Genomic DNA, 57,671 nt, shown 5'->3' on the forward strand with positions numbered 1-57,671 from the left:
AACCATCTGTAGGATCGTTCAACTGATCAGGAAAATGCTTAAATGATCAGTGTTAACATTTAAGTGGCTTTTCTACTTAAGGCAGCTTTCTATTACAAGACGCCTTTCTCATTCAAGAACTAAGAATTATAGGTCTTTAATGTTCTCAGCTTCTAACTCAGAGAAGTACTTAACTGTTTTCACTTTAAGTTCTTGAGTTGCCGGCTCGTCACAAACAATCACTGATTTAGGGTGAAGTTGCAGAGCTGATACCGTCCATAGGTGGTTAACAGAACCTTCAACCGCTGCTTCTAGAGCAAGCGCTTTGTTGTGGCCTGTTACTAGGACCATGATTTCTTCAGAATCAAGTAGAGTACCAACACCGATTGTTAGTGCGTACTTAGGAACTTGGTTGATGTCGCCATCGAAGAAACGAGAGTTCGCGATACGAGTGTCTTCAGTCAACGTTTTGATACGAGTTCGTGAAGATAGAGAAGAAGCTGGCTCATTGAAAGCGATGTGACCGTCGTTGCCTACGCCACCCATGAATAGGTTGATTTTGCCGTAAGACTTGATTTTGTCTTCGTAACGTTTGCACTCAACTTCGTTGTTTTCCGCGTTGCCATCTAGAAGGTTAATGTTCTCTTCTTGAATGTCGATGTGGTTGAAGAAGTTAGTGTACATGAATGTACGGTATGATTCTGGGTGATCAGCAGGGATGCCAATGTACTCATCCATGTTAAATGTAACTACGTTTTTGAAGCTAACTTCACCAGCTTTATGTAGCTCGATAAGTGCTTTGTAAGTAGCTAGTGGCGTACCACCAGTTGGTAGACCAAGTACAAAAGGACGCTCTGCAGTTGGTTTAAAATCGTTAATGCGTTTAACGATGTGTGCTGCTGCCCATTTACCTACTTGTGCTGCTTGATTTAACGGGATAAGTCTCATTAATTTGCCCCTAGATATTAGAATTTATAGTGTTCTTAAACATTAATTCGCATTATAAAATAAGTTATCAACTTGCGCTATTGTTTTAGGTCAAGTTTTTGCTTTTTCGTCATATCTGTGATTATAACACTCAAAATTGCACAATTATTGTATGGATATTTGGTGAAGTTAAACAAGATTAATACGTTTGTCACATACAGAGATATTGATTTTATGCAGAGCCAAGTGTCAAAAGAAAAAGGTAGGCTGAGGAGTGATGAATTCAATTGGGATTAAGATCCATAGAACGGATTGAAATTGTGTGGCTATCACGCTATCGATATGAATTTTATATAAATATTGGTGTTTTTGTGTAGGTTGGCTACACTTGATTATTACGAAGAAGATGCGAGTTTATTTTAAGTTCCCGCTAATCCGAGATGAACCCAAAAAAAGCTCAAAGTGATGAGGTATCACTTTGAGCTGTTTTACTAATCTTCTAACACTAACTCTCTTTCGTATTCTTCCCGAGAAACTTCGCTGCGTTTGCAGCCGTTTAGGGTATGAAAGCGACGGCGTCCACGAGCCAGTTGAATGTACTTTAACCAAACACGCTCTAACTTGGACTTCGCCTTATGAGGGTGAGACAACACTTTGATGAAGTGTTTTTCTTCTGAGTTGCTTGGCGAAAGTTCGCCAGTCTCAAGTGCAAGCATAGTGTCACCAAACAAGGTTAGGATTTCCTCTTCTGAAAGAGTAAAATCACCCGACTTAGCAAACCCTCGTGGGAATTTAATGGTGTCATAAAAACGTTTTTTTCCGTGTCGGAATTCGGTCTCAGACATATCAGCCTCAGTAATGTGGTTAGATAGAAATTAGTGTTTATTGCTCACGCGAAAATATTGTTAAAAGGCTAAAATAGGAAACAAAACGTTTTTGCCTTTACGATAAACAATCCTAGATCGGCTAGTTAGCAGATTTATTACAGAGATGTATTTTTGATGGATGTGAAAGTATTTAGAACCTTTCTTGAGGTTGCAAGGGTGCGCCACTTTGGGCGTGCAGCTGAAAACTTGTATTTAACACAAGCAGCGGTGAGTGCGCGGATCAAACAGCTTGAAGGCTACTTTGATACTCAGCTCTTCATTCGTGATCGCAATAACATCAAGCTGACCTCTTCTGGTGAGCGTTTGATTGGTTATGCTGAAGTGATGGTGTCCACCTTACAACAAGCCAAATTTGAGCTGTCGTTAGAAAGTGGAAAAGCGTTGCAGTTAACACTGGGTGGCACACCGAATATCTGGGATGCGTATCTACAAAACTGCTTAAGTGTGGTGACCGACTCTTTCGGTGGCTACGGCTTTATGGCCGAGGTGATGGGTCGCGAACAACTGAACCGCAATTTGCTAGAGCGAACGCTAGATATGGCTTTCGCTTTTGATCAGATCAAAGCGGAAGAGCTGAACTGTAAAAAAGTCGCTGATTTGGTTTTGGTGTTGGTATCAACGCAGCAAGATGACCTGGAATCTGTATTCCAACATAAATACGTTTATGTCGATTGGGGAACACGCTTCGGTTCTGAACACGCCGAGCGTCACCCTAAAGTTCCAGCACCGTATCTACGTACCTCTACAGCACGTATTGCGCTCGATTTTATTTTAGAGAAAGGTGGCAGTGCGTATTTACCTGTTTCTATGGTTGAACCTTTTATCGAGTCGGGTCAATTGCACAAGGTCAAAGGGGTTGAAGACTGGTATCGCCCAATTTACCTGAGCTACCGTAAAAGCAGTACTTCGGTTGATGCTATTATTCAGGTTGAGAAGTTGGTTAATGAAATTGACCCTTCGACTGCCTACACGTTGCAACAAGCCGCTGAACAAACACCAGAGTAACAGCTGTTTCTGTAACCAATATGCTTTGTTGATTAAATAAAAATGGCTCCTAACTAGTTATATAGTTGGGAGCCATTTTTGTTTTTAAACCAGAGATGATTTTCTTTTCCAAATCAGAGATAACCCTAACTCGGATAAAACCGTTTAAGCCTGGTATGCGTAACCTTTTTTAAAAGCCCTATCACTTCAAAGCACTATTCTTCGAAAATTCTAGAGATTCATTAGATTCTCGATAGACTCTTCAAGAGAGTGTGACATGTAAGAATGGATTTGATTGCCATCCGTTGCGTCAATTTCAATCTTAGAAATCCCCTTATCCGCTTCGTCTTCAAGAAAGCTGAGAGACTGCTCGACTGATTGACTGGTGAGAACCTGTTGGTTTGATAAAACAATACGACACGTGTGAAGAACCATAGCCTTTTCCTTTTTATATTCGACAGGTCTCTGCATCTTAGTGTGCTAAGTACCTATCGTTGACGTTGTGAGAAGAGTTTCTTCTCAAGGTTAAATTTAGTCGAATTGCGTAAAAAGAAAACCCTTTTTTGTGATTTATCTAACCTTCAGTTCCGAAAGTGGCTAGCGACAATGACAGTTCACGGTAAACTTTTAGGTATCGGAGTAAAAATTATGGCAAATGGGAAGAGCACAGCATGTCGAGAAATATTCATCACAACAGTACGTTAACGAGTGAGCAGTGTCATTTGGCTCGATACGCGCGAGATGCTCGCTTTGATGGGATGTTTTTTACGGCGGTAAAAACAACCGGAATTTTTTGTCGTCCGATTTGCCCAGCAAGCCCGCCCAAAGAAGAAAATGTCGAGTATTTTTCTCATCAAGCTCAGGCTTTGAAAGCGGGTTATCGCCCTTGTTTACGTTGTCGTCCAGACAGCGCGCCTTTTTCTCCTGCGTGGAAAGGGGTTGAAACCACTTTCTTACGTGCGATGCAGTTGATTGATAATGGTGCGCTGAACTCAGGGTCAATCGTCGACCTTGCCACTCGATTAGGTATTTCAGACCGATATTTACGAACCTTATTCGATAATTACATCGGCGTGTCACCAAAGCAATATAGCCTTTATAGCCAATTGATGTTTGCCAAGCAGTTGCTGCACACCAGTAGCATGAGCATTACCGATGTTGGCTTTGCGAGTGGTTTTAATAGCACGCGTCGTTTCAATGATGCTTTTCTAAAGGAGCTGCAGCTCTCGCCAAGCCAAATTCGGCGAACAAAGCTCAGTGATAATCTGCGCAATCATATTCAGCTAGGCTTTCACGGACCATTGGACTGGAAGCATTTGCTGGATTTCTATCGACGAAGAATGATTGAAGGCGTAGAGGACGTTGGCGAAGATTATTATAAGCGCACGGTAAATGTGAACGGCTCAAAGGGTTGGTTCAAGGCGACTTTAGCCAAAGAAAACCGCTTGGATATTGAATTTGAGTTGGACGATATAAGTCAATTAAGAAGCTTGATTGCTAACATTCGACGCATATTCGACCTTGATGTCGATATTGCCCAGGTCGAGGCATTTTTTACAACCATTGACCCTAACTTGGTGGCTAAGAGTGGCATCCGCATACCTGGTGTGTGGAGCGCTTGGGAAGCTGGGGTAAGAGCGATTCTCGGGCAGCAAGTCTCGGTAACAGCGGCCATTGGTCAGCTTAACTTGTTGGTGCGAGAGCTCTCTGGTTCATATCAGGTTTCTGATTTACAAGAGCAGGCTAATTCACAAGAGTGCTCTGACTTACAACAAATAGCTGATGCATCAGAGAAAGCGTATTTCCCTACACCTAAACAAATAGCTGATGCTGATGTGAGCTTTCTAAGGATGCCGGGAAGTCGTAAGGAAACCTTAAAGCGTTTTTCCCAATACATGGTCGACAACGAATCCGAGCATCCTTCTAAGTGGATTGACCTCAAAGGTATTGGGCCTTGGACGATCCAATATGCGCTGCTGCGCGGGCTCAGTGAACCTAACCATTTGCTAGTAGGCGATTTGGTGGTGAAGAAGTTCATTGAGCATCGCCCTGCTATTAATGCAGAGAGCGTTTCACCTTGGGGAAGCTACGCCACATTCCATTGTTGGAATAAATCTTAATCGGAATACCAAGCTAGGAGATATCATGGCTAACCGTTTTACTTACTACGAGAGCCCTCTGGGCACCGTGACGTTACAGGCGAACGATGAAGGGCTACTCGGCCTTTGGTTTGAAACTCACACCACCAAGCCTGAACAGTTAGGTGTTCAAGATGATAGCTTTCCGATCTTCGCGTTGGCTATCAAACAGCTCAATCGTTATTTTGCTGGAGAAGCTATCCAGTTTTCTGTGCCGATCGCAGCCAAGGGCACTCCGTTTCAGCAGTCGGTTTGGCAGGCTCTTACTGCCATTCCTTATGGAGAAACATGGAGCTATGCACAATTGGCCGATGCAATTGGTAACCCAAAAGCGGTGCGTGCAGTGGGTTTGGCGAATGGCAAAAATCCGGTGTCTGTGATTGTGCCGTGTCATCGTGTGATAGGTAAAAATGGAAAGCTGACGGGTTATGCGGGTGGCGTAGAACGTAAACAACGCTTGTTAGTGATTGAGGGAAGAAAACTTAGAAAGCTACTTAGCTAGCGACTTGAAACTCTGTTCTGTCGGTTAAGGTTGAAGGTTTGTACGACTGAGGAGGAATATTAAGAGGCCTCAAGCGTGATTCTGCAATAAAAACGTGACTTTGCAATAAATTCGCTACTTTCTGGAAAATAATGATTTGGTTGCATACTATTTAGCCATGTTTTTTAGGCAAGGATGCCCAAATGAATAACCATCATTTTCTGATAATAGCTTTCACTAGTGTGTTATTGCTGACCGGTTGTTTAACTGATACTAGTCGCCCCTTTGAAGTACCGCAGCTTGTTTTGTTCAAAGGGATGTATGAGAACGCGGACGATAACAGCTATCTACTTTTTGAGTCAGGACAAATGACCTATCAAACAATCGGTAACACGGTCACTAGAACTTATCGTATTGAAAATGATTTGATTAACATCGAGTTGAATTCAGGAAATAGCCGAGTGGATTCTGGGTTGATGATGCGAATTCAACAAGAAGGAGCGGTGTTAACTTGTAACCAGTGTCCAGCTGTGCAGTTAAGCAACGTCTGGACACGCGTTGATACGCCTTTAGTTGATATGCCTTAGACTAGAACATATCACCGTTCAGCCATAGGTGAGCGGCGATACTGACCCCATAACCAATCATGATTACTGGCATCCATTTCAAATGGCCAAAGAAGGTGTACTTACCATGTGCTGCCCCCATTAATGCCACACCAGCGGCACTACCAATAGACAATAAGCTGCCGCCAACGCCTGCGGTTAGGGTGATCAGTAGCCAGTTGCCCATCGACATTTGTGGCTCCATGGATAACACCGCAAACATGACCGGAATGTTATCGACAATAGCCGATAAGATCCCCACCATGACGTTGGCCCAAATTGGATCCCACTGGCTATACATCACGCCCGAAGCTAATTCCAAGTAACCAAGTAGACTCAAGCCACCGACACACATTACCACGCCGTAGAAGAACAAAAGCGTGTCCCATTCGGCATGAGACACTCTTCGAAATACATCGAACGGCACAACAGAACCGAGTCGCTTCAGGGCGCCTTCATCGTTATTGGCGATCGCTACCGCTTTTTTCTTCGCGAGTGAGTTGGGTAAAGTCTTACGTAAGTAATAACCAAAGAACTGCAGATAGGCGAGTCCCATCATCATCCCCATCACCGGAGGGAAGTGGAGTACGGCATGGAAAGCAACAGCGGTCGCGATTGTCATAATAAACAAGAATACGATGCGTCTCGCACCACGTTTTAATTCAACGTGTTGATGGACTGTGTCGGGCTGAGTGGTAGGTACAAAGTAAGACATGATCAACGCAGGGACGAGGTAATTCATCACCGAAGGAATAAACAAAGGAATGAACTCACTAAAACTCACATAACCAGCCTGCCACACCATGAGCGTTGTGATGTCTCCGAATGGACTGAATGCACCGCCAGCATTGGCGGCTATCACGATATTCACGCAGGCTAGGTTGACGAATTTAGGGTTAGAACCTGCCACTTTAAGAACCACAGCGCACATCAATAGAGCTGTCGTGAGGTTGTCTGCGATAGGTGAGATAAAGAAGGCCAGAATACCGGTTATCCAGAACAAAGAGCGAAAGTTAAAGCCTTTGCCTACCATCCACGCTTGCAGCGCATCAAACAGTCTCCTCTCTTCCATGGCGCTAATGTATGTCATGGCGACGAGTAGAAAGAGTAATAGCTCGGCATATTCCAGCAGGTTGTGTTCGAGCGCTTGTTTGGCGACTTCAACAAGGTTGTGTTCTTGGTAGGTAAAACCAATGATTATCCAGATCAGGCCCGCTGCAAGTAGAACTGGCTTGGATTTTCGGAGTTTTAGGTATTCTTCCATCATCACCACGATGTAGGCGACAACGAAAATGGTCAGCGATAGGTAGCCAGCAAATGAACTGGTTAGTTTGAGCGGCTCTCCCAACTGAGAAGTGGCAGCGCCTGCTACCGTAGAAAAAAATAATAAAGAGAGAACAGCAGAAAGCTGGATACCTAACATGGATTACGCTCCGAAGTTAATAAGTTATTAACACGGGTAAAAGCGTAGACCTAAATAACCCTGTTCAGTGTGATAGATATCTTAATAATTCAATAGATTATATAGAAAACAGTAGATTGGGTGAAAACGTGAGATCACGATGAAAGATTTTTTTGAACTTTCTATTCGAAGCCTGATTATTGTGGCGATTATGTGCGTTTTTGGTTGCGGTGTTGAAGCTAGGTTTGTTTAGTTTTGTATGAGAAATATTCTAATTTTTTTAGCGTATACCTCTACTTTAAAATTTGAATCGCAGTTTTATATGTTGCTTTGGTTCTTTTATTTAAACCGATGCACTATTTGATTTTGGTCATTAACCTTTTGCTCATTAGTTTGCACTATCTATACGTGTTCTGTTCCACATAAACGAGATGTATAGAGGTCCTTATGACTAATCCAACCAAAACCGATCGTAAAGTCACGATCGGCAGCTATATCGCACTCGCGTTCGCGATTGTGTTCTTTTCAGGCTTAATGCAGTCCAATGAATGGTATGGAGTGCTCGATTTTACGACGCTCAACGGTTCATTTGGTAAGGTCGCTTACGATGTGAGTGAGTCGGCTGATGGTATCCAAGCGGCAACGACGTCACTGCGTGGTAAAGGCGGTAGTGGTGCGCGCGACGGTTTCATTTTTGCATTGACACTTATTCCGACCGTGATGTTTGCATTGGGCATGATTAACGTACTTGAGCACTACGGTGCACTGGACGCGGCTCGTAAACTACTAACTCCACTACTTCGTCCTTTAATGGGTATTCCGGGCAACTCAGGCTTGGCACTGATTGCTTCTCTGCAAAGTACCGATGCGGGTGCTGCGATGACACGTCAGCTCAAAGATGAAGGGCATTTGACTAAGCGTGAAACCGATGTGTTCACCATGTTCCAGTTTACTGCGGGTGCGGCGATCGTTAACTTTTTCTCTTCAGGTGCGGTGTTGTTCACTCTAACGGCGATGGATGGTTCTTTGGCAGTGACATCGTCAATTGGTCTTGCTGTTGCGGTGATGTTTATCTTCAAGTTTGTTGGTGCGAACTTATTCCGCCTTTACCTCAATATTACTGAAGGTAAAGAAGACAAAACAAAATCAGACAAAGAACAAAAACTGGAAGAGGAAGTAGCATAATGAGCGAAGTTAAAGCAAAGAAACCAATGGTTACTGATATTTTCGTTGAAGGTGCTAAGAAAGGCTGGGTTATTGCGACAACCTCTACAGTACCTAATGTTCTGATGGCGTTTGTGATTATTAAGGCGTTGCAGATTACTGGTGCACTGGATCTGATGGGTAGTGTGTTTGCACCTATCATGGCGGTATTTGGTTTACCGGGCGAAGCGGCAGCAGTATTGATTGGCGCGTGGATGTCGATGGGTGGTGCAGTCGGTGTGGTTATCACGCTATTTGACCAAGGCATTCTGAACGGCAACCATATTGCTATCTTGGCGCCAGCTATCTACTTGATGGGTTCTCAGGTGCAATATATGGGACGCATCATGGGACCAATTGGTACTGAAGGTCGTTATATCCCTGTGATGATCGCGATTTCAGTATTGAATGCGTTTGGTGCTATGTTTTTGATGAACATTATTTTGTAACGTGGCTTTGAACGATTAGCTACTATTTGAACGATCAGTTACTAATAGCTTTTCGATGTTGAAAAAAGAAACCCCGTTTGGCTTTCACCAAACGGGGTTTATTCTTTTTCGTAGCCATCCTGCTACTGACGTTGTTACTTATTTTTTAATAAGGTCACGTATGCTCCTTGCATCGTTCCTTGATTTGGCTAAATCCTTTAACCTATCCAATCCATCGCCTTCCTAGCGGTGTCCATGCTAACTCATCATCCTGACAAGTGACTCTATCCTAGAGTAAAACTTCCTTGCTGATCACTCATCCTAAGCCATCAAATCTTCATCCTGAAGATACCTAATCCGTTAGGCTTTTTCCTGTTCCTGCCAACTCCCTGTCGACATGAGTATTAAACACTTTGGAGGCTTTATTCGCAATTAGCCTTAGGAAATAAATATCCTCACTAACTAAAATAAATATGCGTGGATTCATATAAAACAAGGGGTTGGGTTTGTAATTTTTCTTTTTTCTGCGAAGCTTGACTGTGATCTCTTACGTTCGGTGTGAGAGATCTCTTACAAATGTTCGGGCGCGAATATCATTCGTTGTCGAACTCATCCGTCGATAGGTGAGCGAAATACGCTCAACAAACTCAAAGTAATAGGAAAATATAATGGTTACAGCACTTTACGCAGCCTTGCTGACGGTCGTAATGATTTGGTTGGCGATAGAAGTCATTAAGCAAAGACGAATCAATCTGGTTGCTCATGCAGATGGCGGTGTTGAGTCGCTACAGATAGCACGCTCCGCACAAAGTAATGCAATGGATTACATCCCAATTACGGTTATTTTGATGGGCTTTTTGGAGATGAATGGTGCCAGTGTGTGGCTTATTCATGCCATTGGTGTTGCATTTATTCTGGGGCGTGTGATTCATGCAAAAGGTATTCTGGCAAAAAACTTAAAGGGTAGAAAAGTGGGCATGGTGTTAACGCTTATCTGCATGATCTCTTTGATTGTCCTAAACTTAGCTTACCTACCTTTTGATAAAATGTTCTAGGGAGTATTATGGCATTGCGCCTTCCCCCTGCTTGGGCGATTGTCCTTGCAGGTCTCATACTGAACGTCATGGCTATTGTCATGTCGAGCTTGGTGCTCGACAAAATTGAAGCGGAAAAATCGGAATACAACGATCGTAAATACGGTAATGTGTACTCAATACAACTGGCCTGGAATACGATCGAAACCTTAGAGCGCAAGCGTGAAGCCATTCTGATCCACCTAGATAAACCCTCAACAGAAACCGCTCAACCTGCCACCATCCTCGATGAAGCGCTGCGCGGCCAACTCCGGAGTTGGGTGAGTGAGGAGGTGCCAGCCATCTCGTTGGCTAATTTACCCAAGCTTATGATGCTGATAAACAGTGCTCAAGAAGCCCAACGAGCACGAATTGATGACTACTATTTGGATAATCTGACCTTGGTTGAATTAATCCAAAGGCTCGATGAAAAAATGGCTTTCTACAAGAATATTGCCCTGTTTCTTCAGGTGTTTGGTTTAGCACTTATCTTAGCTCGCGACCTCGCTAGAAGGCCTTAGTATCTATTTATCTACCACTTACTTAGCTACCTAGTTATCTACCCATCGACTGGTATCGCTAGCGAGACTCACTTGGCAGGTTAGGGTGCTGCTGGCCTTGGTACTTCTGTAATTGTTCTTTTAGCCCTTTAAACGTGCTCAGTGCACTATCAATCGATAATTTGTTCATTAACCAATTTGGCAGGATGCCACCTGCGTTCGCGTAAGCGGTATAGGTGATATAGGTATTACCATTGGTGAGCGGTTGCAGAGTCCATAAGGCATCTACATCATAAATTCGAATGTACCCCGACTCTTTCGCCAAATAATCAGACGCATCCTTGATCGACAAGACAAACTGCCCATCCTCGATGCTGTATTTTGAGTAGGTCACCATATCGCGATCTCTGGCAGGCCAAGGCGCTTTGAACTGGGTATAGACGATATTTTCATCCTCAGATATCTGCATCAAAACACGACTTTCCGATACGTTATCTATCCAGTTTGGCACGTTCGCGCTGTCTTCCAATAACAGCAAAAAACCAGAATAAGTGGTGGGCGTTTGCATTTGTGCTCGTATTTCTACCAAGCCTTCAGTGTGAGGTCTCTTATCAATGATGATGCCATCTTCACTTTTTACGAACTGCCATGGAGCAGCGTAAGTCAGTGTTGATAAAGCATAGAGTCCGATTGCTAAAATCCTAGGTAATATCATTATTCTTCCATGAAAAGAAAAGCTTATCTTTAGGAGTATAGAATAAAAATGGTTTTGATTCGTGCTGAAATCGCACTGATTTCTCTCTGGTTTGAGCGTTACATCGCTGTTATCTTGGTGTTATCAATAATTGGCTGCTGAAAATAAAAACGGAAGCGTTCGGTCGCTTCCGTTTTGTTAGTTGGCAATGGATAAACGTTGAAGGCTAGAACCTAGAACTTAAAGCTTGTAGGCTTCCACGGTTTTTATAGTGGTCCAATTGCTGTTGGCGTTTTGGATGAATTCTTGCGTATTCTCCAGCCAACGCTTTTGAACTGACTTATCTAAGTTTAAGTACAGCTTCCCACCTTCTACTTTCCAAGCTAGGGGGTCCGTTTCAAATTTCTTACCCATTGCCACACCAAAGGCACAATAGCCACCATATTGAGGTGCATAAGCCGATGGGTTAGATCGGAATTCATCTCGGTTTTCACTGCTCACAAAGTTATAAATCGCATTCTTATAAGTCGCTGTGAATTCAGATGTGCCTTTAACTGGCCCCTCATTGGCAAAGTAAGCGACAGGGTCATAACCTTTAATGGCGAGATCATTGTTGTCGACACTCATATCAAGGTCTGCTGCCATTAACGAAAAGCTGGTTCCTAGTAACGCGGCCAATAGAGTGATTTTTTGACTGGTCGATTTCATGTGTGACATATCAAGTTCCTTGTCAGTGTTGGTTATTTTGTTTGAAGTAATTTAGCCCACTTGTCCGGTCTATAAAGGGACAAAAGAACTAAAAACTAAGCGAATCGTTCGGAGGGTGCATGGATCTGCTGTCACAATTAATGGAACACTTCTCGATACGCACTGGCGTTTTCTATTCTGGAAACCTGTGTGGGGTGTCGTCATTTAACGCGCAACAAGGCAAAGAAGGGCACCTTCATGTATTAAGCTCGGGGGAGTTGACCTTGTCTGGTGCTCATACGGAATGCCGGCAGCTTTCTCAGCCCTGTATTATTTACCTGCCGAATAGCACACCACATGCAATTGAAGGTGTGGGAGAGGGTGCAGAGCTTGTGTGTGTGAACGTGGAGTATCGTTCAGGGCAGATGAATCCTTTATTATCGGCTCTGCCCGACATGATAGTGATTCCGTTTGAAGATGCACCGAACTTAATGCCTGTGATTGAGGTGCTGTTTCGAGAGTCGGGGCAAGCATCTTCAGGACAACAATCGTCAGGGCAGCAATACCTAATGGACAAGTTGAGTGATGCGTTGATGGCGTTGATTTTTCGTCATCTCATTGAACAACAAAAAATCGATAGCGGCGTTTTCTCTGCTCTTGCACACCCAAGGCTTGCTGCTGTGGTGACGGCTATTCACCGGTTGCCTGCTCGTCACTTTTCGGTTGCAGAAATGGCGTCATTGTCTGCGATGTCTCGTACTCAGTTTATTGAGGCGTTCAAGCGTGAGGTGGGTGAAACACCGGGAGATTACGTGCAAAAGTGGCGCGTTTCCGTTGCTCAATCTCTGCTACTGCAAAATAAGCCCATCAACTGGATTGCCGATGAAGTCGGTTACAGCAGTTATTCAGGTTTCTCACGCGCATTTCAGCATGTATCGGGTGTGTCACCACGTCAGTGGTTAAAAGAGAGTAACGCATAAGAGGGAAAGGGATCTTGAAGTTTAAAGTTGCCAGTGAAAGCGAGTTAGTGCTTTCACTGGCAAGGCGAACCTCATTGCAGAAAAGAATGTTACATCGGGGCAAACTACAGACTGAGGGGGGTCACTAGGCCTGTAATACGTCGTTGGCTAGATGAGCACTAACGAAGTAACCAGTGGCGCAGTGGCGTTTTTTCTATACCAGCGATCAATATAAAGCTCAGGGTAAAGGTGCCGAAGAACACGGTAATGTCTTTAGCGAGTTCAGTGATGCCCAATACTCCGCAGACATTGAACAGCAAAATAATGATCAACAGATGGCAAACGTAGATACCTAGCATACGATTCGAGATAGCGCGAAGCCATGCGTAATCGCCGATGTTTGGATTAGCTAAAAGCCACATGAACACACCAATCCCCCACAAAGCTGTACCAAACAAGAAATCGTGAATATTAAAGGCGATATCAAATTGGGTTAGCCATGCCGCTTCGGCAAAGTGGATGACCATGCCTAACGCCAATAACCCTAATGCTTTGGCTGAGGACACTTTCCATTGATGCTGACGAATGAGGAAACCTAAGGTCACCATTAACGTGCTGAAGAACGGACCGTTACGTGTGAAGAAAGGGGCACTAAGGTCGGTTAAGCTTGTGTAGCTACCCGCCAATACACCATAGACGTAAAGCAGAATGGCCACCGGTAGTAGAAGCTTATCGAGTTTCATCTCTACCATTAAGGCGATGATCAAAACCGCGCACACAAGGGCGGGAATGAACCATAAATGCACCAACCCACCCTCTAAGAAAGAGTTGAGTGGGGTATTCATTAAGAAACCCCAATAGCCTTCACGTTCACCTAGATAGCCAAATTCTTCTACTTTCGCGAGATTGAATGGCATCACTAAGCAAATGATGCTCCATGCCAACCAAACTTTGAGTAGTGGTTTGGAGTAGTTGATAAAGGCTGTCCAAGGTGATGCTGTGAGCTTAGGTTGGATCAGATAGCCTGAAATAAGGAAGAACAGAGGCACGGCAAAACGAGCGGTTTGGTTGAGCACATAACCGATCCAAGGCACTTCATCTATTTGCCAATAAGTGAGTGCCATTTGGCCGTGCAAACCAATGATCGCCAAGATAGCAATCACTCTGCCTAACTCGATACTGGCGATGTGTTGTGAAGGCGTATGTTGAACGGAAGACATATCAGATCTCTCAGTAAAATTTTTACGAAATCTAGCAGCCTTTATGGCCAACCAGTTAGTCCTAAATCAAGGCTTATGACCTTTGTTTCAAGGCTTGTGTCGGTTTTTTGAAGCTTGTCGCAGCTATATTAAATCCATTGCAGTGAGTGCAAATATACCTAGTGTACAAGTGATAAGAGAAACAACAGTAGTAAGAGCGATGATGTTAGCCGCGAGTGTTGAGTTTCCTCCCATCGCACGAGCCATAACATAGCTTGCCGCTGCCGTTGGTGCTGCGCTCATCAAGAAGATAAGTCCGAGATCGAGCCCTTCAAACCCTAAGTACCAACCAGCCAGTGTAGTCAGTAAAGGTGAGGCGATTAACTTGTAACTAGAGGCGAACCACGTAGACAACTTTTCTTGTTTAAGCGAACTAATATCTAGAGAACCACCAGTACAAAGTAGAGCCAAAGGCAAAGTCATGTTGGCAAAGTATTGCCCAGCATCAGTCACCATTTTTGGAATGGGAATTGAAAGTGCATAGAAGACGACTGCTAAGAAAATAGCGATGATTAACGGGTTTTTGGTGATGGACTTGGCGATCACTTTAATGGCTTTAGCGCCGGTGTCTTTGCCTTTGGGTGTCAGTGCTATCACTGCTTGAATGTTATACAACACGGTCAGAGATGCGACATAGATAGCAGCCAATGCCACGCCTTGGTTGCCATAAATATTAGCCACGTAGGCGAGGCCGATGATCGCGGTATTAGCGCGGAATCCCCCTTGGATGATCACACCTTGATCTTTAGAGCTTTTGAATACCAACTTGGTTGAGAAAATCGTGAACAAGAAAAAGACAAAGTTAGCGATGACGCCAAAAGCAACTAACGCGCTACTGGCTGAAAAATTGTGATTTGATTGAACAATACTAAGAAATAGCATCGCGGGTAGGGTGACTTGAAATACCACCTTGGACGCGACATCAATGAAATTATCATTGATCAAGCCAATTCGCTTGAGCATCACACCAAGAAACAGCATTAAACAGATAGGGCCTGTTACCGACGCCGAAAACGCAAACTGTTCCCAAAGTGTGTTCATTGTTTTTCCTTTAGTTAGTCGATTTCAATTTCCCTTGAATACTGTCGCATTTTTCCACAGTTTCTGACATCAGAGAAAACAAAATAAGTGTTTTGCAAATAAAAATTGCAAAAAAGAACGAACGTGCTAAAAATAAAGCATGAGATTTATTATTGGTGAATAATGAGCAAGGGAAAGATAACCAAAGAGTATATTTTGAGCCATGCATTTGCACTTGCGAGTGAGAATGGGCTTGAGAGTTTGACGATTGGCGAGTTAGCCAAGCAGTGTGGCATGTCTAAGAGTGGCTTGTTTGCACACTTCAACTCTAAAGAGAACCTGCAACTCTCTGTACTCGAGTACTCTAACGCCATATTCACTGAAAGAGTCATTATTCCCGCAAGAGAGCTGGGGGATGGTGATATCGAAGCGAAATTGAAACAGTTGCTCGACAATTGGTTGGGTTGGAATCATTCATTCCAAGGCAGCTGTATGTTTATTGATGCTTGGAAAGATGCAGGCAGCGAAACGTCTGTGATTCAGAAGGCACTGCAGAAAACCATTTCAGTGTGGATTGATTACTTGACGATTCAGGTAGCAAAAGCGGTTGAGAGCAAACAGTTCAGGGCCGATTTAGATCCAAAACAGGCAACCTTTGAGTTATATGGCCTTTATTTGAGTGCGAACTTGTTCTACTCGTTAAGAGGCCAACAAGCGAGCCACACCCACTTTTGGAGTGGTGTACAGCGCTTAATCGCTAGCTGGAAAGTGGTTTAACTCTTAAGCCACTTAGCTCGCAAATCATGAAGTTCGAAAATCATGGAATTCGCAAAGCATGTGACCTTGCTTAATTAAGGTTTGCAAAAGATTTTAAGAGAAGTGGCGGCAAGCAGCCATAAACAGCGCTTTCGCCATTTTTTATACTAACAAATAGCACGGTCGTTCGATTTTAGGGCCGAGCTCGATCCGCCAACAATGATGGCGATACAAGGAACGGTCATGAGTGACAAAATTTATTTCAATACATCGAACAAGTTCAGCTTCAAGCGTAGCTTGATTGGCGCTACAACCAATCTGCACTACATTTTAGCGCCAAGTCATGCGAAGAAAACGGCACGTAAACTGCTGCTCACTCCAATGCGTACCGAGCAGAAAAATGCCGATCCGCAAGGGCTTATCAAGAGTGAAATCAAAGGTCGTGATGGCGTCTTAAAAACGTATTCTTTGGGTACCGGTCCAGTTTGGGTGCTGACTCATGGTTGGTCTGGCACCGCGAGTCAGTTTTTCCCTTTAATGGAACATATTGCAGCCAAAGGTTTTACGGCTCTAGCTTACGATCATCCTGCTCATGGTGGTAGCGATGGGGTACATGGTCATATCCCTGCATTTGTGAACGGTCTTGAAGCCATTCTCGATTCAGTGGGAGAAGTAGCAGGTTTGGTCGGTCACAGCATGGGTACGGCTTCTGCATTGGAATGTAAGCACGTTAAATTGGAAAACAAGCCGCTGTTGCTGATTGCACCTGTATTGGATTATCTAGAAAACCTATTTGGCAGTGTTGCTCGTTCTGGTTACTCAATGAAACTGTTTGAGGCGGTAGTCGGAGAAGTAGAAGAGCAATTTAACTACCCGATTCAATCTGTTGATCCTTATGGAAAGCTAGCGCTTCGTGAGTCTCAAACTATCATTGTTCATGATGAGCAAGATAAGTTTACTAAGTTTGATGTGTCGAAGCGTGCAGCCTATGAAATGGATCGTGTCACCTTAATCGCGACTCAAGGTCAAGGCCACGGACGAGTAATGAAGTGCCCACAAGTGTTTGAGAGCTTTGATAACTTGATTGGCTAAGTTTAACGAATCAAGCAAGTAGAACGCCAATTAAGAAAACAAACACTAAAAAGGCCAACCAGACATTATCTGGTTGGCCTTTGCTTTTAGGTGTTTAGTCGACGCTTAGTTAGCGTTTATCAAAACCCTATTTTTAGTTTGCACAGTTTGCTGGGCCGATCTCTTTCCACACGCCCCATTGGCCAGTCGTTGTTGGATCTTCACCTGTTGTCCACCATTTCGCTTCCCAAACCTTACCACCTTGGGTCACTTGGTCACCGCCATTGTAGACTGCACTTGAATCCCAAGCGTTAGTACACGTGTCACCGCCTGTGGTTTTCTTAAGAACTTTCACTGAAGTAGCCGCGACTGATGTCTCTGTACCATCACTGACTGTCACTGAGAAATTAAGTGTCGTGTCTTGCGTGTATTCCGCCGCGACAAAGCTTACTGAAGCGCCTTGAACAGTAGCATCAATACCTGCAGGTACATCCCACGTGAAGGTCAGCGTGTCTTGATCCGCATCGCTCGAAGCCGAAGCATCAACGACAACTACATCACCTGCACTCACTTCAGCCGGAGCAGAAACAACTGCGATCGGAGCTGTGTTTACTGGACCTGTGTCTTTAGGGTTTACTGTCACAACAACTGTGTCGGTGGACGTAGCACCTTCGTTGTCAGTCACGGTTAGGCTGAATGTCAGAGTCTCTTGTTGTGCGACTTCCACTACATCGAAACTCGCAACAGCCGAATTCGAGTTGGCCAGCGTTACTGCCGTTCCGCTTACTTGTGACCAAGCGTAGCTCGCAATCGTACCGTCACTGTCTTTTGAAGCGCTACCGTCTAGAGAAACAGAAGCAGGGCCTTCAACTGATTGGTCCGCACCTGCAGCTGCCGTTGGTTTACGGTTGACAGGATCTGTCGTACTGCCCGCAAGACCTTCGTGCATCGCATTCAGAATATCGCCGTTATCCGCATCAATTTCCCAAGAAAATAGACCCGCAAGGCCAAGGCTACGAACGTATGCACCTTTTGCTTTTACTGAGCGGTCATCATCAAATGTGATCAACTTGCCTGAAGTGCGGTTCCAAACGTAAGGCGCTTCTGCCATTTCGTCGTAACCATATTCAAAGCCGTTGATGCCTTGGTTGTTTGCACCAAGCATGTTCGCTTTTATGCCTTTGTAGTCAATAACGCCATCTTCCCATACGCCTTGCGCAGAGCTGCCGGTTAGTTTGCCATTACCCACGCCTGTCATTGGATCGCTAGGATCTGAAAGTGATGACGGTAATACACCCTCCCAACCACGACCGTACATCGCTGTACCAACCACAAGTTTGTTCGCTGGAACACCTTGCGCAAGAAGCAATTGGATGCCGTTGTCTGTGGTGTAAGCCGGGCCAGTGTACTGTTCGCCATTTTCATCAAGGCCTGTGCCATCACATTGACCAGGGCGCATGAAGTTACCGCAGTTGAGTGCTGTTTGGTGACCTAACACGTTGTTCCAACCGCCGTAGAAGTCGTAAGTCATTGCAAAGATGTAATCCATGTACTGGATAGCCTCGCCGTAGTTCACGTCTTCAATCTTATCGTGACCAACACCGATCGCTGATGTTAGCTCGTAAGTACGACCGTTTTCCGCTTCTAGTTGATCAAGCATAGTGCGCAGCTCTGCCATCAGTGCAATGTAAGCTGGGCCATCATTCATAGGGTCACCAAGGTCTGGCGCCGCACCGCCTCCACCAGGGAATTCCCAGTCAATATCTACACCATCGTAGAATTTCCACGTGTTAAGGAATTTCTTAACCGATGCAATGAAGGTGTCTCGGTTAGCTTTGGTTGTGAAATCGAAGAATGGGTCAGACAGCGTCCAACCACCAATCGATGGGATGATCTTCAAATCAGGGTTACGCTGTTTTAGCGCCATCATCATCGCGTAGTTACCCTTGATAGGTGAGCTGTATTCGTGTCCTGCTTGAGGGAAACTCTTCTGGAAAGCCGCCCATGGGTCATGAATCACCACTTCGTAATCGTTAACGCCCTGACACGCTGTCATGAGTGCGTTGTAGCTGTTACCGCCTACTGATTTCACTGATTCGTTAGGACCACAAATTGGGATGAAGCCGTAAAGGATATGGGTCAAATTGTCAGCAGGTAGGTTATCGACTGTGTAATCACGGCCATAGATGCCCCACTCAACAAAGTAAGTACCTACTACCGTGTTTGGATCTGTGTTGTATGACTTGTTGTTTGGATCCACATTCATCGCAAGTGGTGCTAGGTGTGATCCATCGGTATCAGCGATGGTGATCTGAGCGGGTGCACTCTTGGCACAGCCTGTTTCATCACACGCTTCAATTTCCATATCGAATAAGCCGCCTTGGCCGTATTCGAATGAAGCCGTGGTTTGGCTTCCAGTGATTGGGCCCGTCGCTACTTTAACGCCATCAAAGTAGATGTTGTACGTGTTTCCTGACGTTCCGCTCCATTGGTTGAACTTAACGTCGACTTTTGCTTTATCGTGATATTTAACCATCTGGTTGTAGCCAGAGGTGGTTTCCATCGCGAGTTCAATTTTAGAAAACTGTAGGTTGTTGGAACCGTACATATCAATGCTAGGTGCTGTTGGCGCGGCCAATGCTGTACCAGATAGCGCTAGAGCAATACTCGCAGCACAGGTGTTTATACGAATCATACTATTTCTCTCATTCCTTGAAGGTTTAGAACCAAGTGGTCCTAGAATCGGCTCCCGTCAGTTTTGAAGGAGCTTCCCCGTCAGTATTCGAGAGAGTTTTAATTTCATGACTGAAAATAAATCCGTTTTCGATGGACAACTAAAAAATTGTATCTTGTTACAATTCTGTTGCTTAATGAATGAGAGGCTGAGTCCATGTTTTATAAAATAAACCGCACTCAGAAGGAAAGTCTCATAAGTGAAATTACACGACATGAAGTTATGAAAAAGTGCGGTAAGCTATTATTAAATATCGCAAAATGAAGCGGCATCACAATCTTAAGCTCGTCATACCGGTGCTTGTAAGGGGCAGGTAGTATTGATGTAAGAGGGGTTACTAAACAAAGCGCTGTTGAAAGTATTATTTTTTGAATTGTTCAGCTAATACTGAGCGTCGTTGCTGCATGAGTCCTTGAGTCTCACCCGCTACAGTATCTTCATACCCTTCTTTTATGAATTGTTTGGATGGTGTGTTCGGCACTAGCCGCTTTAAACGAGGTGAATTGTAGGTACCGCTAATGGTATAAATCGTTGGGCCTGAACCTGTATTGATCGTGACATCGTTACCATCAAAATCAAACGAGGTACTGATGAAACGATAGTTCATCATCACACCATCATCGGAAAGTGTAAGAATATCTGTTTTGTAAGGTGGAGCACCAATCTCGATCCATGTGCCATGGACGTTACTTGGGCTTACAGATTTTTGGTAGGCTTGGTAGCCGAAATAGCCGACGGTGAGGGCAATCATAAAGCCAGCCATTAAGAAGGCGTAGAGTAACGAATTGGCCAATATATCGCTGCTTTTCGTGGTATTTTTAGCCATTATCTCTTCATTTTAGTTACTCATACTGGTGATGATTCTATAAAATAAAACGATAGGTTGCAAAGGTTCTTATAAGAGTTAGAAGCAGGATCGAATGTTCTTTTGAATCAAACTGCCTCAGTGATTTTTTACCCACACATTCAGTCTTCATGCTTTGTTAAGGAATATTTACTTAGAATGATTAGGTTGTATACCCAATGCCACGCCTAAAATGATTTCATCTCGAACGAAATTTAACTTCGAAAGGTCAACAGATCCTAAGCTATATTCATTTATTTCTTGTAGGACAGTCTCGAATTGGTTAAAACAATTAGCACCTAAATTTACGCATAGGCTTATTCGTTGAGCCTAGTAATGCAATTTTGAGATAACAAGGAAGTACAATGATTAAAGAAAATACATACTTTGAAGGCGGTGTTAAGTCGTTAGCGTTTAACCAGTCTGGTGCTGATGTGAGTGTTGGTGTGATGGCCGCTGGTGAATACACATTCGGTACTGCAGCTCCGGAAAAGATGACTGTTGTTAAAGGTGCTTTAATTGTAAAGCGTGTTGGCGATGACGATTGGACGACATTCCAATCTGGTGAGTCTTTTGACGTTGCGGGTGACTCTTCATTCGATTTACAGGTTAAAGAAGCGACAGCTTACCTGTGTGAATACTTGTAGGAAGGCCTGAGTTCGTTCAACCAGAGTATCGTTTATCTATGGCTTAATAGAAAAAAACCACGCTCTAGGAGCGTGGTTAAATAAGTGATAATAACCGGCAGTGGATAGTGTCACTTGTTTTTACAGTCATCAAATGGATGACCAAATTGTTGTTCGTTGCAAAATCTCTTCAATCTTCAATCTTCAATCTTTAACTTCAATTCAAAGCTAAAAGCGCAAAGACGTCGTCAATTAGTAAGTCTCAAAAACGCCATTGTTGTAGTCCTGAATCGTCTGTTCAATTTCTTCCATCGAGTTCATGACAAACGGACCATAGTGCGCAACAGGTTCATTAATCGGCTCACCAGAAAAAATCAGTACACCTGAATCTTCTAAACTACTCAGAGACAGCAAGTCAGCTTTAGTGAGTAACGCAAGTTGACCTTGGTTGATGACTTTATCACCGATCTTAATACTGCCTCGGTACACGTAAGTCATGGCATTGTGATTAACATCTATCCCTAATGTTATTTTTTGCCCAGAATGACATCGCCAATCCGCTACGCTTAACGGCACACCTGTTTGTTGCAGTGGACCTTGCGTTCGTAAAGCCTCTATATCATGGTCAGCTAGGTTATGCAGTTCGAATACACCAGCAATAACTCTCAATAAACCATTTTGTTCACTTTGATGCTCCGCGATGCTTTCATTTTGGAAGTCGTGATATTGCGCTGGTTGCATTTTGTGTGTTGCAGGTTGGTTTATCCAAATCTGAAATCCATGTAGTGCACCTTCTTCCATCATTGGCATTTCGCTGTGAATCACACCACGACCCGCGGCCATCCACTGTGCACCACCGCTGCGAAGCTCTCCAACATTCCCCATGTGGTCTTTGTGCTGGAAGTGACCTTGCAGCATGTAAGTGAGCGTTTCTATCCCACGGTGAGGATGTGGAGGAAAGCCGCCAACATAATCTTTGCTTTCATCCGACTTAAGTTCATCAATCATTAAAAATGGAGAGAAACGCGTGTTATTGAAACCAGCGAGTCTTTGTATTTTTACGCCATCACCATCGGAGGTAGCGTGTGCTGCAATCACATGATCTACTGCTCTTACACTCGTCATTTTGAAATCCTCATAAACTTGAATAGCTGTAGTTTATGTAATTTGATTTAAAAAGAAGATGGCACAGTGTTGAGTGACTTATTCGAAAATTTTGAACAGGTAAGAATATGAAATTATGTCTATACTTGAATAGAGAGCAGACCGCCAAGGAGGCCGCTATGGCAGTACAGCAAAAACATGGCGAAAGGCAAGGTCGGATGGGCTTTGATAACGATTTTACAACGGAGCAAGGTCAGCGTTTTACAGAGGTTGCGAATAAAGCGGTTAAGCGCCGTGTTAGAAAGCACCAGGCAGATGGGCCTTTTATACACTCGGCTAAGCAAGCCGCTTTTAAAACCGTTGCTAAATCTAAGAACGAAAATCGAAATTTAGTACGACAAGTCGTTTGGATTATTGTTATTGGCCTAGTGAGTTTATGGGCCATGTATATGGCAGGCTAGCGTGGACGCGTTTTTAATAACGTAACATTGCTCCCTTCGACCTTCGCTTCAAGACAACCTTCAAGCTCAGATGATTCCGATTCTGAGAAGGCTAGGTTTGTCGGTAGCTCTTCTATCAAGGTTGATACGGGATTATCGTGATAATAAGCGTATCGATTTTTTCCTGAATGTTTGGCAACATACATCGCTTTATCAGCACATCTCGTCAGCTCATGTAATTCTTGAGCATCTTGCGGGTACAACGAAACCCCAACACTGAGTGTCAATTCCTTGATTCTCTCGTTTGTCTGGCAACCACTTTCGAATAGCCCACAAATCCGATCTAAAATACCGTCTAGATCTTTGCGAGTTGGTACATCGTAGAGCATCAAAACAAACTCATCTCCAGCAAAGCGCGCAATCGAATAATCGTATTCATGACTTACCCTGTCTCTGGTTCGGATGTTGTTGCTTAAACGATTCGCAAAATGCTGTAAAACACTGTCTCCGACGTCGTGTCCGTAGCTATCATTAATGCCTTTAAAGTCATCTATGTCCAAAAAAACTAATGCAGTCAGTGAGCGTTCACTATCCACTGTCGCAAGTTTTTCTGTCGCCCAGCGTTCAAAGCTCCAACGGTTTGCCAAGCCTGTTAGTTGGTCTCTATAGGCCAGATCTTCAATCCCCTCTTTATATAGGCGTTGAATATAACTGACGGCTTTTGTGTAGTAATAAGCTGATGTGTGACATACCAAGCTCATTGTAAATAAGCTAAGAATAAACCGGTGTGAGCTGCTAAAAGGTAAAGAAAAGCTGCTAGGCATCGCTGTAATCAAGGTGCTGATAAATACACAAAATGAGGTACTGAATATAATGCCAATTCTGAAATCGTTTATGAAAATGACGGCAGCCAAAATCGGGTAGAGCCAGAGTGTCCGCTCGGGAATGGCGTGACTGTACAAGAATAGGATGACTCCTTGAACGAGCAGAACACCACTTAGAATCAATTCTGAATACTCAGCGGCAGTGACTTTTTTCACGTAAAATGCATTGGAGATAGCGATAAGTGCAAAACACAGTTCGAAAATTGACAGAGTGTAATGCTGACCTTGGAAGTAAGCCCAAGTGTAGAATGTGAATAACGCAGCGGCAGCCAGTGAAAAGGAGTGGACAATTTTTTGCTTGCGAGTGGATCGTATGTCCGCCATTTCTTCTAGGTGTCTGCCGACGAGCCTTTTCATGTGATTTGTGCCAAAGATTTTGATAATTGATGTTAATAGTAGATGAAATAAAAATCATAGCAGAGTGTTAGTGACCTTTTTAGTGTGACTACTATCAAGGTTTCATATTTAAATGATGAGTGACTCACAATAAATAGTGATGCGCGTCACTAACGGTGCAGATGTATCCGAGAGTGAAACAATCAAGGTTCTAGTTGCAGGAAGTTACTTGGCTATTATCTACTTGCTTTCCAATACGTTACTTAACATAGTTGGTAGATAGCTAATGTTTATAGATACCTAAATTTGATAGAGGCTCATAATGTTAATTACCTTTAGTTGCAAAGCTCATGCTAGCGTCACGATGTTTGGTGAAGTCGGTCTTCAGTTCATTAAGATGCTTGGACATAGTGGCACTATCCCCGGAGCAATTGATGCTTCAGAGGTTTCTCAAGCGTTAAGCAATTTGCGTGCTGCGATCGCCGCTGAGCAGAGCAAGCAGGTAGAACAAGAAAATACCGATGACGATAATGAAGAGGTTGTTGAAGCGCCTGTTAATATCGGTAGCCGAGCTTTCCCGTTAGTTGAACTATTGAAAGCGGCCATTAAAGACGAATGCGAAGTGATGTGGGAAGACGGTAGCGGTAAGCGATTGTAAGAGTATTCGAGCTCTTCGAATCAGAAAACAAACGTTTTCATAGGTTGACTAATAAATGCAAACTGAAACAATACGCTGCATTTATAGAAGTGTGTTGATCTAAAGGAAATTTGATGAGCTCTTATTCTCATGTTCGCAGTTACGCCAGTTTATTCAGTGCCTTATCGTTGGCGGTTGCGTCAGCTCCGAGTGCGGCTGATATATCAACAACGCCCGTCATTGGTGGCGTGTTTAGCTCCAGTGAAGTGTTGAAAAATCGGGTGCTTTCAAGCCTAAGTTATTCTGCCAGACTCACTCGTGATGCGGCTATTTTCACGATTGGTGGCGTTACATTAGATGCGTATATTCTCGCTCTCCCTTTAGACGTCAAAACAAAAGCCAGAGTCGTTGCTCAGTTATCCAACCCGACGTACTCAATTCCTTTGGGTTATTTTCTCTATAGTTATTACGACCGCTATTCAGGCTTGGGCAGTGAAGATGTGTTCAAATCTTACTTGTCGACGGTTTATGATAAGCAGGCACTAAAGGGCTTTGAACATAGCCTCTATCATGTTGGAGATAAGCCAACCTCAGAGCATCACGAGCCAGATACCTCGACTGAAGCAACGGGACATCATGAAGGTATTCGTATCGATGAACAGTTCATTGCCAACATGGTGGTTATCTACGATGCGTTATTCGAAATTGGTGTCTAGCAGGATATGGACACGCTCCCTGCGAATTACACATACTTAACCAATAGCCCTGAAGATCTAGCGATCATCGCTCAGATTCAACCGATCATCGTTGATTTGATCGGTAAAGCGGCATTGGGAATGGATGACGGCGACATGAAGTCTGCAATGTTGGCGATTGCAGAAGATGGTAAACCAGAAAACGCTGATAAGCCGAATAACAAAGCACAAGCTCTTACCATCACGCTTATTGATTTTGTACGCTTAAACTTGCTGAAAGCTTACCGACAATTTGTGTTTAAAGAAGAACGTGCAGAAGCGCTCGATGATTGGATGCAACAAGCGTTCAGTGACCAGCCTGATGCGCTAATACAATTCTTAGAATCCCAACAGCACAAACGTTTTGCGGTCCAAGTGACGGTCGACGGTTTACAGCAGGGGTTGATCGAAGGCTTGGTCGATGAAGATTCACCTTTCATTTCTGTTGCTTACCAAAATCATAAAAACCGAGCGCAATACAAACCTAAGCTAGAAACGGTTATTGAACCTGAACATCAACAGCAGGTGAGGTTCATGGAAGTTATGTCTGAACAAACCTACCGTGATCCGAATTATCTTCCGTTCTTCAAAAAACTCTATCAAGAGAATCGAAATAATATAAGCCGAGTGGGTATCTCTTCTACTCCGACGATCAGCGTACGTAATCTACCGATCATCAAAACGGGCGCAAAAGTGTCTGGTAACGGTGGTACGGGTATCCCTAATTTCCACTTTGTTGACCGAGAGATCGACCGAGCTTATTACTTCTTCGGCAATGACGCCCTGCAGTTGGATGTGTTGATGGCAAACAACAAGGTGCAGACCATGTTTGATCGCCTTGATTACCTCAAAACGCTGAACTGCAACGCTCAATACGATTGGAATGCTCACACCACTTACGATGGGCTAGTAAACCTAGGTTTGGGTGAGTCACTGCGGGATTATGGTGAGAAACGTTGCGTTAAAGAGCTTCAAGAACGTTCAGAAGTCGAAGTGGTTTTGCAAGAAAAGCGTCAAGCCTTGATTGAAGATATTGAAGCGTATCAGTCTATATCTGGCTTTGATTTTTTCACTAAGTTTTCAAAGAGAGCTCTGGTTAAACAGTCGATCACTCAGTTTGCCGTGTTAGATGGAAAAGGGATGCCAGACTACACCTTGGTTTATAACCCATGGCCGGATCACTTCGCACACTTTACCGGTCCTTTTAGTGACGAAATTCTGATGCCGACGGGAGAGCTTAACCGACTGGACTATTGGATTCGCCAGATTGAAGCGACCTACCGCAGTGCAGGCGTTTACGATAAAACGCTATGGGGCATGGCAGGAGATCATGGTTTAACGCCAGTGTTCTACGCGCTCAACCCCGAAAAGCAGGTATTCGAAGGCTTACAAGCAGAGCTAGATTATCCAATTGTGGTTAAGAAAATATCTTCGGACGAGGGGGAAGGGCCTAAAATCACCAATGCGCTAAGCTACCCAAGCTCGAAGGAATTGGATGTGGTGGTTGCCTCGACTGCTGGTGGTAACTTCATGATGGACTTCTTTAATTCGGCTCAAGGGTGGCAGGTTCAGCCGGTTTACCAAGAACTCACGCAGTGGTCTCCGATTGCAGCGCCAGCTGGTCAGAACATAGACATCATTAATCAGATAGCGCAACGCTTGCCTGAGAGTCTTGATTATATGGTCGTAAGAGAAAGCACATGCGATCAACAACGTTGCGCTGTTCGTGTGATTGGCAACCGTGATTTAAAACGGGTCGATGAATTGATCACACGTGAAGGTGACAAGCTTTTCTATGAGTCGTTGGAAGACAATCGAGCGCCGATTTTACTCAATACGCAAAGGTTAAATCCATACCTAGTATCACCAAGCGAAGCTGGTTTTTCACAGTACTCTCGATTAGTAGAAAAATGTATTAATCGAGCGGTTAAGGCGGATGTGACAACGTGGTGTAGCAGTGCTGAGTGGACTTCATTGACGCAACCAACACCTCGACCAGATTCAGTGAATCAACTGGCTAATATCTACCTTGAAGATAGGGCTGGCACGGTTAACTTGTTCCCTAAAGCGGGAATTGGTTACAACACTAAGGTGCCGGGTCGTCATGCTGGTGAGGATTACTTAGAGAAAGATGCCTTCATCGGATTCTGGGGAGCGCCAATTGGCGATAACTCTCAGCAATTGAAAATCGAAGCTAATGGCTCTTTGGCTCCAACGCTGTTTGAGTATTTGACCGGAGAACCTGTGGTCGAAGGTGAGAACGGTTGGGGTTTTCCGTCGTTGCTGAATAAGTTGGGTGTGTCTAAGAATAATTAAATTCTATTATTTATCGTTTAGGTTACGATACCGTAAAGCGAATCTAATGTGGCTTTTATTAGCCACTTTAGACTTCAATCAACTGCTCAATACAATCGATGTTTAGTTTGCTTGGGGCACCTATTAAATACCTTAACTAACGACACCTTTCCAATACCTCTTCACGACATAACACATTTTAAATAAAGTGATGCTGTTCACGCTTTCTTGACTCCCAATTCTGAACTAAGAATTTTTCCTAGTTATTCTAAGACCCTCTCTCATGCGGTCGCTTTTTAGACTCCTTATTATTTCATCATCGAATTGCAAAGAGTGCATGGTCAGTAATGTTCCGTGCAGACCTCATCAATAATAAGAGAGTTCACAATGTTAAAGTTCCTAGATCAGGTTAGAAAACCGACGCTGGATCTTCCGGTCGAAACTAGAAGAAAAATGTGGTTTAAACCATTCCTACAATCGTACCTAGTCGTATTCATTGGCTATTTGACCATGTATTTAATCCGTAAGAACTTCAATGTCGCGCAAAACGACATGATTTCTACTTATGGATTATCAATGACCGATCTAGGTCTTATTGGTCTTGGCTTTTCAATTACTTATGGTATTGGTAAAACGGTTGTTTCCTACTACGCGGATGGCAAAAACACCAAGCAGTTCCTGCCATTCATGCTTATCCTATCTGGCCTTGCCATGTTGGGCTTTAGCTTCAGCTTGGGTGGCGGCAGCGCTAGCTTATTCATGATGGTTGCCTTCTACGCATTGAGTGGTTTCTTTCAAAGTACCGGTGGCCCTTCAAGTTATTCGACTATTACTAAATGGACGCCTCGTAATAAGCGTGGGTCGTATTTAGGTCTTTGGAACATGTCACACAACGTAGGTGGTGCAGGTGCTGCTGGTGTAGCGCTGTTTGGCGCTAACTACTTTTTTGATGGCAACGTAATTGGTATGTTCGTGTTCCCATCGATCATCGCGATTGTGGTTGGTTTTATTGGGATGCGTTTTGGTAACGACTCTCCAGAAGCATACGGTTTAGGTACAGTTGAAGAGTTGTTTGACGAAGAAATCAGCGAAGAAGATACTATTGCTGAAGAAAATCAAATGACTAAGAAAGAGATCTTTGTTGAATATATCCTTAAAAACAAAGTGATCTGGTTACTCTGCTTCGCGAATATCTTTTTGTACATTGTTCGTATCGGTATCGATCAATGGTCTACCGTTTATGCGTATCAAGAGTTAGGTCTATCAAAAGAAACGGCTATTTCAGGCTTTACTCTGTTTGAAGTTGGCGCTCTGGTCGGTACATTAATGTGGGGTTATTTATCAGACCTTGCTAACGGACGTCGTGCTTTAGTTGCTTGTGTATCGCTTGGACTGATTATTGTATCTCTAGAGTTTTATCAGCATGCAACGAGCGAGTTCATGTACCTAGCATCACTATTCGTACTTGGCTTCCTAGTATTCGGTCCTCAGCTGTTGATTGGTGTTGCTGCGGTAGGCTTTGTTCCTAAGAAAGCAATCAGTGTGGCTGATGGCGTGAAAGGCACATTTGCTTACCTAATTGGTGACAGTTTTGCCAAACTTGGCCTAGGCATGATTGCAGACGGAACGCCTATTTTCGGCTTAACAGGTTGGAAAGGGACATTTGCAGCACTCGATACTTCTGCTGCCATTTGTATTGTTTTACTGCTGTTCGTTGCTATTGCGGAAGAGAAGAAGATTCGTCACGCGAAGAAGATGCACCTAGCGGCTCAAAACGCGTAGCTTGTCTGAGTACTTGTTCTCGCGCATTTGTTGTCGCAAAGAGAGTTTCGGGTAGATAGTTTCACGTGATTTATTGGTTTAAAGCACGTGAGATCATACCAATCGTTAGTTCTATTCAGTATCATCTGTACCGATAAACTTAATATTAAATAGCTCCTGATGGGGCTATTTTTCTGTCTTACTCTTAATTTTGGTTAATATCATGATTAATGTTGCGCTTGTTGATGACCACGTCATTGTTCGATCTGGCTTCGCTCAATTACTCAGTCTTGAAACTGATATAACGGTCGTGGGGGAGTTTAACTCTGCGGCAGAAGCGCGCCTCGGACTGCCAAGTTGTCACCCTGATGTTGTTATCTTGGATATTTCAATGCAAGATGAAAGTGGCCTGAGCTTATTGGAAGAGATTCCATCTGGCATTGCTAGCATTATGTTGAGCGTACATGACTCTCCGGCGATGGTTGAAAAGTCATTAGAGTTAGGAGCTAAAGGTTATCTCAGTAAACGCTGTAGCCCTGATGAGTTAATTCAGGCCGTACACACGAGCGCAAATGGTGGCTGCTACCTTACGCCAGATATCGCCATAAAACTGGCGACACCAATGAAGAATAAAGCCTCGTTAAATCAGCTCACCCGCAGGGAAAGCGAAGTGTGCCAGTTATTAGCGACAGGGCTCGACGTGAAATCTATTGCCGTCGAGTTAGAGGTTAGCCATAAAACGGTACATGTGCACCGTGCCAATGCCATGGACAAACTCAATGTTAAGAACAACGTTGAGTTAGCTAAATTGTTCACTCAAGACCAGTACTAATGCGTTCTTATCTAGCCACCTCCTTATGCGGGGTTTTTATGGCTGGCTGTGCATGGTTCTGTTTATGGGTTATTGCCTTCTATTTCATTAATGACCCTGAGTTAGCCATTCTGCTTTTCCCATTCTCACTCCGGTTAGGAATGACGCTGCACACTCGCACTCACTATTGGCCTGCTATCTATATTGCAGAGTGGGGGCTCGCGATTGCTCTAGCTCTACTACTTGATGAACCTCAATGGCTGACGATACTAATCGCCAGTGGACTAAGTATTCCAGCCACTCTAATTGCCAAACGTTATTATTCTGGTGACCTGAATCGTCACTTGTTAGTGATGGCGAGCTTAATCATGGTCACAGCACTCATCAATGTTGCCGTGGTCAGTTCTCATGTTCCGGCTGTTTACATGGTGTGGTTGGTGAGCATCACGGGTGGTTTGATGTTGGTGCCGATGTGTTATTTGGTATGGAATTACCTATTCCAAAATAAGTGGGCGCCACTGAGCTCTTACTTAATCCATAATGTTGTAGAGTTCAAAATCCGTCACATCGCTTTATACAGCCTCTTGTTGGTCGTCAGTATTTTGATACAAACCAGTTTGCCAGATGAGCTAAGGCGCTTCGCCCCGTTCTGTATGGCTATCCCTATTATCTTGCTCGCCGTTCGTTATGGATGGCAAGGCGCCTTGCTCGCTACCCTGCTAAATAGCGTCGCGTTGATTGCAGCCCACAGTGGCACGTCCAAACTCGAAATTACTGATTTACTCTTGTCTCTTTCCGCTCAGACCATCACCGGTATTTTGCTTGGTTTAGCTGTTCAAAAACAAAAAGATCTCAACTCGAAATTACGCAGTGAGCTCTCTAGGAATCAAAACCTTTCCCGTCAGCTAATCACGGCTGAAGAATCGGTTCGTCGTGATATTGCCCGTGAGTTACATGATGAGATAGGCCAGAACATCACGGCAATTCGGACTCAAGCGAGCATTATCAAACGTGTCGATGCAGCTGAAATGAGCGTTCGCTGTGCTGGTACGATTGAATCATTATCGTTGAATGTTTATGACACCACCAAGCGCTTGCTAACGAAGCTAAGACCCAAAATGTTGGACGACCTTGACCTGAAGGACTCCGTTGAACAGCTCATACGTGAAATGGAGTTCTCGGATCACGGTGTTGATATCCAGTTAAATTGGCACGGTGACTACTCATGTTTGAGTGACACGCTCAAGGTTACTCTCTTCCGACTGTGCCAAGAGTCTTTAAACAACGCCCACAAATATGCTGAAGCAAGTGAAATTAGAATAGAACTGATTCTAGACGATCAAGCTTATCTTCGAATTACAGACAATGGTGTTGGTTTTACAGCGCAGGATCTTCTCAAAGGAATGGGTGTTCGTGGTATGCAAGAGCGTGTTCAGGCGCTCGGTGGCAAGATGACAATCAACGCTAATGACTCTTCTTCGGGTACTAATATCAGCGTTACATTACCTAAAGTGTGAGAACGAATATGTTTGGATTTCTGCGCTCAACAACGTCAAAAAGTCATACTCTAGGCGATGATGAGGTCAATCAGCGTTATCGTTATTGGCGTCTCCACATCATGATAGGAATGTATGTCGGTTATGCAGGTTTTTACTTCACTCGTAAAACCTTTAATTATGCCGCGCCAGCCATGATCACCGATCTTGGCTTAGACAAAGGCGATATCGGCTTGATTGGCACGCTCTTCTATCTTTCTTACGGCTTATCTAAGTTTATTTCAGGCACGATATCGGATCGGTCGAACCCGCGTTACTTCATGGGCCTCGGCCTAATCGCGACAGGCTTGATCAATATCGCGTTTGGTTTTTCTAGTTCGTTGGCGGCTTTTATATCGCTTTGGGTGCTTAATGCATGGTTCCAAGGTTGGGGCTGGCCATCGTGTTCCAAGTTATTGACGACCTGGTATTCTCGCTCCGAAAGAGGCTTTCGCTGGGCTATATGGAATACAGCACACAACGTTGGTGGGGCATTGATTCCTATTCTCGTTGGCTATCTAACTCTCCAATACAGTTGGCGATCTGGGTTTATATGGCCGGGTGTGATTGGTGTTTTTATTGGTCTCATTGTCTGTTGGCGCTTACGTGATAAGCCCACGACCATGGGGCTTCCGACGGTAGGGAAGTGGCGCAATGACCATCTAGAATTGGCGCAAGAGAGCCATGGGCAAGGGTTAAGCTATCGAGAGATCCTGAAAGCCTATGTGTTCAGCAATAAGTACATTTGGCTGCTCGCCTTTAGCTATGTGTTGGTTTACATCGTAAGAACGGCAGTTAACGACTGGGGCAATTTATATCTCACCGAAGAGCACGATTATAGTTTGATAAACGCCAACGCTGCGTTGTCTCTGTTTGAGATTGGCGGTTTCGTTGGTTCACTTGTTGCTGGATGGGGATCGGATAGGCTGTTTGGTGGTAACCGTGGTCCCATGAATATCCTGTTCGCGATTGGTATCTTCCTCTCGGTATCCGCTTTATGGCTTATGCCTCTAACCAACTTTGTGTTTCAAGCGGCTGGGCTGTTTTGTGTAGGCTTTTTTGTGTTTGGCCCTCAAATGCTAATAGGTATGGCTGCCGCGGAATGCTCACATAAAGACTCCGCAGGAGCTGCGACAGGCTTTGTTGGCTTATTTGCCTATATGGGTGCAGCACTTTCTGGCTACCCATTAGCGCTCGTTCTAGAAACTTATGGTTGGAGTGGGTTCTTCATTACCATCTCGACTTGTGCGGCCGTTATTGGCTTGCTGCTACTGCCTTTCCTACAAGCCCAATCGCCTCAGAAAAGTGCAGAGGTTCGCTCTGGCTTTTAAGGGATTTCTTCGTAAATAAGATAGCTGCTAATGGTCCTCTGGTTATTATGCAGCTACCCTATCTTCAGCGTTTTTTATACGTAGCATTTAAATGTGACTCTTTTCACGCTTTTCATGGTTCTCACCTGTTTCTAAGAATTTTTCCTATTGCGTCTAAGACCTCATCTCATGTGGGTTCTAGCTGCTCTCTGTAGTCTTTCTAATTATTTACGTTATTAGAAATTAGCTCTCTGAATTGTGTTCAAAGGGCTCACTACGGAAAACGCCATGTCACTCAGCCACTTCTCAGAATACTCATTTTTCCCAATGGAAAACACCATCCAAAATTATGCATGGGGGAGTATTTCTTCGATACGTGAACTGTTTGGCTTTAAGAATGAGTCACAAGAGCCGCAAGCGGAAGTTTGGATGGGAGCGCATCCAAAAGGTTGCTCAATGGTTAAGCTTGACCAACATTTGGTGCCTCTCTCTGAGCTGATTAACAAGAATAAACCCGCTTATTTATCTACTGATATTGCGCAGGAGTTCGGTGAACTGCCGTTCTTGTTTAAGATCTTGGCAGCGGAAAAAGCGCTATCGGTCCAGGTCCACCCAAACAAGCACCAAGCCGAGTTAGGCTTTGCGAGAGAGGAGCAAGCAGGAATCCCTCTGACTGCAGGGCATCGTAATTACAAAGACTCTAACCATAAACCTGAATTGGTTTACGCGATCACTGAATACCAAGCGATGAATGGCTTTCGAGAATTTAACGAAATATTAGGTTTGTTCAGAAGATTAGACTCTAGCGTGCTCGCTGGCTTGATTGAAGAGTTTGGGACCCACCTTGACTCTCTAGGCTTAGAAGCTTTTTTCCGCGATCTGTTAACGCTAGATGACCAACGTAAACATCAAGCATTAGATCAACTTCTGACTTACGCAGAGTCTCATCAAGACCAAGCTGAATTTGCTTTGGTTACTGAGCTTAGCCATCAGTACCCGAACGATATCGGTTTGTTTTGTGTTCTGCTGCTTAACTTGATCACATTGGAGCCGAGTGAAGCGATGTATTTGAATGCGAACACTCCGCACGCTTACATTAAAGGTACCGGGCTTGAGATTATGGCAAATTCAGACAACGTGCTACGAGCAGGTTTAACGCCAAAACACATTGATGTCGCTGAGTTAGTCGCCTGCACAAAATTCACGCCAATTCCGTTCGAAGGCTTGTTGTTAGAGCCATCAAAACTGGGTAAATGTGATTGTTATGATATCCCAGTCAGTGACTTCAATTTCAATATCTTTCATCGTCCTCATCAAGAAGAAGTTATCACAAGTGGCGCTGAAATTTTAATGGCAATAGATGATGATCTAGTGCTAATGAGTCAGAAAGGCGAGCACTTAACCCTCACCAAAGGGCAATCGGTATTTATCCCAGCTTATATTGGCCATTACGAATTGAGCAGCAAAGGGCGAGTGGCGAGAGCGTTTAATTAGCGAAGTCGCTTCTAGTTTAAATAGAGAGTCATCCCCACGAAATTAGTATCACTATCATCAACAATTTGGTAGCCAAGCGCCTGATAAAAACTGATGGCGCGGGTGTTACTTCTAAAGCTCGACAGAGTGACTTGGTTTCGTTGTTCTTGATGGGCTTTTTCGTGGATGAGTGACATGACTTTTTTACCAAGAGACTGACCTTGGTATTGAGGGGAAATGATCAGCAGATGAATATGGTATGCGTTGTCATAAGGCTTAAAGCAGACTAGTCCTACTTTCTCATTTTCGCTATATATCCAATGAAACCAAGAGGGATGATAATCATTGATTAGGCGTTGACGTTGGAAGTCGTCGTCCCATCCGAAAACGTTATCTACGTGTATGAAAAGACCTTGTTTAACACACGTAAACAGTTCTTCGAATTCAGAATTTGAAACGAGCTGGAGTTGTATATTCTCTTCTTGTCTTGCCACTTTGCTTTCTTCCTTATCAAACGCCTTTGAATAAGCAAACAGTAACATAATTGAAGAAGCCGAATTAGCTTAGAATTGCGATGTGATGAAACCAAAAAGCCATGCGTGATGCATGGCTTAGAATAAAGTCTTGGACTGATTTTTCTATACGATCTTAAGTGCGTGGTGGCGCGTGAGCTGTTTGTGTAGCGAGTCTTTTAGCGCCATGCGTTCAACTTTGAGGTTGTGCATGCTGTCGTCATCGATAGGGCTGCCAGAGATTTCTAGCTGACGGATGTCGTAGTCGAGTTGGTGGTATTTCTGCATGTCTGCTTTGAATTTTTCGTCGTCGTGGTTGAGCTGAACAATGTCTAATTTAAGATCTGGGAAATCTAAGATAAAGGCATGGTTTTCATTGAGCATTGGCACTTCCTCTCTAGTCGGATTTTTAGGGCGTGTTGATCTTTCGAGCTTGTTTTTGCGGCGAATTGCTGGGTATTTCTACAAGGCAGAGGCTTTGATGTGTAGCTAGCCTACATGAGAGGCCGATAACGTAGTAGAAATAACCAGCAAACGCTGCCCGAAGGGTTCGGCTAAAAGCGTTTTACTCTTTGTTAAGGGAGATTTGCTTAGAATGACTAGGCTACTTCTCCCTCGCCGCGATTAAAACGCTTTTATCTCGAACAAAATCCAACCGCGGAAGGTCAACACGCCCTGACAGTATAGAAGCAATTTATCGAAAGAAATGTGGTTCAAAACACAAAGCCGTAAAGCGATCAAAAAAGGGCACAAACTCGAGAAATCATCTTCGAACTTGCGCCCTTTTTTGTGTATATAGCTAACTATTTATAGTTATATGTTTAGAACTATGTGTGTTGAAAGCAGAAAGCTTACTTTGCTTTCTTACCAGAGCGTTGCTGCTCTTTGTGTGCAAGCTTTTCTTTCTTACGTTGATCGATAAGGTGAGCGGCTTCGCCACCTACGTGGGTTTCACCACGGGCATTCGACAGTTGAACTTGCTTTTCACGTTCGCGGAAACGCGCTTTCTGCTCATCGCTGTGTTTATCAACACACTTAGGGCAGCTTACGCCTTTCTCAAAGTGCTCAGATGCTTTGTCTTCGTCTGTGATTGGCAGGCGACAAGCGTTACACACGTCGTAGCCGCTCTTCTCTAGCTGGTGGTTAACTGCAACACGACCATCAAATACGTAGCAGTCGCCTTCCCACATGCTCTCTTCTTCTGGTACTTCTTCTAGGTACTTAAGAATGCCGCCTTCAAGGTGGTAAACCTCATCAAAGCCTTGCTCTTTCATGTAGGCTGTTGATTTTTCGCAACGAATACCGCCAGTACAGAACATCGCGACTTTCTTGTGCTTCTTAGGATCAAGATTTTCTTCAACGTACTGAGGGAATTCACGGAAGGTTTCTGTGTTTGGGTTTACAGCATTTTTGAATGTGCCGATGTCCACTTCGTAGTCGTTACGGGTATCAACCAGAATTACATCAGGATCAGAAATCAGAGCGTTCCACTCGTTTGGTTTCACGTAAGTGCCGACAACGTGGCGTGGGTCGATACCCTCAACGCCCATGGTTACGATCTCTTTCTTGAGCTTAACCTTGGTGCGGTTGAATGGTTGTTCTTCGTTGAACGACTCTTTGTAAACAACATCAGCCAAACGAGAATCTTGTTTGAACCATTGAAGAAGAGCGTCGATAGATTCGCGCTTACCTGCAACGGTGCCGTTGATACCTTCACTCGCAAGTAGCAAAGTACCGCGGATTTGGTTGGCTTCTAACACGTCAGTGAGTGGCTGGCGAATTTCTTGGTAATCATCAAGTGCTACGAATTTATACAGAGCACATACAACATATTGAGACATGGTTTTTCCTTTCTGCGAGCTGGAACGTAAATCCAGAGCGTTGCCTTTTATGATACATACTGAGTTTGATTTACTCAGGTTTGCCCATATTGGCTTATTAAAATCCGCCGCAGTATAACCAAGCCAAGGAAGGACAAAAACCAACCAAAAGTAGGGCTATTTAGCATTATTACCAGTGTGGTTTTTGGACTAAGAAATGCAATGAAACCGTTTTATCTGGTTCGAATTACAACACGTATTCCCAAACCAAAAAGGCCCTGCTGTAAAAATACATCAGGGCCTTGGTATTGAATCTGTCTGACTTAATCAGCGATTACGCTTGGTTCAGTACTTCCGCTAAGCGTTTCACCGCTTCAGTCAACTCTTCTGGGTTGGCGTTGGTGAAGTTTAAGCGCAGTGCGGCTTTGGCTTCATCGGCCTTTGGATAGAATACTGGGCTTGGTACAACCGCTACACCATTCGATAGTAGAGTTTTAGCCAGTTCAAAGGTGTCGCACTCTGGGATTTCTACCCAAATGAACATCCCGCCATCTACGGCTTTTAAGACGCAATCTGCAGGCAGTTGTTTCTCTAATTCTGAGAACAGTACTTCATAACGAGACTTGTACAGGGTGCGAATGTTTTCCATGTGTACGCCAAAGTCTTCATGTTTTAGAAGACCAACAAGCAGTGCTTGCATTGGTACACTTGAGTGTAAATCCGCGCCTTGCTTCACTTTGATCAGTGGCTCAAGGTAGCTGCGTTTTCCTGTTACTGCGCCAATACGTAAACCTGGCGATGCGATCTTAGAGAATGAACGAAGAACGATAGAGTTGTCAGGGCAGAACGAAGAAACCAACGGCAGTTCTGTACCTGTGAAACGTAGCTCACGGTATGGTGCATCTTCAATGAATGCCACGTTGTATTTGATACACAGCTCAGCGACTTTTTGACGAGTTTCTGTTGCCCAGCACACGCCGGTTGGGTTGTGGAAATCAGGCACGGCATAGAACATCTTCGGTGATTGCTGTGCAAAGCACGTTTCCAGTTCATCTAGGTTCGGGCCAAATTCAGTTTGAGACACGGTTGCAATGTTTGCTTGAACTAGGCCAAACACCTGCATCGCACCTAAGTAGCTTGGCGCTTCCATCACAACCACATCACCCGGGTCAACATACGCACGTGCAATCAAATCCAAACCTTGCTGAGAGCCAGTACAGATCATTGCCGTGTGTGATTCTGGCAATTGGTAGCTTTGTGTAAGGTGGTCAAGCAACGGGCCGTAACCGGCAGTCGAACCGTATTGGAAAACTTCAGGCATGTTCGCTAGGTTTTCTAGCGTTGGCTTCATTAAATCGATTGGGAATGTTTTCTCGTCCGGTAAACCACCGGCCAATGAGATGACATTTGGATCACTTGCGGCTGCGAGGATCTCTCGAATGTATGAAGATTGAATCTGTTGTAATGACTGTGCGATTTCCATGTGTTGTGTCTCGTCGTTTATCGTTTTTATTCTATCGCTTGATATTACACGGCAATTGTAAAAACTAGCGTGTCCGTTTATGCTCTTAAACATGTCCATTTATGCTATTTAAACGATGTCACGACAACACTTATCCCGAATCAATGATGTTTTGTTCCATATTCATCAAGACATCAGCCAACCTCTGTCGGCAAAAGCGCTCTCCGAGATTGCGGCTTATTCAGAACAACACTTCCACCGCACCTTTAAAAGCGTGGTTGGGGAGTCGCTACATCAGTACATTCGACGCACTCGAATGGAGTATGCAGCCAATCAATTGATGTTCGATACCACGTCGTCAGTGGTAGAGATTGCTAGTAAATGTGGCTTTAGTTCGGTGTCTTCATTTAGCCGAGCATTCAAAGCGACCTTTAACATGTCACCGGGAGAATGGCGTAAACACGACTTACAGATAGCAGAAAAACCCTATTTGAAAGATCCCGAAGTAGCGGCGGGTTATTTGAACGTAGCGCAGCGAGTGTTACCTGAACCGAAGATCGTTGAAACACCGGAGCGAATGGCGGCTTATGTTCGACATACGGGTTATAACCGTTCTATTCGCAACGCGTGGTTGATATTGAAAGCGTGGGCGAACTCAGAACAGCGTGACTTTTCGAGCCAATTTGGTTTGCATCACTCAAACCCTGCTTGGGTGGAAATGGACCAGTGCCGCTATGTGGCGTGTATCGCGATTGATGAGCCGATTAAGTATCGCAGTGTTGTGAACCAGATGGTGATTCCGGGTGGGTTACACGCGGTATTTCGACTGAATGGCCGTTATGGTGAACTGCTACCACAGATCAGTATGGTATTAGAAAAATGGTTACCTGCTTCTGGTTTCAAACAGCGCTCGACTCCCGCGTATGTGCATTATCATCAGAATCATTTTCTCAACAGTGATGAAGTGTTTGAGCTTGATTTCTATCTGCCAGTGAGTTTTTATTAGTAACCCCATTTTTGAGGAAAAATTATGTATCTCGTTTTGTATTGCCACAATATTGGTATGACCGACTTTTCCTTCTTTGAAACGGAAGATTTCGATAAAGAAGAGGGCTATATCGTGCGAGGTAAGTGGCCGAACGAGAAAGCGTTTCGTGATTACTTAACCAAAGAGTTTGGTGGCATGAGCGAATTTCAAGTGATCGACTTAATCGCCAAAGGTGCAGAAGCAGAACACTACTCGCCAGAAGAGTTGATGCGCTTAGCTTTGTAATATCTAGTTTAATAACGGTTAGCTTATCAGCATCCAGTTAAGTAGCATCTTTCGAACAAACGAATAAAGAAATGGCAGCCTGATTGGGCTGCCATTTTCGTTTTAAGTTAGAGCAAATTGCTCTGTACTAAGAGTGAAGCTATTGCGCCACTTCGTCCACCAAGTACAAGATGGATTGATACGGAATGCCACTGTGGTGCGACAAACCGATCTCACAGGTTCGACTGTTGCTGAATCCACGAGTACAGTTGCTCGGCACTTGTTCTTTGAGTGGGTGTACCGCCGCTTCATTCAGCTCTGGCGTGGTAAAACCTTTATCACCTGCCCAACCACAGCATTGAATATGCTCAGGAACAATCACCTCTTCGGTACAGGCTTTAGCAAGGTTCAACATCGCGCCTTCTAAACCCATTCGACGAGAGCTACAAGTCACATGCAGCATCACGGTTTCTTGGAGCGGCTCAAGTGTCAGGTGCTCAAGCAAGTATTGGTTCACAAACCCTGTCGGCTCTAGTACCTCTAACGGTTTGGTGAACTGTTCAATACTGCGTTTAGCACATGGGCTGGTATCCATTAAGACTGGGTATTCACCTTGACGACTCGCTTGCCATAACACTTCTTCGAGCTGTTGCGCTTTAGATTGAGCTAAATCGGTCATCCCTTTGCTGTCGTAAGGCATGCCACAACATTGGTCGTCTAGCTTCTTCGGAAGAATCACCTCAAATCCGGCTTTGTTAAGCAAAGACATGGTCACTTCCGTTAGAGGACGTTGATCGCCCGCATCGCTTTGTTGACCCATGGTTCGACTCGCACACGAAGGGAGGTAAACCACCTTCTTGTGATTGCTTGAGGATTCTGCTGTCACTGGTGATGAGACTAGCGAGTGGCTATTGGATTGCGGCATCTCCGGCATCCAAACCGGTGTCGCGCCTTTAGTTATTGAGCGCAAGCCGTTGGTTAGCTTGCCGACTGTGTTTGTGCCTAATACTTTGCTCGCCACTTGGTTGGTTTTGAGGCCGGCCTTAGTAAGTTTTGTGGTGGTCGAGAAGTGATCCGCTGTCCACTTAGCAATTGGAGTGAACTTCTCGTACTTGGCAACACGAAGCTTCTTAATCAAGTCACCAGTGTTGATTCCCACTGGGCAACGCTCGGCGCATAGGCCGGTTGCGGCGCAGGTATCAATGCCTTGGTATTCGAAGGTTTTCTCTAGCTCACTTGCTTCTATCTCTTCACCTGCAGCACGGCGGCGTTGTAACTCGCGGTACAGCACGATACGTTGGCGTGGCGATAGAGTTAAGGTACGAGACGGACAAACAGGCTCACAGAAGCCACATTCGATACAGCGGTCGACAAGGTCATCGGCAGCAGGCATTGGCTTCAAATTGGTGATGTGTGAATTCGGATTGTCGTTAATAATAACGCCGGGGTTAAGCAGCCTTTCTGGGTCAAACAGCGCTTTGATCTGTTGCATCAAGGCGTAGCCGTCTTTACCCCATTCCAATTCCACATAAGGCGCCATGTTACGACCTGTACCATGCTCTGCTTTTAGAGAACCTTGGTATTTCACCGCAACCAGTTCGGCAACATCATCCATGAAATCGCCGTAGCGGTCGATTTCTGTTTGGCTGTCGAAGCCTTGAGTAAACACAAAGTGCAGGTTGCCTTCTAGGGCATGACCAAAAATGATCGCTTCGCTGTAGTCGTATTTGTCGAACAGTTCTTGCAGCTCTCGAATGCCGTTAGCGAGGTTTTCGACAGGGAAAGCCACGTCTTCGATGATAACGGTTGTGCCAACTTCACGCACTGCGCCAACAGCAGGGAACATGCCTTTTCGGATGCCCCATAGGGTCGCGACTGTCTTTGGATCGGAAGTGAAAGGGACCGATTCAACAATCGTGTATTCAGTCAATGCGTCCAAAATTGATTTACATTGTAAATCTAAGTCCTGCTGGGAGCTGGCGTGTGATTCAACCAAAATAGCCGCAGCTTCTAAGTCCAAGCTTGGCATAAATGCAGGCATACCCGGTTTATCCGCGACTGAACGCAGCGCTCTGCCATCCATCAATTCAACGGCAGCAACCGGCGTTTTTGATAGCGTAGTAACGGCTTTACTGGCTTGTTCGATGTCGGCAAACACCAACAGAGCCGAGGCTTTGTTCGGATGTTCGATCACCGTGTTGTAGGTAATCTCAGCAATGAAACCAAGTGTGCCTTCTGAGCCAATCATCAAGTGTTTGATGATCTCAATTGGATCGTGGTAATCGACCAAGGCATTCAGAGCGTAGCCAGTGGTGTTTTTGAGGCGGTACTTGTGGCGGATTCTGTCTGCGAGTTCTTGGTTTGACGCTGTCTGTTGATGTAATTCGACAATGCCTTCAAACAGTGCTTTGTGTGATTGCTTGAATGCCTCAACACTTGCGTTGTCAGCCGTATCAAGCAGGGAGCCATCACTCAATACGATTTTCATGCTCTCAACGGTGCGATACGAGTTTTGCGCAGTACCACAACACATGCCGCTGGCGTTGTTCGCGGCGATACCACCGATTTTACAGGTATTGATTGAAGCTGGATCTGGGCCGATTTTACGTTGGAAAGGGGCAAGGTATTTGTTGGCATCAGCGCCAATCACGCCCGGTTGAAGAATGATTTGATTGCCGTTGTCGACGATTTCGTGGCCACGCCAGTCATCGGTCAGTGTGATGAGTACCGAGTCTGAAACGGCTTGCCCTGACAAGCTGGTGCCAGCGGCGCGAAAGGTAAAATGAATACCGAGTTCGCGACAACTTTGAATGGTGAATATGACTTCGTCTAAGTTCTTGAGCCTTAGAACCATTTTCGGCACCAAGCGATAGAAACTCGCATCGGTGCCGTAAGCCAATCGCTTTGCCTCTTGAGTGACAATGCGTTCTGTTTCTATTTTTTGAGCCAGTATCGCTTCAAGCTGCTGATAAGCTTGTGCGTCTATTACTCGCTCATGGGATGTGGTTGTCTCCATCATTGCTTCCTTGTGCTTCTTATTTGGCACTGTTCAGGGCGTGTTGACCTTTCGTGATTAAATTTTGTTCGAGATAAAAGCGTTTTAATCGCGGCGAGGGGGAAGTAGCCTAGTCACTCTAAGCAAATCCGCCTCAACAAAGAGTAAAACGCTTTTAGCTGAACCCTTCGGGCAGCGTTTGCTGGCCATTTCTACTACGTTATCGGCTTCTTATGTAGGCTAGCTACACATCGACGCCTCTGCCTTGTATAAATACCCAGCAACTCGCTGCAAAAATCAGCTCGAAAGATCAACACGCCCTAGCTTTTTATTTTATTTTCCAGTGCTTAAACGGTGTCACAACGGCAGTGGAATTGCTGTGACACCGATTGAACTTCAGTCTAAGTAGACCAAAGCATTAGTCCGAATCCGAACCTAAATCGTTGAGGTTTAGTCTAGCCCCACCAGAGAATCACGAGTTAAGTCTTTGATTGTCTTGGCGCCAGTTAGAGTCATCGCAACGCGCATCTCTTTGTCGTAAAGGTCGAGTAGGTTCTCAACACCTGCTTGTCCCTGCGCTGCTAACGCGTAGACGAAAGAGCGACCAAGTAAGGTGCAGTCTGCGCCCATCGCCATCATGCGAACTACATCTAAGCCAGTACGAATGCCTGAGTCGACCAGAATCTTAGTGTCGCCTTTTACTGCGTCTGCAATTGCAGGCAGTGCTTTAGCACTCGATAGAACACCATCCAGCTGACGGCCGCCGTGGTTTGAAACTACGATACCGTCTGCGCCAAATCTCACGGCGTCTTTTGCATCTTCTTCATCAAGAATGCCTTTGATGACCATCGGGCCGTCCCAGAAGTCACGGATCCACTCTAGGTCTTTCCATGAAATCGACGGGTCGAAGTTGTCACCCAACCAACCGATGTAGTCTTCTAGTTTGGTTGGAGAACCGCGATAAGTCGAAATGTTGCCAAGATCGTGTGGTTTACCCAAAAGGCCAACATCAACTGCCCAGCTAGGATGACGCATAGATTGGAATACACGACGTATTGCTGCATTTGGACCGCTCATTCCTGAGTGCATATCACGGTAGCGAGCGCCAGGTACTGGCATGTCTACCGTAAATACCAGCGTTGTTACGCCTGCCGCTTTGGCACGTTCCAATACGTTCTTCATGAAGCCACGGTCTTTTAGCACGTAAAGTTGGAACCACATTGGGCGCTCAATCTTAGGCGCGACTTCTTCGATCGGGCATACCGATACGGTCGACATGGTAAAAGGGATGCCTTTGTTGTCGGCGGCTTTTGCTGCTTGTACTTCACCACGTCGTGCGTACATACCTGTTAAACCAACAGGAGCTAATGCAATCGGCATCGCTAGCTTTTCGCCAAACAATTCGGTTTCCAAATTTAGGTCCGACATGTCATTAAGTACACGCTGCTTGAGTGCGATCTCTGCAAGATCGGCCGTGTTGCGGCGTAGGGTATGTTCTCCGTAAGAACCGCCGTCAATGTAGTGGAAAAGAAACGGTGGTAATTTCGCTTTTGCTGCGGCGCGGTAATCAGTCGATGCGGATATGATCATAATTTCAGTCCTAAATTCTTGGGATGTTGCCCTTCTCTGAGAGCTTGGCTTGGGCTGCTTTAATTCTTGAAAAGTAAGCGTTTGTTGTTTCTTAATCGGTGAAGCAACTCATCGATAAATAAAATAACCAGTGAAGCAATTAACCTGTGAAGCAAATAAACAGTGAAACAGTTAAGCAATAAAATGGCGTTAATACCCGGGGTGTTGATGTGTTTTAGTATCCATTCCGAAACTCATCAACTGTCTTATTAGACGGTGTTGCAGTCGGGGAATTGAGTATTAACGCCAAGTGCTTTTGTAACGACTTATGGTTTACATAAGTGCGTCTGTCATTTTGAAGCCGTAGATAACCACTAGGCCGATGATTCCTGTCATCACCAAGTAGTAGAATGTTGGGATGATTGTCTTACGTAGTGTTGCGCCTTCGCGTCCTAACAAGCCCACGGTCGCCGATGCGGCTACCACGTTGTGAATCGCAATCATGTTACCTGCTGCTGCACCAACGGCTTGCAGAGCAACAACCACTGCACTAGAGATCGACAGTGTTTGTGCTACTTCGAATTGGAACTGGCTGAACATCATGTTTGAAACGGTGTTCGAACCTGCAATGAAGGCACCTAACGCACCAACCGTGGCACTTAACGCTGGGAACGCACCACCAACTAAGTCAGCTGCAAAGTTTGCAGTGGTTACTGGCATACTTGCTAAATCAGCGCCGTTAACACCAGAGTTAATGAAGATACGTACCATTGGGATGGTGAACACCAACACAAAGCCAGCACCTATCAGAGTCTTGCTCGATTCCCCAAACGCTTTAGATAGTGGAGCTGCGCTGTGTGATTGCATTAGAACAGCAACCAGTGCGACGAATACCAAGATACCGCCAGGTAGATACAGAGGTTGAATCGCTGTGCTTACGCCTGTCTCGCCTAGGATGTTGCTGAAAGAAAGGCTAACGCTCTTAAGTAGGCCTTTGAACTCAGGGCTCACACGGCTAGCAACGAGAGTGACAGCGAGCAGCACGTAAGGTGCCCACGCCATCGCCATGCTCATTTTCTTATGACCTTGCTTACTGTTTGAATGAGTGTCATCTAGATCGATTTTCAAAGAGCCTAGCCATTCTGCTGGCCACTTGTCTTCGCTTTCAAAGTCCCATTTTGATTTAGGTACTAGGAAGCCGCGTTTTGCTGCTGTTACAACAATCGCAAGGCCAACCAAACCACCAATCAGTGATGGGAATTCAGCGCCAAGGAAAACCCCCGTTAGTGCGTAAGGAATGGTGAAAGCAGCACCTGCGAACAGTGCGAATGGCAGGATATCAAGACCTTCAGTCCAGCTTTTGTTCTTACCGAAGAAGCGAGTCAGCATCATCGCCATCAATACAGGAATCATCACACCAACGCAGGCGTGGATGATCGCAACACTTGATGTGATCTGTTGTAGGTAAGCATCCCATGTTGAACCATTGGCAATCAGGCTTTCACCAATGTTATGCGTATCCAAACCTTTGTTTACGCCAACAATGATAGGAGTACCAACTGCGCCGAATGATACTGGTGTAGATTGAATCATCATGCCCATCAGTACCGCAGCTAATGCTGGGAAGCCGATTGCAACGAGTAAGGGAGCGGCGATTGCAGCGGGTGTGCCGAAGCCAGATGCGCCCTCAATGAATGAACCAAAACACCAAGCGATGATGATCGCTTGTACACGACGGTCTGCTGATATGTCAGTAAATCCGTTGCGGATGGTGGTGATAGCTCCGGTGTGTTTCAAAGTGTTTAATAAGAAGATGGCGCCAAACACAATCCAGAGAACCGACACGGTAATGCCGAAGCCTTGGAATACTGAAGCCAGCACGCGAGTGCTAGACATATCCCATGCGAATAGGGCGATAGCAACGGTTAACGCAAATGCCACGGGCATCGCTTTTTTTGCAGGCCAGTTAAGGCCAACCAGCAGAATCGCTGCAACAACTATTGGCGAAAAGGCCAATAATGCTAGTAGAGTTTCACTCATGGGTACTTCCTCGTACTTGTTTTCAAACGTTCATGTTTGAAGTGAATAACACGTCATTAGTTTTGTAGGTGTAATCTGAATCTCGAGGATTCAATTGTTGTAATTAGAGTCGCTTTATTTGTAACCGATGTGATTGCAAAAGCTGTTTTTGTAATTGTTTTGTTAATTTGGCGTGAATTTACCCCTTTATTTTTTATTGATATAGGGAAATAATGAAAATAATTAATTCCAAAATTGGCATAATCAAATGCGAGCAGACGATTTGATCCTGTTTTCACAGGTAGTAGAGCTGGGCAGTTTTAGTAAGGTGGCAGAACAAAATAACCTTACAAATTCGGTAGTTAGTAAGAGAATTGCGCGTTTGGAAGAAGAGATTGGCGTGCAGCTATTATATCGAACCACGCGTAAATTGACGCTTACCGAGGCGGGTAAGGCAATGTTACACGGAGCCAAAAATGTGAAGCAGGCGGCTCAAGAGGCTATGGACGCAGTTTCAGGCTTTGGTGAAAATGTTAGTGGTCATATCAAAATGTCAGTGCCTACTATCTCCGGAGATTTGATTCTGGCAGACGCTGTTGCCGAGTTTTGTAATATGCACCCAGGTTTAACGGTCGATATGTCTCTTAACAATCGCTTTGTGGATCTGGTTGATGATGGCCTCGACTTAGTGATTCGAACCGGCTACTTGGAAGACTCCAGCTTAATTGCCCGTCATATCTTGGATTCTCAATGGGTGGTGTGTGCTTCTCCGTCTTATATCGCCAAGAATGGTAAGCCGATGCAGCCCAAGGATTTGGTTGAGCATAATTGTCTGCAATACGCATATCAAACAACGGGTGCCAGTGAGTGGCAATTTCTGCATAGCAAAGATGGCTTTACCGATAACGATAAATACATCGTGCGCGTCTCGGGCTCTTTTTCTACTGATAATGCGACGGCATTAAGAAAGGCGGCGTTGGGCGGTCATGGGGTCGCGTATGTGCCGCGTTGTCTGGTTTATCACGACATTCGTAACGGCCAGCTGGTGGACATCTTCCCTGACTTAGTCGGCAAGAAGCTCGGTATTTATGCGGTGTACCCCTTTACGCGCCAGCCACCGAACAAGATTAAGTTATTGATTGAACACATCAGAACGCGTTACCTGACGATTTCACATTATTTTTAATAAGGATCACGATGAGCTATTTAAAAGAGTATCAATATCCAGCCACCAATAAACAGATCGTCAGCGATGACTATTTTGATCACATAGTTGAAGACCCTTATCGCTGGTTAGAAGACGACAGAAGCGACGAAACCGCGCAGTGGGTGGCGAGCCAAAATGAGGTCACGTTCGATTACCTTGCTCAAATTCCGTATCGCTCTGAACTGCGAGAGCGATTAGCGAAAGCACAAGACTACAAAAAGAGCTCGCAACCGTTTGTGCGCGGAGATTACACCTATTTCTATAAGAATGATGGCCTGCAAAATCACAGCATTCTCTATCGTCACAAAGAAGGGCAACAAGAAGAAATTTTCCTAGACCCGAACACTTTCTCGGAAGATGGCACTACATCACTGGGTTCGGTGTCGTTTTCTAAAGATTACAGCCTTGTGGCGTACAGTATTTCAGAGGGTGGTAGCGACTGGCGCAAGATTTTTGTTATCGATACCGAGACCAAACAACAGCTCGAAGCCGAAATCACTGACGCGAAATTTACTGGCATCTCTTGGTTGGGTAATCGTGGCTTTTATTACTCTAGCTACGACAAGCCTGACGGTAGCCAGCTTTCTGCACGTACCGAACAGCACAAACTTTACTTCCATGAGTTGGGTACAGAGCAAGCTAGCGACAAAGTGGTTTTTGGTGAGAACAACGCTGAGCAGCACCGCTATGTATCAGGCTATACCACCGAAGACGACCGTTACTTGATCATTCTAGGGCGAGAGTCGACATCGGGTAACAGGCTGTTCTATATCGATTTAAATTCACAAGAACAATCGCTGAACACGCTGATTGATCATGTGGATAGCGATACGTACCTCATCGATAACCAAGATGAAGTCTTTATTTTATACACCAATCTCGATGCGCCTAATGGCAAGGTCGTGAGCTTTGATACTCGCAGTCAACAGTGGCTCGATATCATTCCTGAAAAGCCACAGCCGTTAGATATCAGCACTGGCGGTGGTTACTTGTTTGCTCATTACATGGTCGATGTGGTGTCTAAGATTGAGCAGCTGGATTACCAAGGTAACCTAGTTCGTGAAATTCATTTACCCGGGCTAGGAACGGCTAGTGGTTTGGGTGGTAAAAAAGAGCAAACCCAGCTTCATTACACCTTTACCAACTATGTAACGTCGCCTACGATTTTCTCTTTTGATGTTGAATTTGGAAGCTCTGAAATCTACCAACGCTCTGAGTCTCCGTTTGAGTCGGATCAATTTGAGTCTAAACAAGTCTTCTATACCTCGAAGGATGGCACCAAGGTTCCGATGCTTATCTCTTATAAGAAGGGATTAGTGTTAGATGGTAATACTCCAACCATGTTGTACGCCTATGGTGGCTTTAACGTTAGCCTAACCCCTTCCTTCTCGGGAACGGTGGGCAGTTGGCTGGAACTGGGTGGTGTGTATGCAGTGCCGAACTTACGTGGTGGTGGCGAATACGGTAAGGCGTGGCACAAAGCGGGTACACAACAACAAAAACAGAATGTATTTGATGACTTCATTGCTGCTGCGGAGTTCTTAATCGAAGAAAACTACACGTGCAGCGATAAGTTAGCGATTCGCGGCGGTTCTAACGGCGGTTTGTTGGTAGGCGCTTGCATGACACAAAGGCCTGAGCTGTTCCAAGTGGCTTTGCCTGCGGTTGGGGTGTTGGACATGTTGCGTTACCACACATTCACGTCTGGCGAAGGCTGGGCGTACGATTACGGCACGTCAGCGCAAAATAAAGAGATGTTCGAATACCTGCTGGGTTACTCTCCGGTTCATAACGTTGTACGAGGTGTCGATTACCCAGCAACACTGGTTACGACCGCTGATCACGACGACCGTGTGGTGCCAGCTCACTCTTATAAATTCATTTCAGAGCTGCAAGATAAGCATGAAGGTGGCGCGCCTGTGATGATTCGTATTGATGTTAATGCAGGGCATGGGGCCGGTATGCCGCTGAGTAAAGCTATCGATCTCACTGCTGATATCTACGCATTTACCCTGTTCAATATGGGAATTGAGGCTCTAGATTCATTGTAGCGAATACTTGATTTTAGATAACTGGGTATTTAACTCAGACCAAAAAGCCTCAAAATCTGCCTTAGATTTTGAGGTTTTTCATATATATGAAAACCAATCAAATTCACACCTCGTTCTCTTTGCTTTTCGACACTCTTTTCCGTGATAGCCGCCACCATTACTGATGAAATGAAAGCGATTTCAAGCTGATATTTTACGCATTTTTTACTATAACCTGTTGATCTGAAATCAGTAGTTTTCGTCATGGATTTTCTAAAAGTTTCATGGCATTTAAGCTGATTTATCAGTGTGAACAGCGATCAACTTTTCAACTCTTTCATTGCTTAATATTTCCCTGTTCGATGAAAACTCAAAAAAATAATAGGGAAATACAATGCAAAAATTTAAGCTTTTGCCAATAACGGTCGCAGTGGCGGCATCGCTTGCTTCACTCTCTTCTTTTGCTGCTGATACTAATATCGAAGCATTAGAAAAACGAATCCAAGAGTTAGAATCTAAGGTTGTGGATATTGATTATGTCAACGATCAACAGCCCGCTGTTCTAACTGCAGAAACTAAGGTGCCAGAAGGCATCGTCTTCTCTGGTTATGCTCGTTACGGCGCTCACTACAAGAGCGGTGATGAGCGTTACGTAGACATCGGTACAACAGGTCGTTCTGTCGGTCGTTTGGGTAACGAAGCCAATGGTGGTGAGGTTCAGTTAGCTAAGCTTTTCCAAGCTGACAACGGTGCGATTTGGGACGTCGTATTCATGGCTGACCACTGGGAAGCAGACGCTTGGGCTGACGACGGCGGCTTGAGCATGAAAAAAATGTACGCTGGTGTAACTAACGTATTTGAAAGCCAACCAGAACTTTACATGTGGGCTGGTCGCGACTTCCATCAACGTCCGCAACAAGGTTTGAATGATTACTTCTGGATGACACACGATGGTCAAGGCGCTGGCTTTAACAACCTAGATTTCGGCGGCGCGAAGCTAGATATGGGCTTTGTAGGCCAAGTAAAAGGCGGCCTCGTAAATGACAACGGTCGATACGCAATTACTTCTAAACTTCACTCAATTAACGCGGGTATCGGTCAACTAGACCTATATGCAAACTATGGTTTTGCTTCAGATGAAGCAGACTCAGACGTAGCGGGTGATCCAAAAGTCAGTGATGAAACGGCTTACTTGGTAGGTGCAACATTAGGCTTGGGTGAGTCTAACAAGTTGGTTGTTAAGTACGGTGACGGTGCCGATTCATCGGTATATGACCTTAAAGGTGATTACCAGACTTTGTATGCAAGTGTTGAGGGTAGCTACGCTGCATCTGAACAGTTCATCATTGATTACTTAGTGTCTTACAAAGACAATTCTGGCTCAGACTTAGATCGTGAGAATACTGAATACGCGGGTATCGTTCGTCCACAGTACCAATGGGATGATGTTCACTCTACATGGTTAGAAGCTGGCTATGGCATGGTTGATTACGATGACGACGGTGAAGAGAATGCGTGGAAAGTAACGCTGTCTCAAAACGTTTCTCTAGGTGGCTTACCTTGGAGTCGTCCAATGCTTCGCTTCTACACAACCGTGGGTGATGTAGAAACGAAAGGCAACACAGTGAAGACAACCAATGTTGATACATTGTCGTTCGGCGCAATGTTTGAAGCTTGGTGGTAATCACAGGTATAGAAAGCGCTGCTCTTTGAATTTGGCATATTTTCAAGGAGCTATGCTTTCAAATATCTATGCTTGTTAAGAGCACGTAATACTGTCCATTTTAGCCCTAAAGGCAGATTGATTAGGGCACGTTTCAATTAACTCCATTCTTGGGCACATTTTTGTGCCTTTTTTTTCGCCACTAGATCAAGGAATAACGATGAGACTTTCTTCCATCGTGTCTCGAGTTTATTTAGGTTTCTTCACGCTGATCGTAATCATGCTTGGTAGCGCATGGTTGAGTATTAGCAGTAACAAGAACATAACCACACATATCGAAACCATCACTCAACAAGCCACTCCTTTAATGCTCCAATCCTCCACGCTCACCATTCGTTTTTTGGACATTAATCGCAGCACTACTCCCTATTTATCCGCCAACTACATTGATGAGCTCGAACCGCTGAAACAAACCGTTTTGAGTAATATCGAGCAATATCAGCAGCAGTTAAATTGGTTTGATGGCAAGGCTGAATCGGGCTCACCACTTGAACCCATACTCCAAAATATTGAAGAAACGGGCGTTGCCACCATCAATAAGGTAGAGCAGTCCTTGAACTTATACGTCTCTTATTTGGATAGTAAAGATCTCGGTTCGATGGATCAGGAACAATTTCAATCTGTGGTAGGACAACTCAATAACACCTTGGTTAATCAATTGGCGAGTACGAGTTCGGGTAACACGCAAAAAGCGGTAGAAGCCTTGTTGGTTCAGTTGAGTTTGATTGCCGCAGAAGCGAATGAAGCTTTCTCTCTGCAAACGTCATCGGAGGTTCGTGGTGTTGAGCGTCGTCTACAAAGTCGTAAAGAGCGATTCGAACAAGCTGTATCAGATTTGGATAATCTGGACTCATCTTTGTTACGTCGCAGTAAACAGTCTTTATCACTGCTCGCTTCACATGTATTTTCAGCGCAAGGATCTGTGTCAACGCATATGGAAACCGTGAAGCTACATGAGAGCATTGCTCAGCAAAGAGTGGAGATCGAACAGCTCATTGATGTGCAGTTAAGCCATTTTGATGAGCTTTCTATGTATGCGGAAGACACGGCTAAACGTTTATATCACGAGTCGATGGACTTCTCTCATCAAGCACTGTTGATGCAGGCCATCATTGCTATTGGGTCGGTTTTTATTGCGCTGCTAATCGGGCTGAACATCGCTAAAGGGATTCGCAAGCCAAGTAAATTACTGCAAAGTGCACTAGACCAAGTCACCAAAAAAGACTTGAGCGTGATGGTTCAGTATCAAGCCAATAATGAATTTGGTTTGGTGAGCGATAAAGTCAATTTGGTGATCAGTCACCTGACCCAAATGATTGACAACATGCGCTACTCCTCAACACGTTTGAAGGAAGCTTCCCTTGAAAACCAAAGCACCAGTCGTTCCCTACGTGAGGCGATGCAAGAACAAACCAATCAAACGGTGATGGTAGCGACAGCGATGGAACAAATTGAGTGCTCAGTGACGGAAATCACTCAGGCGGCCAATCAAACTCTAACGCTAGTGACCGACGCGGTATCCAGTTCCAGTGATGGGCAAAAGACCATGGATAAAAGCGTTGAATTGATGGGCAGCTTAGAAAATAAGCTGGCGGAATCAACGGCGACCATTGGTCAGCTTGAAAGCGAAAGCGCCAGTATTGGGTCCATTCTGGATGTGATATCTGGGATCTCTGAGCAAACCAATTTACTGGCGTTGAATGCGGCAATAGAAGCTGCGCGAGCTGGAGAGCAAGGGCGTGGTTTCTCTGTGGTTGCGGATGAGGTTCGCGTGTTAGCGGCCAAAACTAATGCTTCTACACAAGAGATACACAACAAGATCGAGCAGTTGCAAACTAGCTCTAAACTGGCGGTTGAACAGATCAATCAGTGCGTGGTGGGTATGGTTCAATGCGTAGAACAAACCGGCGAAGTGAATCACTCGATATCGACGGTGTCTGATCTGCTTAATGAGGTTGAGCAAAGGAGTCATCAAATCGCGACCGCGACGACAGAGCATCAAGTCGTTGCCTCTCAAGTCACTCAAAATATCAGTCAGATACACACCTTGGCTGAAGATAACTCGCAACGTTCCCAAGTGCTTTTTTCCCACGGTCAACAGCTTGAAACCATGTCGCAACAGCAATTCTCATTAACTCAAGAGTTTAAGTTAGCGGAATCATCTAATCACCAAGATTAGAGCCAGTTAATTTCTTCCATGATTTCACGCCCAGCCTTCCGCTGGGTGTTTTCGTATCTGGTTTTTTGATGAAAAGGCTTTGAGCTAAAAATCACCGTGAAATGTTCTCATACAATTTCGAAAGGCCATTGAAATAACAAGGTCACTTTCCCCGTGTATATTGCCGTCAGCTGCGGATTCATCATCAAATGACGTTTTCAAAAAATGGATTTAGGCGGACTTGTTTGATCTGACGAACAAGTAACCGAGCGCCATCTTGATAATATGAACAATAATCCCATGAAACAGTTTCATGGTGTGAAGGTAATCTGTAAGCGCTTTCATGATTTCCACAACTGGCCTTTTTACCTCCAACTTTAGTGTGATGACACTCACTTCAACCAAGACGCCTTTCTTTAATAATCGTTTTGTAAGCGGTTACAAGCTAATGAAGTATCGAGGTTCGAGTGGCAACAATTAAACACGTATCAGAACATGCAGGTGTGTCTCAGGCGACAGTGTCTAGGGTTATTAATGGCACTAGCAGAGTCAGTCATGACAAGAAATTAAAGGTTGAAAAAGCGATCAAGGAGCTGGGTTATCGCCCGAACTCTATCGCTCAAGCCTTGGCTTCAAGTCGTACTGGTAGTGTGGGTGTTGTTGTTCCAGAACTTGGCGGTTCTTTCTATTCAGGCATTTTGCATTGCATAGAAGAGAACCTACGCCGCTTTGGTTACCACGCTGTGGTTACAGCGGGTTCGAATACTGAGCAAGGGCAACGTGAGTCTGTGGAGTTTCTGTTGGGGCGTCGTGTTGATGCTTTGATTCTTCATACTCAACTGCTCAGTGATGATTATTTAATTGAATTGGAAGAACAGGGGACCCCTGTGGTTTTAATTAACCGCTTCATCCCAGAAATGGCGATGAGTTGCATTGATATTGATAACGAAGTCGGGGGGCTACTCGCTACTCAATATCTTTTGCAAAAGGGACATACAGATATCGCGTGTATTACCGGGCCTTTAGATAAAGCAGATGCTAGGGGGCGTTTGCAGGGGTATCGAAAGGCCTTGGAAGAAGCGGGTGTGCCATACGATGAAGCATTAGTCTCGGAAGCGGGCTTTACTGAAGAGACGGGCATCAGTGCTATGAAGAAGCTGATTAATCGTAAGTGTCATTTCACAGCAGTATTTGCTTCGAATGACCACATGGCATTTGGCGCCTTCGAGGTGTTGCATCAAGAGGGACTGTCTGTTCCTAAAGATGTATCACTGGTGGGCTTCGATAACACCATCTTCGCGCGCTATCTGACCCCTAGTTTGACCACCATTAATTTCCCTATTGAAGAGATGAGCGTTGAAGCAGTACAGCTCACTCTACAGAAGCTAAAAAAAATAAAACATGACGTGAACTTTAAATTGCTGCCGACGTTGGTCACTAGAAACTCGGTATCGGATTTACCAGTTACCCTATAAAAATATTAAGGATAGAACATGAAATTTAAGACCTTAGCGCTTTCATGCGCGGTTGCTTTAGGATTAGGTACAACAGCTGCAAATGCAGCAGACAAAGAAATTCGTTTCGACGGTTTCCCTGATTTCGATAGCAGCCTGAAGGTATTACTGCCTGATTTCGAAAAGGAAACGGGTATCAAAGTTGATTACCTTATGAACAACCACGGTGACCACCACACGAAACTCACAACGAACCTTGCAACGGGTTCTGGTGCCGGTGATGTGATTGTTGTCGACGTTGAGAAAATTGGTCCATTTGTTGGCTCTGGCGGCCTAGTTAACCTGTCTGAAAACTACGGTGCAGATAAATACGAAGAACGATTCGCACCTTACGCATGGGCACAAGGCAAAGGCGCTGACGGCGATATGTATGGTATCCCTGTCGACCTAGGACCAGGTGTTATGTACTACCGTACCGACGTATTCGAAAAAGCGGGCATTGATGTAGAAGAAGCAATCAAAGATTGGGATTCATACATCGCTGCTGGTGAAAAACTGAAAGAGCAAAACGTACAACTTATCGCTTCGGCAGCCGACGTGGCACAAGCGATTATCTTCACGACCGTTCCTGAAGGTGAAGGTCTGTACTTCGATAAAGATGGCAATCCAGTGGTGACATCTGAGCGTTTTGTTCACGCTTTTGAAGTAGCAAAAGAGATTCGCGACAAAGGCTTAGACGGCCGCATTTTGGCTTGGTCTAACGAATGGTACGAAGGCTTCCGCAACGGCACATTTGCAACTCAACTTTCTGGCGCTTGGCTTCTTGGTCACCTAAACAACTGGATTGCACCTGAAACTAAAGGTAAGTGGGCAGTAGAAAACCTACCTGATGGTATCTACGGCAGCTGGGGTGGTTCATTCCTTTCAATTCCAACTCAATCAGACAATCCAGATGAAGCTTGGGCGCTTATTGAATACATGACGACTGACCGTGAAGTACAGCTTAAGCACTTCGAAACGATTGCCGCTTTCCCTGCGAACATCACCACGTATGACGATGAGCTTTTCCAAGAAGAGATGGAGTTCCTCGGTGGACAAAAAGCCCGTCTTCTTTTTGCTGAAGTGGCGCAAAACATCAAACCCGTCTCTCCAGCACAAGGCGACCACGTTGCACGTTCTATTATCTTAGAGAACGCATTGATGGAAGTACTTGATGAAGGTAAGGACATCAAGACTGCGCTTAAAGAGGCAGAGCGTCTAATCAAGCGTCGCACGCGTAATCTTTAATTTGTTTTTACTTTAAGTAAGTGAGGAAGCGTGGATAACGCGCTTCCTTTTTAAGAGGTCGTTACTATGAATCATACAGCGAGCACAACGATAGAACCTGCGGACAAAAGCCTTTTTTCTCGTCTAAATTTGAAAGCGCTTACACCGTATGGATTTCTTCTGCCGTTTCTGATCATTTTTTCTGTATTTGGGATCTTCCCGCTGTTGTTCTCTGTTTACCTGTCGTTCCACGAGTGGAACCCGGTAAGAGGCATGGATGCGATGGAGTTCGTTGGTTTTGAGAACTATCACATTGCTTTAACGGACCCATGGCTATGGCGTTCATTGAAGAACACGCTTTGGCTAGCAATCACTTCAGGCGTGGCTCAGCACTTAGTCGCTATTCCAGTGGCTTACATGTTGGTTTCAATGGGTGACCGTATGCGTCACTGGCTAACATCGGCGTACTTTCTACCGTTCATTACATCAACGGTCGCAGCGTCACTGATTTTCTTCAATATGTATTCTCCTAACTCAGGAATTATTAACCAAACGCTGATGGCTCTGGCCGATAGCACGCTGTTTGGTTGGGCATTCGCTTGGGTTAACGATTTCCAACCAATCCGTTGGTTAGACGATGCCACTATGGTGAAGCCGTCTATCGCAATCATGGTTTTCTGGAAATACACCGGTTTTAACATCGTCCTTTACACCACGGGTTTAATGACGATTCCTAAAGACATCTTAGAAGCTGCACGTATGGATGGTGCTAATGCCTTCCGCCGCTTCTGGAACATTTCACTACCAATGATTCGTCCATTCATCTTCTTTGCTATCACGATGACCATCATCGGTAACCTGCAAATGTTTGAAGAACCGTTCGTCCTAACACGTGGTACAGGTGGTACTGGCCAATCTGGTTTAACTATCTCGATGTACCTCTACAAAGTGGGCTGGGAATGGCTAGAAATGGGCACCGCATCTGCTATCTCGTGGTTACTGTTTGCTCTCATCGCGACTTGTACATTGGTTCAATTTTTACTCTTCGGTAAGAAAGGCTTAGGGGAACATTAAGATGTCGACATCAATTAAGACAAATACCTCACCACTAAGTGGACTGATACCAAGCGAACGCAGCATGTTCATTCTGACTAAGATCTTGATGGTCATGCTAGGTATCTTACTGGTTGTTTCAGCGCTAATTACCGTCTTTCCATTTGTATGGTCGGCACTGCTATCAACTCGTGACCGTTCTGAAATTTTCGGTACGGGCATTAGCTTTGCGATTGGCGATAGCCTGGCGATTAACTACGCCAAATTGCTTGAAATCATGCCGTTTTGGAAAGCGATGTTTAACTCGATTTACGTGGCTTTCTTAGGCACCACCATCTCGCTGCTGTTTTGTAGCATGGGTGGCTACGCGTTTGCTGTGTTTAAGTTCCGCGGTAAGAACGTGTTGTTCGGCATGCTGGTTGGCTCAATGGCGATCCCGCCGGTGCTTAGCTTGATCCCTTACTTCATGATCGTGAAATTCTTAGGCTTGCTGGATAACCACATGGCGGTATGGCTACCGTTCACCACCACACCATTTGGTATCTTCTTGATGCGTCAGCACGTGATTGCATCG

The 57,671-nt window shown here is 44.8% G+C and carries 49 protein-coding genes and 1 pseudogene (1 of these 50 running past the window's edge); 30 read left to right on the top strand and 20 right to left on the bottom strand.

The genetic code is table 11. The features are described from left to right. Positions 1 to 126 precede the first annotated feature (126 nt). Together nagB and AB6D80_RS06180 are read right to left on the bottom strand one after the other, a co-directional pair. Positions 127 to 927 (bottom strand): glucosamine-6-phosphate deaminase, encoded by an 801-nt coding sequence (gene nagB, locus AB6D80_RS06175; RefSeq protein ID WP_012601215.1) that lies wholly within the window; start codon positions 925 to 927, stop codon positions 127 to 129. Positions 928 to 1,397: 470 nt separating this feature from the next. Next, positions 1,398 to 1,751, bottom strand: a complete 354-nt coding sequence (locus tag AB6D80_RS06180; RefSeq protein ID WP_017097795.1) for a DUF413 domain-containing protein — start codon at positions 1,749 to 1,751, stop codon at positions 1,398 to 1,400. A gap of 156 nt (positions 1,752 to 1,907) precedes the next feature. On the opposite strand from AB6D80_RS06180, the gene AB6D80_RS06185 reads away from it, so the two are divergent. After that, positions 1,908 to 2,798, top strand: coding sequence for a LysR family transcriptional regulator (locus AB6D80_RS06185; RefSeq protein WP_029225450.1), 891 nt, complete (start codon positions 1,908 to 1,910; stop codon positions 2,796 to 2,798). Between the two features lie 210 nt (positions 2,799 to 3,008). On the opposite strand, the gene AB6D80_RS06190 is transcribed toward AB6D80_RS06185, so the two are convergent. Then, positions 3,009 to 3,212: a hypothetical protein gene (locus tag AB6D80_RS06190; RefSeq protein WP_012601212.1), complete on the bottom strand. Its 204-nt coding sequence runs from the start codon at positions 3,210 to 3,212 to the stop codon at positions 3,009 to 3,011. A gap of 236 nt (positions 3,213 to 3,448) precedes the next feature. Between AB6D80_RS06190 and AB6D80_RS06195 the strand changes: the two genes are divergently transcribed. The 3 genes from AB6D80_RS06195 to AB6D80_RS06205 all read left to right on the top strand — a co-directional run bounded on the left by AB6D80_RS06195 (position 3,449) and on the right by AB6D80_RS06205 (position 5,983). Then, complete coding sequence (locus tag AB6D80_RS06195; RefSeq protein ID WP_017100725.1) at positions 3,449 to 4,897, top strand: AlkA N-terminal domain-containing protein; 1,449 nt, start codon at positions 3,449 to 3,451, stop codon at positions 4,895 to 4,897. Between the two features lie 25 nt (positions 4,898 to 4,922). Beyond that, complete coding sequence (locus AB6D80_RS06200) at positions 4,923 to 5,417, top strand: methylated-DNA--[protein]-cysteine S-methyltransferase (protein WP_372188044.1); 495 nt, start codon at positions 4,923 to 4,925, stop codon at positions 5,415 to 5,417. A 182-nt stretch (positions 5,418 to 5,599) separates the two neighbouring features. Beyond that, positions 5,600 to 5,983: a hypothetical protein gene (locus AB6D80_RS06205; protein ID WP_012601209.1), complete on the top strand. Its 384-nt coding sequence runs from the start codon at positions 5,600 to 5,602 to the stop codon at positions 5,981 to 5,983. Between the two features lies 1 nt (position 5,984). Here AB6D80_RS06205 and nhaD read toward each other — a convergent pair whose 3' ends face one another. Beyond that, the gene (nhaD, locus tag AB6D80_RS06210) at positions 5,985 to 7,424 is read right to left on the bottom strand and encodes a sodium:proton antiporter NhaD (protein WP_012601208.1); all 1,440 of its coding nucleotides are present in this window, start codon (positions 7,422 to 7,424) and stop codon (positions 5,985 to 5,987) included. 426 nt (positions 7,425 to 7,850) lie between these two features. Between nhaD and AB6D80_RS06215 the strand changes: the two genes are divergently transcribed. From AB6D80_RS06215 to AB6D80_RS06230, 4 genes are all read left to right on the top strand, one after another. Next, the gene (locus AB6D80_RS06215; protein ID WP_009846112.1) at positions 7,851 to 8,588 is read left to right on the top strand and encodes a nucleoside recognition domain-containing protein; all 738 of its coding nucleotides are present in this window, start codon (positions 7,851 to 7,853) and stop codon (positions 8,586 to 8,588) included. Beyond that, a complete protein-coding gene (locus AB6D80_RS06220; RefSeq protein ID WP_004737023.1) occupies positions 8,588 to 9,055 on the top strand; it encodes a YjiG family protein in 468 nt (155 codons plus the stop codon). The genes AB6D80_RS06215 and AB6D80_RS06220 overlap by 1 nt, the downstream gene beginning before the upstream one ends. 647 nt (positions 9,056 to 9,702) lie before the next feature. Next, positions 9,703 to 10,089 carry an MAPEG family protein gene (locus tag AB6D80_RS06225; RefSeq protein WP_009846114.1) on the top strand — a complete coding sequence of 129 codons (387 nt, stop codon included), beginning with the start codon at positions 9,703 to 9,705 and terminating at the stop codon, positions 10,087 to 10,089. Between the two features lie 8 nt (positions 10,090 to 10,097). Beyond that, on the top strand, positions 10,098 to 10,628 hold the full coding sequence (locus tag AB6D80_RS06230) for a hypothetical protein (protein ID WP_009846115.1): 531 nt from the start codon (positions 10,098 to 10,100) through the stop codon (positions 10,626 to 10,628). A gap of 58 nt (positions 10,629 to 10,686) precedes the next feature. Here AB6D80_RS06230 and AB6D80_RS06235 read toward each other — a convergent pair whose 3' ends face one another. Together AB6D80_RS06235 and AB6D80_RS06240 are read right to left on the bottom strand one after the other, a co-directional pair. After that, positions 10,687 to 11,322 carry an START domain-containing protein gene (locus AB6D80_RS06235; protein WP_012601207.1) on the bottom strand — a complete coding sequence of 212 codons (636 nt, stop codon included), beginning with the start codon at positions 11,320 to 11,322 and terminating at the stop codon, positions 10,687 to 10,689. Positions 11,323 to 11,541: 219 nt separating this feature from the next. Next, the gene (locus tag AB6D80_RS06240; RefSeq protein ID WP_372188046.1) at positions 11,542 to 12,018 is read right to left on the bottom strand and encodes a YHS domain-containing (seleno)protein; all 477 of its coding nucleotides are present in this window, start codon (positions 12,016 to 12,018) and stop codon (positions 11,542 to 11,544) included. 110 nt (positions 12,019 to 12,128) lie between these two features. Here AB6D80_RS06240 and AB6D80_RS06245 point away from each other — a divergent pair, with 110 nt between their 5' ends. Next, positions 12,129 to 12,968, top strand: a complete 840-nt coding sequence (locus AB6D80_RS06245) for a cupin domain-containing protein (protein WP_371701840.1) — start codon at positions 12,129 to 12,131, stop codon at positions 12,966 to 12,968. Positions 12,969 to 13,126: 158 nt separating this feature from the next. Here AB6D80_RS06245 and AB6D80_RS06250 read toward each other — a convergent pair whose 3' ends face one another. Next, positions 13,127 to 14,167 carry an acyltransferase gene (locus AB6D80_RS06250; protein WP_017102368.1) on the bottom strand — a complete coding sequence of 347 codons (1,041 nt, stop codon included), beginning with the start codon at positions 14,165 to 14,167 and terminating at the stop codon, positions 13,127 to 13,129. A 123-nt stretch (positions 14,168 to 14,290) separates the two neighbouring features. After that, positions 14,291 to 15,247, bottom strand: a complete 957-nt coding sequence (locus AB6D80_RS06255) for an AEC family transporter (RefSeq protein WP_009846120.1) — start codon at positions 15,245 to 15,247, stop codon at positions 14,291 to 14,293. A 162-nt stretch (positions 15,248 to 15,409) separates the two neighbouring features. Here AB6D80_RS06255 and AB6D80_RS06260 point away from each other — a divergent pair, with 162 nt between their 5' ends. Both AB6D80_RS06260 and AB6D80_RS06265 read left to right on the top strand, forming a co-directional pair. Further along, on the top strand, positions 15,410 to 16,003 hold the full coding sequence (locus AB6D80_RS06260) for a TetR/AcrR family transcriptional regulator (protein WP_372188048.1): 594 nt from the start codon (positions 15,410 to 15,412) through the stop codon (positions 16,001 to 16,003). A 222-nt stretch (positions 16,004 to 16,225) separates the two neighbouring features. Next, on the top strand, positions 16,226 to 17,074 hold the full coding sequence (locus AB6D80_RS06265; RefSeq protein WP_065679369.1) for an alpha/beta hydrolase: 849 nt from the start codon (positions 16,226 to 16,228) through the stop codon (positions 17,072 to 17,074). Between the two features lie 133 nt (positions 17,075 to 17,207). On the opposite strand, the gene AB6D80_RS06270 is transcribed toward AB6D80_RS06265, so the two are convergent. Beyond that, complete coding sequence (locus AB6D80_RS06270) at positions 17,208 to 19,748, bottom strand: glycosyl hydrolase family 18 protein (RefSeq protein ID WP_372188049.1); 2,541 nt, start codon at positions 19,746 to 19,748, stop codon at positions 17,208 to 17,210. A 400-nt stretch (positions 19,749 to 20,148) separates the two neighbouring features. Next, entirely contained in the window at positions 20,149 to 20,613 is a 465-nt protein-coding gene (locus tag AB6D80_RS06275) for a DUF2850 domain-containing protein (RefSeq protein WP_371726888.1), read from the bottom strand. Between the two features lie 383 nt (positions 20,614 to 20,996). On the opposite strand from AB6D80_RS06275, the gene AB6D80_RS06280 reads away from it, so the two are divergent. Beyond that, on the top strand, positions 20,997 to 21,278 hold the full coding sequence (locus AB6D80_RS06280; protein ID WP_009846125.1) for a pyrimidine/purine nucleoside phosphorylase: 282 nt from the start codon (positions 20,997 to 20,999) through the stop codon (positions 21,276 to 21,278). Between the two features lie 231 nt (positions 21,279 to 21,509). Here AB6D80_RS06280 and AB6D80_RS06285 read toward each other — a convergent pair whose 3' ends face one another. After that, the gene (locus tag AB6D80_RS06285; protein WP_102582593.1) at positions 21,510 to 22,382 is read right to left on the bottom strand and encodes a pirin family protein; all 873 of its coding nucleotides are present in this window, start codon (positions 22,380 to 22,382) and stop codon (positions 21,510 to 21,512) included. A 158-nt stretch (positions 22,383 to 22,540) separates the two neighbouring features. Here AB6D80_RS06285 and AB6D80_RS06290 point away from each other — a divergent pair, with 158 nt between their 5' ends. Then, entirely contained in the window at positions 22,541 to 22,822 is a 282-nt protein-coding gene (locus AB6D80_RS06290; RefSeq protein WP_009846127.1) for a hypothetical protein, read from the top strand. Here AB6D80_RS06290 and AB6D80_RS06295 read toward each other — a convergent pair. Then, complete coding sequence (locus AB6D80_RS06295; RefSeq protein WP_102582608.1) at positions 22,819 to 24,009, bottom strand: GGDEF domain-containing protein; 1,191 nt, start codon at positions 24,007 to 24,009, stop codon at positions 22,819 to 22,821. The two genes, AB6D80_RS06290 and AB6D80_RS06295, sit on opposite strands and share 4 nt — an antisense overlap. Positions 24,010 to 24,343: 334 nt before the next feature. Here AB6D80_RS06295 and AB6D80_RS06300 point away from each other — a divergent pair, with 334 nt between their 5' ends. The 7 genes and pseudogenes from AB6D80_RS06300 to manA all read left to right on the top strand — a co-directional run bounded on the left by AB6D80_RS06300 (position 24,344) and on the right by manA (position 34,598). After that, entirely contained in the window at positions 24,344 to 24,679 is a 336-nt protein-coding gene (locus AB6D80_RS06300) for a DUF1840 domain-containing protein (protein WP_017100906.1), read from the top strand. A gap of 113 nt (positions 24,680 to 24,792) precedes the next feature. Next, positions 24,793 to 27,708 (top strand): annotated as a pseudogene (locus tag AB6D80_RS06305) (alkaline phosphatase family protein). Between the two features lie 366 nt (positions 27,709 to 28,074). Continuing rightward, positions 28,075 to 29,469 (top strand): hexose-6-phosphate:phosphate antiporter, encoded by a 1,395-nt coding sequence (uhpT, locus tag AB6D80_RS06310; protein WP_009846131.1) that lies wholly within the window; start codon positions 28,075 to 28,077, stop codon positions 29,467 to 29,469. 202 nt (positions 29,470 to 29,671) lie between these two features. Then, complete coding sequence (gene uhpA, locus AB6D80_RS06315) at positions 29,672 to 30,280, top strand: transcriptional regulator UhpA (RefSeq protein ID WP_086051394.1); 609 nt, start codon at positions 29,672 to 29,674, stop codon at positions 30,278 to 30,280. Next, a complete protein-coding gene (gene uhpB, locus AB6D80_RS06320; protein ID WP_371707005.1) occupies positions 30,280 to 31,776 on the top strand; it encodes a signal transduction histidine-protein kinase/phosphatase UhpB in 1,497 nt (498 codons plus the stop codon). The genes uhpA and uhpB overlap by 1 nt, the downstream gene beginning before the upstream one ends. Before the next feature lie 8 nt (positions 31,777 to 31,784). After that, positions 31,785 to 33,125, top strand: a complete 1,341-nt coding sequence (locus tag AB6D80_RS06325; RefSeq protein WP_372188051.1) for an MFS transporter — start codon at positions 31,785 to 31,787, stop codon at positions 33,123 to 33,125. Between the two features lie 267 nt (positions 33,126 to 33,392). Next, a complete protein-coding gene (manA, locus tag AB6D80_RS06330) occupies positions 33,393 to 34,598 on the top strand; it encodes a mannose-6-phosphate isomerase, class I (protein ID WP_372188053.1) in 1,206 nt (401 codons plus the stop codon). 11 nt (positions 34,599 to 34,609) lie between these two features. Here manA and AB6D80_RS06335 read toward each other — a convergent pair whose 3' ends face one another. The 4 genes from AB6D80_RS06335 to AB6D80_RS06350 all read right to left on the bottom strand — a co-directional run bounded on the left by AB6D80_RS06335 (position 34,610) and on the right by AB6D80_RS06350 (position 38,392). Continuing rightward, positions 34,610 to 35,119: an N-acetyltransferase gene (locus AB6D80_RS06335; RefSeq protein ID WP_017100903.1), complete on the bottom strand. Its 510-nt coding sequence runs from the start codon at positions 35,117 to 35,119 to the stop codon at positions 34,610 to 34,612. A 96-nt stretch (positions 35,120 to 35,215) separates the two neighbouring features. Then, positions 35,216 to 35,473: a YdcH family protein gene (locus tag AB6D80_RS06340; protein ID WP_010432560.1), complete on the bottom strand. Its 258-nt coding sequence runs from the start codon at positions 35,471 to 35,473 to the stop codon at positions 35,216 to 35,218. Positions 35,474 to 35,940: 467 nt separating this feature from the next. Further along, positions 35,941 to 36,930 carry a rhodanese-related sulfurtransferase gene (locus AB6D80_RS06345; protein ID WP_017100902.1) on the bottom strand — a complete coding sequence of 330 codons (990 nt, stop codon included), beginning with the start codon at positions 36,928 to 36,930 and terminating at the stop codon, positions 35,941 to 35,943. A gap of 313 nt (positions 36,931 to 37,243) precedes the next feature. Next, positions 37,244 to 38,392 (bottom strand): PLP-dependent aminotransferase family protein, encoded by a 1,149-nt coding sequence (locus AB6D80_RS06350; protein WP_017100901.1) that lies wholly within the window; start codon positions 38,390 to 38,392, stop codon positions 37,244 to 37,246. Between the two features lie 115 nt (positions 38,393 to 38,507). Between AB6D80_RS06350 and AB6D80_RS06355 the strand changes: the two genes are divergently transcribed. Further along, on the top strand, positions 38,508 to 39,377 hold the full coding sequence (locus tag AB6D80_RS06355) for a GyrI-like domain-containing protein (RefSeq protein ID WP_017097778.1): 870 nt from the start codon (positions 38,508 to 38,510) through the stop codon (positions 39,375 to 39,377). A 24-nt stretch (positions 39,378 to 39,401) separates the two neighbouring features. Next, positions 39,402 to 39,644: a hypothetical protein gene (locus tag AB6D80_RS06360; protein ID WP_372188055.1), complete on the top strand. Its 243-nt coding sequence runs from the start codon at positions 39,402 to 39,404 to the stop codon at positions 39,642 to 39,644. Positions 39,645 to 39,783: 139 nt separating this feature from the next. Here the strand turns inward: AB6D80_RS06360 and AB6D80_RS06365 are convergent, their stop codons facing one another. The 3 genes from AB6D80_RS06365 to AB6D80_RS06375 all read right to left on the bottom strand — a co-directional run bounded on the left by AB6D80_RS06365 (position 39,784) and on the right by AB6D80_RS06375 (position 46,227). Then, positions 39,784 to 42,639, bottom strand: coding sequence for an FAD-binding and (Fe-S)-binding domain-containing protein (locus AB6D80_RS06365; protein ID WP_372188071.1), 2,856 nt, complete (start codon positions 42,637 to 42,639; stop codon positions 39,784 to 39,786). A 429-nt stretch (positions 42,640 to 43,068) separates the two neighbouring features. Next, on the bottom strand, positions 43,069 to 44,208 hold the full coding sequence (gene lldD, locus AB6D80_RS06370; RefSeq protein WP_017083007.1) for an FMN-dependent L-lactate dehydrogenase LldD: 1,140 nt from the start codon (positions 44,206 to 44,208) through the stop codon (positions 43,069 to 43,071). Positions 44,209 to 44,520: 312 nt separating this feature from the next. Beyond that, entirely contained in the window at positions 44,521 to 46,227 is a 1,707-nt protein-coding gene (locus AB6D80_RS06375) for an L-lactate permease (protein ID WP_372188057.1), read from the bottom strand. 247 nt (positions 46,228 to 46,474) lie between these two features. Between AB6D80_RS06375 and AB6D80_RS06380 the strand changes: the two genes are divergently transcribed. Together AB6D80_RS06380 and AB6D80_RS06385 are read left to right on the top strand one after the other, a co-directional pair. Next, on the top strand, positions 46,475 to 47,392 hold the full coding sequence (locus AB6D80_RS06380; RefSeq protein WP_017081288.1) for a LysR family transcriptional regulator: 918 nt from the start codon (positions 46,475 to 46,477) through the stop codon (positions 47,390 to 47,392). An 11-nt stretch (positions 47,393 to 47,403) separates the two neighbouring features. After that, entirely contained in the window at positions 47,404 to 49,464 is a 2,061-nt protein-coding gene (locus tag AB6D80_RS06385) for a prolyl oligopeptidase family protein (protein ID WP_372188058.1), read from the top strand. 29 nt (positions 49,465 to 49,493) lie between these two features. Here AB6D80_RS06385 and AB6D80_RS06390 read toward each other — a convergent pair whose 3' ends face one another. Beyond that, positions 49,494 to 49,709 carry a hypothetical protein gene (locus tag AB6D80_RS06390; RefSeq protein WP_372188059.1) on the bottom strand — a complete coding sequence of 72 codons (216 nt, stop codon included), beginning with the start codon at positions 49,707 to 49,709 and terminating at the stop codon, positions 49,494 to 49,496. 128 nt (positions 49,710 to 49,837) lie between these two features. Between AB6D80_RS06390 and AB6D80_RS06395 the strand changes: the two genes are divergently transcribed. The 6 genes from AB6D80_RS06395 to AB6D80_RS06420 all read left to right on the top strand — a co-directional run. After that, the gene (locus AB6D80_RS06395; protein WP_121602075.1) at positions 49,838 to 51,127 is read left to right on the top strand and encodes a carbohydrate porin; all 1,290 of its coding nucleotides are present in this window, start codon (positions 49,838 to 49,840) and stop codon (positions 51,125 to 51,127) included. Positions 51,128 to 51,326: 199 nt separating this feature from the next. Further along, positions 51,327 to 53,345 carry a methyl-accepting chemotaxis protein gene (locus AB6D80_RS06400; RefSeq protein WP_372188061.1) on the top strand — a complete coding sequence of 673 codons (2,019 nt, stop codon included), beginning with the start codon at positions 51,327 to 51,329 and terminating at the stop codon, positions 53,343 to 53,345. 446 nt (positions 53,346 to 53,791) lie between these two features. Continuing rightward, positions 53,792 to 54,799 carry a LacI family DNA-binding transcriptional regulator gene (locus AB6D80_RS06405; RefSeq protein ID WP_009846150.1) on the top strand — a complete coding sequence of 336 codons (1,008 nt, stop codon included), beginning with the start codon at positions 53,792 to 53,794 and terminating at the stop codon, positions 54,797 to 54,799. Positions 54,800 to 54,817: 18 nt separating this feature from the next. Then, complete coding sequence (locus AB6D80_RS06410; RefSeq protein ID WP_017083012.1) at positions 54,818 to 56,065, top strand: ABC transporter substrate-binding protein; 1,248 nt, start codon at positions 54,818 to 54,820, stop codon at positions 56,063 to 56,065. Positions 56,066 to 56,131: 66 nt separating this feature from the next. Continuing rightward, on the top strand, positions 56,132 to 57,118 hold the full coding sequence (locus tag AB6D80_RS06415; RefSeq protein WP_009846152.1) for a carbohydrate ABC transporter permease: 987 nt from the start codon (positions 56,132 to 56,134) through the stop codon (positions 57,116 to 57,118). 1 nt (position 57,119) lies between these two features. After that, on the top strand, positions 57,120 to 57,671 hold the 5' portion of the coding sequence (locus tag AB6D80_RS06420; RefSeq protein ID WP_009846153.1) for a carbohydrate ABC transporter permease. It continues 342 nt past the right edge of the window; only the first 552 of its 894 coding nucleotides appear in the window; the start codon lies at positions 57,120 to 57,122; its stop codon lies beyond the right edge, outside the window.

It is taken from the genome of Vibrio sp. 10N.247.310.17, assembly GCF_041466605.1.
Taxonomy (GTDB): domain Bacteria; phylum Pseudomonadota; class Gammaproteobacteria; order Enterobacterales; family Vibrionaceae; genus Vibrio; species Vibrio tasmaniensis_A.

Bases quoted from the DNA above. Each gene is read 5' to 3' on its own strand.
- AB6D80_RS06285 (WP_102582593.1), bottom strand. From the start codon at position 22,382: ATGACGAGTGTAAGAGCAGTAGATCATGTGATTGCAGCACACGCTACC.
- AB6D80_RS06355 (WP_017097778.1), top strand. From the start codon at position 38,508: ATGTCACGACAACACTTATCCCGAATCAATGATGTTTTGTTCCATATT.
- AB6D80_RS06230 (WP_009846115.1), top strand. From the start codon at position 10,098: ATGGCATTGCGCCTTCCCCCTGCTTGGGCGATTGTCCTTGCAGGTCTC.
- AB6D80_RS06325 (WP_372188051.1), top strand. From the start codon at position 31,785: ATGTTTGGATTTCTGCGCTCAACAACGTCAAAAAGTCATACTCTAGGC.
- nagB (WP_012601215.1), bottom strand. From the start codon at position 927: ATGAGACTTATCCCGTTAAATCAAGCAGCACAAGTAGGTAAATGGGCA.
- AB6D80_RS06190 (WP_012601212.1), bottom strand. From the start codon at position 3,212: ATGGTTCTTCACACGTGTCGTATTGTTTTATCAAACCAACAGGTTCTC.
- AB6D80_RS06275 (WP_371726888.1), bottom strand. From the start codon at position 20,613: ATGGCTAAAAATACCACGAAAAGCAGCGATATATTGGCCAATTCGTTA.
- AB6D80_RS06390 (WP_372188059.1), bottom strand. From the start codon at position 49,709: ATGACGAAAACTACTGATTTCAGATCAACAGGTTATAGTAAAAAATGC.
- AB6D80_RS06180 (WP_017097795.1), bottom strand. From the start codon at position 1,751: ATGTCTGAGACCGAATTCCGACACGGAAAAAAACGTTTTTATGACACC.
- AB6D80_RS06410 (WP_017083012.1), top strand. From the start codon at position 54,818: ATGAAATTTAAGACCTTAGCGCTTTCATGCGCGGTTGCTTTAGGATTA.
- AB6D80_RS06400 (WP_372188061.1), top strand. From the start codon at position 51,327: ATGAGACTTTCTTCCATCGTGTCTCGAGTTTATTTAGGTTTCTTCACG.
- AB6D80_RS06245 (WP_371701840.1), top strand. From the start codon at position 12,129: ATGGATCTGCTGTCACAATTAATGGAACACTTCTCGATACGCACTGGC.
- AB6D80_RS06260 (WP_372188048.1), top strand. From the start codon at position 15,410: ATGAGCAAGGGAAAGATAACCAAAGAGTATATTTTGAGCCATGCATTT.
- AB6D80_RS06350 (WP_017100901.1), bottom strand. From the start codon at position 38,392: ATGGAAATCGCACAGTCATTACAACAGATTCAATCTTCATACATTCGA.
- AB6D80_RS06335 (WP_017100903.1), bottom strand. From the start codon at position 35,119: ATGTTACTGTTTGCTTATTCAAAGGCGTTTGATAAGGAAGAAAGCAAA.
- AB6D80_RS06295 (WP_102582608.1), bottom strand. From the start codon at position 24,009: ATGGCGGACATACGATCCACTCGCAAGCAAAAAATTGTCCACTCCTTT.
- AB6D80_RS06200 (WP_372188044.1), top strand. From the start codon at position 4,923: ATGGCTAACCGTTTTACTTACTACGAGAGCCCTCTGGGCACCGTGACG.
- AB6D80_RS06375 (WP_372188057.1), bottom strand. From the start codon at position 46,227: ATGAGTGAAACTCTACTAGCATTATTGGCCTTTTCGCCAATAGTTGTT.
- AB6D80_RS06255 (WP_009846120.1), bottom strand. From the start codon at position 15,247: ATGAACACACTTTGGGAACAGTTTGCGTTTTCGGCGTCGGTAACAGGC.
- uhpB (WP_371707005.1), top strand. From the start codon at position 30,280: ATGCGTTCTTATCTAGCCACCTCCTTATGCGGGGTTTTTATGGCTGGC.
- AB6D80_RS06195 (WP_017100725.1), top strand. From the start codon at position 3,449: ATGTCGAGAAATATTCATCACAACAGTACGTTAACGAGTGAGCAGTGT.
- AB6D80_RS06270 (WP_372188049.1), bottom strand. From the start codon at position 19,748: ATGATTCGTATAAACACCTGTGCTGCGAGTATTGCTCTAGCGCTATCT.
- AB6D80_RS06415 (WP_009846152.1), top strand. From the start codon at position 56,132: ATGAATCATACAGCGAGCACAACGATAGAACCTGCGGACAAAAGCCTT.
- AB6D80_RS06365 (WP_372188071.1), bottom strand. From the start codon at position 42,639: ATGGAGACAACCACATCCCATGAGCGAGTAATAGACGCACAAGCTTAT.
- AB6D80_RS06385 (WP_372188058.1), top strand. From the start codon at position 47,404: ATGAGCTATTTAAAAGAGTATCAATATCCAGCCACCAATAAACAGATC.
- AB6D80_RS06340 (WP_010432560.1), bottom strand. From the start codon at position 35,473: ATGCTCAATGAAAACCATGCCTTTATCTTAGATTTCCCAGATCTTAAA.
- AB6D80_RS06300 (WP_017100906.1), top strand. From the start codon at position 24,344: ATGTTAATTACCTTTAGTTGCAAAGCTCATGCTAGCGTCACGATGTTT.
- uhpT (WP_009846131.1), top strand. From the start codon at position 28,075: ATGTTAAAGTTCCTAGATCAGGTTAGAAAACCGACGCTGGATCTTCCG.
- AB6D80_RS06220 (WP_004737023.1), top strand. From the start codon at position 8,588: ATGAGCGAAGTTAAAGCAAAGAAACCAATGGTTACTGATATTTTCGTT.
- AB6D80_RS06265 (WP_065679369.1), top strand. From the start codon at position 16,226: ATGAGTGACAAAATTTATTTCAATACATCGAACAAGTTCAGCTTCAAG.
- AB6D80_RS06235 (WP_012601207.1), bottom strand. From the start codon at position 11,322: ATGATATTACCTAGGATTTTAGCAATCGGACTCTATGCTTTATCAACA.
- manA (WP_372188053.1), top strand. From the start codon at position 33,393: ATGTCACTCAGCCACTTCTCAGAATACTCATTTTTCCCAATGGAAAAC.
- nhaD (WP_012601208.1), bottom strand. From the start codon at position 7,424: ATGTTAGGTATCCAGCTTTCTGCTGTTCTCTCTTTATTATTTTTTTCT.
- AB6D80_RS06380 (WP_017081288.1), top strand. From the start codon at position 46,475: ATGCGAGCAGACGATTTGATCCTGTTTTCACAGGTAGTAGAGCTGGGC.
- AB6D80_RS06360 (WP_372188055.1), top strand. From the start codon at position 39,402: ATGTATCTCGTTTTGTATTGCCACAATATTGGTATGACCGACTTTTCC.
- AB6D80_RS06225 (WP_009846114.1), top strand. From the start codon at position 9,703: ATGGTTACAGCACTTTACGCAGCCTTGCTGACGGTCGTAATGATTTGG.
- AB6D80_RS06185 (WP_029225450.1), top strand. From the start codon at position 1,908: ATGGATGTGAAAGTATTTAGAACCTTTCTTGAGGTTGCAAGGGTGCGC.
- uhpA (WP_086051394.1), top strand. From the start codon at position 29,672: ATGATTAATGTTGCGCTTGTTGATGACCACGTCATTGTTCGATCTGGC.
- AB6D80_RS06240 (WP_372188046.1), bottom strand. From the start codon at position 12,018: ATGTCACACATGAAATCGACCAGTCAAAAAATCACTCTATTGGCCGCG.
- AB6D80_RS06290 (WP_009846127.1), top strand. From the start codon at position 22,541: ATGGCAGTACAGCAAAAACATGGCGAAAGGCAAGGTCGGATGGGCTTT.
- lldD (WP_017083007.1), bottom strand. From the start codon at position 44,208: ATGATCATATCCGCATCGACTGATTACCGCGCCGCAGCAAAAGCGAAA.
- AB6D80_RS06280 (WP_009846125.1), top strand. From the start codon at position 20,997: ATGATTAAAGAAAATACATACTTTGAAGGCGGTGTTAAGTCGTTAGCG.
- AB6D80_RS06205 (WP_012601209.1), top strand. From the start codon at position 5,600: ATGAATAACCATCATTTTCTGATAATAGCTTTCACTAGTGTGTTATTG.
- AB6D80_RS06345 (WP_017100902.1), bottom strand. From the start codon at position 36,930: ATGTCTCAATATGTTGTATGTGCTCTGTATAAATTCGTAGCACTTGAT.
- AB6D80_RS06250 (WP_017102368.1), bottom strand. From the start codon at position 14,167: ATGTCTTCCGTTCAACATACGCCTTCACAACACATCGCCAGTATCGAG.
- AB6D80_RS06395 (WP_121602075.1), top strand. From the start codon at position 49,838: ATGCAAAAATTTAAGCTTTTGCCAATAACGGTCGCAGTGGCGGCATCG.
- AB6D80_RS06215 (WP_009846112.1), top strand. From the start codon at position 7,851: ATGACTAATCCAACCAAAACCGATCGTAAAGTCACGATCGGCAGCTAT.